The sequence below is a fragment of the Holdemania massiliensis AP2 genome, from assembly GCF_000327285.1.
Classification (GTDB): Bacteria; Bacillota_I; Bacilli_A; order Erysipelotrichales; family Erysipelotrichaceae; genus Holdemania; species Holdemania massiliensis.
The window spans coordinates 148,949-192,665 of sequence record NZ_HE998569.1 but is presented as its reverse complement, the minus strand read 5'-3'; the positions used below and the strand labels follow the sequence as shown (position 1 = coordinate 192,665).

The window sequence follows — 43,717 nt, the reverse complement described above, 5'->3', positions numbered from 1 at the left end:
GTCTATCCTTCCACGCCTTTCCCATTTCTCTTTTTAATGCGGCCTTTTAGGTCATTTTTCTTTTCTATAAGATTCGTTTGAGTTATTCAACTCATTTGAATTCACTGCCCGTTTTGATGCAATTTCCTAATAGAAAAAAAAATGACGCTCCATGAAGAACGTCATTTCCTTGATTCTTGGATTTATTCGATGGTAATCAGAACATAGCTTTCCGCCAACAGATCGCTGTCGCTTAACAGGCCAACCAAAACTTTACCTGCAGCCTTGGCGGTTACCGTACCGTTTTCATCCACCGAAGCAAGGCTTTCATCCAGCGATACCCAGTTCATCTGGATATCATTGGCGGTCTTCGGCAGAATATCAGCGCTCAGAGCTGCCGTTTCGCCTACTTTCAAGGTTGTTTTGTCGGCCTTGACGTAAACGCATTCTGTCGGAACAACTTCTTTGACGGAAACTTGATCCAGCCACAGACTGCCTTCGCCTTCACCAACGACATGCAGTGCAACCTTCACACTTGCGGCATTGGCAGCCGTGATGAAGTTGTAATCAAACTTTCTGAATTCTGCGCTCATGTTCAGATTGTCAGTCAGTTTTGCCAAATGCGTCGAAATTGTATTGCCTTCGGCATCCATCTGATTGACTTCATAGCAGAAGTTGCCGGAATGCAGTGTATCGGTTTTATGCATGAAGCTCAGCTGATAGCGTTCGTTCGGTTTGACTTCAATGGTCTGTTCAATCGAAGCATCGCCGGCCTCTTCACCGGTCTTCGTTATTTTTGCGGCTTTGTTGCCGGCTTCCGCTTCTTCATAAGCCAACGCAAATTTAGCATTGCCTTCCGTGGTCGCATCGGTTAATGTCCAGCCTTCTTCGCTTTCCATATCGCCGTTAACCAGCAGATTAGCATCACTGTCCGCCGTCGGTGTGATCCATTCGCCAAACAGACTTAATGTCGCGATCTGGCTTCCGCCTTCGACCGCATCCAGAGTCAATTTAACATATTTGACTTCTCCGTTTAATGCGATTTCTGTTGTTTCCTTTGTACCGTCAGCCGCTGCCGTATAGTCAGTGCCATTCAATGAGGTTTCAACGTGGAAAGCTTCCGGTGCTTTTTCACCCCACTGAATGTTCAGTTTCTTAGCCATGTATGGACGATCCAGAGTCAGAATGACTTCCTGCTCGCCTTCGCCAGACTGCCAGACTGTCTTGTCATCGCAGTCAACCATGTTGTATGGATGAGAATCCTCCGCTGTGCTGGTCGCTGTGACATCCTGGCCCAGCGCCCGGTCATGCTCGATCATCGGCGCCGCTTCATCCAGCAGTTCAATATCCGCCCACATCAAGTCATGATCCGCCATATCGGAATGATACGTTTCAACATGGGTAATGTTGATATTCTTTGTTGTGATGATGTTGTCAACAGTCATGACCTTCATTGAATCGTCGGTGCCGTTAAATGAATCAAACCAGACGCCGTCTTTTCCGTTGGAGATGTTGTAGTTGTCTTTGAAGATATCGTACTCATACAGACTCTGGTCGGCATTGAAGTCCGCAACCAGAATTTTGTACGGAACTGGATCCGCAGCCAAACGTTCAATAATTTCAGTGAACTGCCGGCGGCGCAGGTCGTTGTTTTCCCAGCTTGTGTGAGTAACATAGAAAGCGATTTGTTTGCCTTCTTTTTCAACCACAACGCGTTCTAAAGTTTTGGTGGCTTTACTGCCCGTGCTCTCAATAGGAACAGAGCTGATTTCCTGGAATTTTAAAGAAGAGGTTGTTCCGACTCCGAAGTAGCCGTCAGCGAAATCCCGTCCCTTGGCGAAGTGAACGTAAGGATAATTGTCGTTGACAAAGTCCTGAGCCATATCGTAGTCGTTGCGGGTATTCAAGATATCAATTTCCTGGAAGCCCATGATTTCAATTCCCCGCTCATGGATAATGTTGGACATTTCTTTGATGTCTGGGTGCGCTTTGGAATCAATGTTCCAAGTTGCAACGCGCATGGTCGTCACGTCAGAAGACGGCGTTGGCGTCGCTTCATTTTCCGGAGCGGCCGGTGTCTGAGAGCAACCGGTAACTGCCGTCAAACAGAGTAAACCAGCTGCCAGAAGTGCAGAGAGTTTTTTCAGTTTCATGTTTCTTTCTCCTTGTTTTGCGCTTGATAGCGCTTCCACATAAGAAATGGTACTGCTTTTTTCTCATCTTGTCCAATAATCATTTGTAATAAATAAGTTATAATTAGTTATCTATAAATCCTGCTTATAGTTATGAAATGATAGTCCTTGATCCGTTCTGAATAAACCGCAAGATCCCTAATAGGAAGAACAGGCATTCTTGATTCGTTCTTCCAGCTTCTTTTTATTTAAGAGCAGCAAAATCAAAGAAAAAGTGCTGTCCTATTCTGCAAAGAACCACAGCACTTCTCTCTCCTCCGCTTTCCTTTTATAAGGAAATAGCGTCTGACGGGCAGCTTCACAGCAACCCTACACCTTGAATCTATTCATTCTGTTTCAAATTTCAATCCCAAAATAGCTTTTTTGAGCAATACGAGAATACGCTACACCAAGAAGTAAGAAACTCCTTCTTTATACCATTTTATCTATTCCGCAAACATGGAAGCTAAAGGTTCCAGATTAAATTCCGCTGGCTGCTCATCGGTAATCACCTGAATGATCTGAGCTGCCAGATCCAAAGCCCGCTCATCGGTTCTGCGGATGCGGCCGTTGAGCTCATCAAACATCGCATAGGTGGCTTCGATCAAGGCCTCATCCTCAATATTCATATCCACTGTTGAATATTGCTGAGTCTGTGGATTATATGTGGTATTCAGCCAAACAGAGAGTTCTGGAAAATAAGCATTGCATTCATAGGAAGTGTGTTCGCCCAATGTCGGACTGCGGTCAAGGTTTACCGTAATCACAAAGTTTCCCTCAACTCCAGGAATTACATTCCGATAAATTTCATCAATACGATAATCGCGGTCAATGTAAAGTTTATTTGTTCCTAACTCCTGCGTAATATTTAACGTTGGGAAATCGGTAGGCTGCGCCGTAATGGAAACGCCTGACTGCTGAGCATAGGAACGATCGACAAGCGGCATACGGCTGTTGTATTCAGCATACGCATTGGACTCAGCCACAAGCCTATCAATCTGGGCCAGTTTCTCTTCATTGATCTCAAATGTATAATCCTGGATTTCAAAAACGTTCATCCGAATTTCTGACGCCATCGCATATTGCAGATAAGGCGTCAGTTCGTTGACCGTTTGACCCTCGGACAGCACCGCAAAATGCAGGGCCGGACGCTGATCTTCCGGTAAGTCTTCCGTTGACAGATAACCTAATAATTGACCATAATACCCGATTTCTTCTTCAGCAATGCGGTAAACTTTGTCATTCAGGCCGCCGTAGAAGGTGCTGATCCCCAGCTCCGGATGATCCATTCGAATATATCGGCGGCCCTGTTCATCTTCTCCCACTTCGCTTATTCTTCCCGGCGCAATCGCAAGCACCGGAATTCGTGTGCGGTCTGCAGTTTCATTGTCTGTCAGATCCCATCCGATCACATCATAATCTTCACTGATGTCATAGTCCTGCTTCCAAGCCAATAACGGAGCGACGCTGGATGCCTCTTGCGGAAGTGAAGTAAAGTAACCTGGACAACTGAATCGGCCGTCTTCCAATACCGCGCAGGTTGAATTCTGAACAACTTTCTGTTCGTCATAAAGCCGTACCATCGCTGCAAATTCTTTCCGGAAGTCTTCCGGTAAATTCAGCTGATTCGCTGATGTGTTTACAAATAACCGATCTAAATTCTTATCATAAACAAACTGACCGCCTTCTGTCTGACCAACCTTTGTAAATTCAATCACCAACTGATCTGAATTAGAACCGTAGCTTAACCGTATCGGTCCCAGTGATTCAAATACCGTACAGTAATCAATTAAAGTCAGATGATCTCCCAACGCCAGATTGACGTTATTGAAAGCCTCGGAAATCACATAGTTATCCACATAGAGCTGATAAAGCAGATCAGCCAGATCAGCACATTGTTCGGCTTTCCAGCCGGACACTTTCAAGTCGGCGGCGATAACCTCCGCCTTGCTTAAATCATAAGCGATGGCCACTCTGCGCTGCAGATTCTGCTCCCCGCTCACAATGACTAAATTCTGATCAATCATCGGGATGATCGACCATTGATATTGATTGTACGGTTCATTCAGATTGACGACCATATCCACACTGGCAATCTGCGCTTCTGCCGCTTGATTCAGCAGTTCATTGATCTGCCGCTGATCCTTGCCAAAAGCCGGATTGCTGAGCAGCGGCACCGCTAAAAGCAGGCATGCTGCGATTCCGGCAGCCAGCACCCAAAACGTCGGTTTTTTATAATTCAGGATGTTTTTGATCCGCAGCTTCGTGTTGCTTTCGCTGAAGGACAGCGCCGTGATCGTTGGCCGTGAAGCGAACTGCAGCAGCGTCATGCCGTAATTAATTCGTCCGTTTTGACCTAAACGGCGCACGACGGCTTCATCGCAGGCCATTTCCATATCCTTGCTCATCAGGATGTAGGAATACCACAGGATCGGATTAAACCAATGGAACATCAAGACCAGCGAACCAATCATCTTAAATACATAATCATACCGCCGCAGATGAATCCGCTCATGCGTTAATACATATTTTCGCTGCCGGACGTCCAAATCCATCGGCAGATAAATTTTTGGATGGAATAAGCCATAGATAAACGGCGAAGTGATCGCCTCGCACTCATAAATATTCTGTTTCACACGCATGGCATAACGCAGTCGGTGACGCAGAGTTAAACTGTTGATGATCAGCAGTCCGGCATAGCCGATCATGCCCACGCCCCAGATCACGCTGGCCAGCTGCAGAAGCGGAGAAATTGGCGTTAACGGAGAAATCAGCGCTTCACCGCCGCTTAACTCATCCAGTGGTTCAGAGGCATTGCCTGATGCTGAATTATGGGCCCCCACCGTCATTCCAGACTGCGCATTGCTATTCTGACTGGCAGCGCTGCCGTTTGTCTGAAATCCGGATGGATTCACGGCCGTTTCCCCAGTATGTATAATCGGTCCCGGAATCGAATTCTGTGCCTGATTCCCAGAAGGAACAACAAACTGCACGCGGCCTTCTGAAACCTCAGGACTGGCTACAGACAAAACGCTGACCCGGCTGGTAAAGGAAAACGGCATGACCAGACGGATTAAAACGAATCCCCACAGGGCATAAGAAAAAATTTTCGGGGCCTTCTTTAGCGGCAGCCGCACGACCATGATGGCTGCAGCGACGATACTGGCAGCCACACTCATATTTAAAATTGTCTGAAAAAGCGTTGTCAGTGTCCTCATTTTTTCTTTTTCTGACGATCCAACAAGTCTTTCAATTCGTCGATTTCTTTTTCAGACAACTTGCGATCCTGCAAAAAAGCGGTGACAAACTGCGGCAAAGAACCTTTGAACACCTGGTCTACGACTTCGCTGCTTTCCTCCCTTTCACATTCGTCCCGTTTGTACAGGGCACGGACGATGGATTTTTCATTGGCGATGACGCCTTTATCCTGAAGCCTTTTGATGAAAGTGTACGTTGTCGACTTCTTCCAGCCAAACTTCTGATCACACACCGTGACCAGCTCTCCGGAAGAGACCGGCTCCCTTTCCCACAACAGATCCATAAAACGAAATTCCGCGGATGTTAATCTCATGCCTGTTCCTCTCTTTCCAGCTCTATCTGCCTAAAGTCTACAATTGTAGCCTCGAATTGTCAAGCCTTCTTTATTCAGAATTTAAAATTCAGTTTATTCCCTCAAATCAGCTTAAATCTTGCTTATCCGAGCTTAGTTTGAAGCAAGGAAGTCCTGGATGAGCAATAAACAGCTTTGAAAAAACACAAAGCTTCATCGTTCCCTTTCGCTTCTTTTGATTCACTGCACGATTTAGGTAAAATCAAAACAGCGATGAACAAAAAAACAGACCGTCCTCCCAAGCGGCTCAGGCTGTCTGTAAGACAAGAAACTGATCTTTTTAGGATTACTGTCTGTTTTCTGTTTTCTTTGAAACTCTGAATTACTGTGCCGCTAACTGCTTGCCCAGCACCATTCCGCCGATCGCTGAATGGGATAAGGAGCTTCCGCCGATATACTTAACCAGATAACCACCCGCAATTTCACCGATGGCATACAGATTATCCGATACCGGAGTTCCGTCCTCCTTGACGACCTGCAGCAAATCATTAACCCGCAGTCCGCCGGTTGTGCAGGCGACGCCGTTGGCAACCTTCATGACATAATAAGGAGCTTCCAGTTCCTGGAAGAAACGTTCTCTGCCGAATTCATCTTCCGTTTCACCGCGGACTGTGGCATTGACTTTATCAATGGTTTCTTTCAGAACCGCTTCATCCACTTCCAAGGCCTTCGCCATCGCTTCAATCGAGTCATATTCTTCCATCAGCCCCATATTCTCATAAGAGTTGATCTTATAAGCAACCGATTCATTATAATCGACCGCATGACTGTCGAAAATTTCATAATAATACGGATCACCCAGTTCATGCATCACCTTCGATGCCACCTCGCTGTGACTGGCCTGTTCATCGCAAAAGCGCTGTCCGGTTGACTGACGGATCAGAATGCCGCCGCAGTTTCTGACAATGTTGGTCGTCACTGTGATGTGTTTGTTGACTTCCAGCGTAGCATCGACATGCTTATCATCCATATCAATTAAACCAGCGCCCAGTTCAAGCGCGGCATTGAGCATCGCACCATCCATGCCCTTGGAACCGCCATAAACCAGACCGTCATAATCTTCGCCCCAGTATTTGACGATCATTTCATTGTTGTCACCCCAGCCGCCGCTGGCCAATACAATGTTCTCACCGGTATACTCTACCCGATTTCCCTCAGCATCTGTACCTGAAACACCCTTGACACGACCGTTATCATCGACCAGCAGTGTATCAATCCGGGTTTGATAGCGGATATCAACGCCGGCTTTTTCCATCGCGCCGATCAAAGTGGAAACCGCCGTTGCGATATTCGGCGAAACGGCATGACCGCGGGCGACCTCGGAACCATCGGTCTTGTCAATCTTTGCGGTATTGTAATGAACGCCCATGCTTTCGAACCAGTCGATCAGCGTCTGACCGTTGTCAGCGATCATCCGGCATTGATTCGGATCTTTTTTACCCTCGCTGTCGTCGATCTGCCATTGATAGAAATCGTCGGCATTGTCTTCAATTCCCTGCGCCGCCTGCAGCGATGTTCCGCCCAGCAGGAAGTCTCCTGTTGATAAAACGGAGTTGCCGCCAAGGTATTCTTTTTGTTCCAGCAGAATCACCTGTGCGCCGTTCTGCGCCGCGGACAATGCCGCGGTAATTCCGGACAAGCCGCCGCCGACAATCAGAATTTCGGCCTCATGGGTCTGGTCTGCATACGTTTCTTCCTCTACCTTAACGGCCTGGAGTGCTTCAATATCCGCACTGGCCTGTTGGGCACAGTCCTTCACCCCATTGATCAAAGCCAGGCTGGAATAGGTAGCTCCGCTGACGGTATCCACCCCCAACGATTGATTGGCCACGATCTTTTCCGATAGGATTCGGATTGCTTCGGTTCCCACCATCAACGTTTCGTTGTTATCGCCGACCTCAATGGATTCGATCGCTGCATCGCTGAATGTCGTTTTAACTTCAATCGGACCGCCCATCCCCGTCTGTGTTGAAGTATACGTTCCAGCTTTGTAAGCCGTGTTGGATTCTGGCGCTGCCGATGGAGCCGGGGCTGACGAACAGCCGGTAACGCAAGCCGCCGCCAACAGTGAAACCAGAATAAATGAAACAAGTTTTTTCATCGTTTTCTTTCCTCCTCTGACCAACAGTGTAACGGAAAATCGCCTTGTCCATTAATTCACACATTGAATAATCGTAATTTCTGATTCAAATTTTGAATAACCGCTATTTCACTGCCAGTTTTACAAATTTGGAAATCGCTGGATTGTCATCATTCTGACGCCAAGCTAGGACAACCCCATACTGCGGCAGACTGTCCGTTAATGGCAACCCCACCAGTTCTTTCATAAAATATTTTAAAAGCATTCCGCCTCCGGCAATGCCCAAAACTTTGCCCATCTCAATCTGCGCAAAATAGTTTTCTGCCGTCATTTCTTCCTGAACGACAGCCTCCGCAATCTGATGATTATGGCATTCCTCAATCATCTGGTCGTATTCCTGAGGATAACGCTCACGTTTGCGGATGATCAGCGGATACCCTCGCAAGTCAGAAAATTTCAGTTCTTTCTGCAGGGTCAGCGGATGCCTTTTGGGTGCAACCACAACCAAACCTGCGGATTGGATTAATTGGTTCTCAATTCCTGGCTGATCCGTAATGCTCAGCTGTCCGGTAATAATCAGATCTGCCTGCCTGCTTCGCAGCGCTTCAATGGCAGAGGCATAATCATAGAAGGCGAACTGAACCTGAGCGTCCGGATAGGCTTTTTCAAATTTTCTGACTTCTTCCATCAAAATTTCCCGTGTCCGCATATTGACATAACCCAGCCGCAGTTTTTTTCCGGCAAGCTGATTCTCATCTCTGGCTACTTCTTTCATCTTGTCGCAAAGCGCCAGGATTTCTTTCGCCAGAACTAAGCAGCGTTCCCCTGCGGGCGTAAGGACAATCGGCGTTGTTCGTTCGATCAGCTTGACGCCCAGTTCCTTTTCCAAATTAGTAATGTGATGAGAGATATTGGGCTGACTGACATAGATTTTTTTCGCCGCCGCAGAAAAACTCCCGACTTCCGCAACGGCGATCAGTGACTGATAATCTTGTAAATTCATAATCTTTCCCTCTTAGTATCTTTACTATACTCAATTTTGAAAGATTTTTGAATTCAAAGTTTTCCTTCTTTAAATATCCATTTGTGAAACCCTGCCTTTCAGTCCAAAGTCTCACTGCTTTGCACGATTTGAATCGTCCAGTCTGGGAACTGCTCACGCAGCTGTGCCGCCAGGATTTCCTGCTGATTTCCTTCCATCCGCAGATCAATACAGGGAAATTTCTGGTCTGCCGGGAATTCTTTGCCATCCAACGTATGGATCACAACGGTAAATGGGATTTCACCCAGCTCCTCAATCGTTGGATCTCGGTCTAATGATTCCAACATGGACAATATAGATAGATCCCATTGCAGATTAACAGAAGACCGATCAATCGCAAGCCACCCCTGTTTCTTAAGCTCAGCGTCGAACACACGTCCCACGCGTACTGAATAGACATTGCCTAAAGTTCCCTTATAGGCAAAGAAGTAATCCCGATAAAAGAAGTCCGGATAACTGAAATAAATTAGATAATCCGGATAAGCTTCCTCCGCGGCATAGCCATCGCAGGAATCAGCATCGCAGTGAATTTGCTGAATCACAAACTCCCGATGATACTGGCGGGATAAACAGCGCAGGATATGTCGTTCAATTCGCTGCGGCTGGGAGAAATCCAACCGCAGGAAATGATCAATTAAAATCAGATTTTCAAACACTGCAATCAACACCATCACAACGACGGTGATTTTCGTTTTCTTTTCCAAAGCTTTAGTCCTTCTTATCCTTGCTTATCGTCCAAGCACTTCATACAGTGAATTCGTGACGACAGATATCGGTTGGCCGCCAGTAATAATCTGCAGGATCTGATCGCTAAGCGCTAATGCCTTTTCATCAATCTGCTGGGCTTTTTCCATTATTTCCTCAATCCGCTCGACAACGGCGCCGCGGATTTCCGCATCCGCATCCATATAGCTCATAAGCACATCATTTTGAATCAGAATTCGTTTTTCCGGATCATAAATTCCCTCAGCCGAATACTGATGATCCTTGAGATCAACGTTAACCGCAATCTCTGCTGAAGATTTGCCTGCTTTCAGTTTGACGGCCACATTGACGACAAGATTCATTGAGCATCCCGGAAGCACTTCAGTATTCAAAACTTTAAACAAGTAGCTTCGGCTGATGTCAAATTGATTATCTTCTGAATTTTGAACGAGGGTCAGTGTCGAAAAGTCATTCGGCTGAGCTGTCACCATAATCTCAGAAATCGGAGTGCCGTAATTATGTTCAACCTTCGGCGTAAAGTTCGGGGTATATTCTTCAAAGGCCGTGCTGCCTTTGACCAGCTGCACAATTTCTTTCCATTGCGTCTTATCAATAGTATATCGGGTCTGGATACGTTCCGGAACTTGAATCTGCCGGCCGCGAATCAGCGAATATTCAAGATATTTCCGGCTGTCAGCAGCTGCCTGATTGTTTTCCAGCACTGCGAAATGAACATGGACAGGGGCATTCTCCTCCCTCATGGTTGCGATAACTTGTCCCTGTTCCACTTGACTCCAGGTTTCCATCCAGATTTGATCACTCAATCCGCCATAAAAAGTCTTGCGGTGACCATGGTCCAATATCATATAGGCTCCCCATTCTTGGTCATAACCGATCTTTTCCACCCGACCCTCCGCTGCCGCCAGCACTTCCAGATTGCCGGACTGGTTCGCGATATCCAGACCCTGTACGCCGTACTCAAAAGAATCTGAGAGAATTTGAGGCATCGCTGCCGGATAAACAAACGGAATCGCTTTAGGAATTTTATAATAATTATTCGGACATAGGATTGTTTGATCTTCTCCGATATAGCAAAGCTTGGTCTGATCCACCGATTGTTCATAAAACCCTGCCGTCTGCGCCGCAATTTCCTCCAGCCGCTGTTCGCTGATCGAGGTCTGATAGAATCCGCCGGATATCCGATCCAGCTTATGATTTTGTCGATTCCAAAGCAGTTTATAATGGGCGCCCATTTCAATATAAAACTGCGTATTGTCAACAGGGCCGAACCGAAGCTGAAACAGATCAAATTCCGGAAATGCGGCGCATTCGTTAATGATGATCAGTTCCCCGCCGGAATACTCGATGGCCTTCTCCCGTGCCTGTTTTAATTCTTCTTCATTCCTGTAGTAACGGCCTGCGGTCTGCGCGGCTTCCAGACATCGCTCTTCTGACAAAGTCGCTTGTTCTGCAGGAAGATAAGCTTTAACGAGCTTATCCTGCTTGATATTCCATACGAGCTGAACTTCGGAAATACCATCCCGATCGATAAAAACAAGAATCTCCTGCGTGTTGTTCAGCGGTATCAGCGAGCATTCATACTCTTCTAATCCTTGAGGCATCGGGGCAAGCACGGCCATTTCATTGTCTTTGTTTCGCGGATTCTCCGCCAGCAGTTTCTCCAGAGCTGCCTGATCCTGACCAAACCGGTTTGACGCAGACATCCAAAAGAACAGAATGCCGATCAAAAACACCGCAGCCGCAAACCCCATACCTGAGGCTAAAACGAGCTTCTTCTTTCCGGTCTGCGGCTGAGATTTTGCTTGATTCTTCTGTTTTTCATCAGAGTTCTGATCAGGACCTTTTTTTTGATCGCTGAAGCCAAGTACAAAGAGGTTTGTTGATGCATTGAGCTGACGCTGTAGGTTTTGATACTCGATCCTTTCTGCAGGCGTCAATTCCTTTTCTACAGCCGCATTACAGCGCTGTTCTAAAATTTCAGTTCCAATGCTGTAAAGCAGATAAGCTCCTGGATTAAACCAGAAAAGCATTCTGAACAGACCGAAAGCTAATTTTAGGTAATGGTGATTGTGTCTGATATGGTAAAGTTCATGGACAAGAATCCAGCGCTTCTGAACTACCTCAAGATCAGCTGGAAGAACAATTTTAGGCTGTTTTTCGCAGGTCACAAACGCCGTCGGCAAATTTGTCGCGTACACAGATGTCTGATCAATTCTTTCAGCTTTAATCACAAGCCGTCTATCATGGAAGAAAAAACCAGCGGATACCGCGATTCCCATGACCCACAGAGTAAAGATCGGCAGCCAGAAAAGACAAGGGATAAAACAGAGGAAAATGAAGATGCTTTCCCCAATTAAAAGCCGACTGGAACTTTTTCTACGCAAAAATTCTGATTGAGCCAGCTTTGGATCCATCAGAATATAACTCAGAATTCCCAAAACTGCCGAAGTGATAATAAATTGATTCATGTTCATGAGCTCCCTTCGCTTATTTCCCCTCCAACGACAACGCTTGGTTAACTGCGTTAATCATGGCATTAGAACTGATCGTCGCACCGCCTAAGGTATCCACTTCTGTGGACTGCGATTCAATCATTCGTTTCCCAATTTCATCGCAGGCAACATCCCCAATCCCCTTGGTTTCATACTGGTCCACAGCGATGTTGGTAATTAATCCGTTCTCTATTTTCACTGCTACTGAAATTTCTCCCCAGCGTCCGTCAGCAGAGCCATAGTAAAGACCATCATCCGGAAATTTAGAGACCATGCGGTTGATTTCATCTTCCGACATGATGACACGATCTTCCTTCGGATTCTTCACCTGATCAAATTCAGGATCCGCCGGGATTGGCGTTTGTATTGTTTTATCTTCCTCTGTTTCTTTATCCGTTTTTACATTAACTTTCGATTCTGACAAAGGTGTATCGGCATCCTTCGTGACACAGCCCGAAGCCATATATAGAACAAGCAGCGAAACTCCCATCCTCTGCATTTTCATTAAAACATTCCGCTTTTTATCCATCCTCAGTTCCTCTTTCTTTATGATTAAAATGACATTGATACACTTTAAATCTACATCTATAGACCCAAGATGTCAAACTAAAATAAATAATAAAAAGTCTTAATATAAAACTAGATTTTTTAGCTAATGACGCTCTATCTTCTGTTTCATATTTTTCATTCTTCTCCTCTTTGATTTTAGAGATTAGACCTTCCATCACTTATTCTTTCGTGATATAGTATAAGTGAAGTCTAATATTGTAGACCTCAAACTATATAGATAGTGTGGAAAAATTAAAGAATCCAATTGTTCTATAGACCGTTATTTATACTTATCGAGGTGATCTCATGTTTCTTCGCAATCGCTCTTTTCGCTTTTTTAGCATTCTTCTCATTGTATTCTCGTCGCTTTTTAACCTGTTTCTTTCTGTTCCTCGCATTTATATGACTTCTTTATACTGGAAATCTGAAAACATCCTTTATTATTTCAAGGAACCTTCTGATTGTTATTTTAATCCCGCTCTTCCTGTTGCCCTTTGCTCATATGAAAAAGACACAAATACAGACATAAGTAAAATTCCTGATTATAACTACACGCATCATCCTAGCTGGACTTTATTTGATTTTCTGTCAAACACTCCCATTGAATGCACGCAGGAAAATATGATCTCCATTCAGACTGAAATCCTTTCCCATGTTTACTGTTCGGAAATAACGAGAGGCTACTCGGATATTGGCTGTATTATAAAACGAGTTGGTGATTCTTCTGAGCCCAAAAATGTCTCTCCAACGCGCATCAAGAAAAATAAAACTGGGGTCTATCTCATTAACCTCGTCGTACATGAAGATACATTTGATGAGAAAGATGAGATTATCATGATGGAAAGAATCATCAGGATTTTCCCTAGCCGTTATCATACAAAAGACTGTTTCTTTGATTATGTTGACAACAATACAATCATTGAGCCTATTTTGAAAGAATTCGGAGCTTATAAGGAAAAGACAATAAGAAGTTCAGACTCAGGTTCCCGTGATTCCTATTTCAGTAATCGACAGCACTAAATCACCCGAATTCATTTCCTTTTTGTTATAATTTTTTTAGAGGTGATCTCATGTTTCTTCGCAGTCGCTCTTTTCGATTTTTTTAGCATTCTTCTCATTGTATTCTCGTCGCTTTTTAACCTGTTTCTTTCTGTTCCTCGCATTTATATGACTTATTTGTACTGGAAGTCTGAAAACATCCTTTATTATTTCAAGGAACCTTCTGATTGTTACTTCAATCCTGCTCTTCCTGTTGCCCTTTGCTCGTATAGAAAACATACAAATACACATATATCTAAAATTCCTGATTATAACTACACGCATCATCCTAGCTGGACTTTATTTGATTTTCTGTCAAACACTCCCATTGAATGTACGCAGGAAAATATGATCCCTATTCAGACTGAAATTCTTTCCCATGTTTACTGTTCGGAAATAACGAGAGGTTACCCAGATATTGGCTGTTATCTGGAACGGTTTGGTGATTCTTCTGAGCCCAAAAATGTCTCTCCAAGGCGCATCAAGAAAAATAAAACTGGGGTTTATCAAATCAACCTTGTTGTTCATGAAGATACGTTTGATGAGAAAGATGAAATTATCATGATGGAAAGAATTATCAGGATTTTCCCTAGTCGTTTTCATACAAAAGCCTGTTTCTTTGATTATGTTGACAACAATACCATCATTGAGCCTATTTTGAAAGAATTCGGAGCTTATAGAGGAAAGAGTATAAGGCACTTAAGCTTAAGTTCCCGTGATTCCTATTTTAGTAATCGACACCAGTAAATAAAGGCTCACTATGATGAACGATTTACTTATTTGTTTTTCCGCTTTAAACTGTTGAAGAATAAAAGTAGTACTTTCTTTTCCGTTATTGTTTCATACTGTGGAAGTAAATGTGAAAAAAACACTTCATGTGTAAAGCTTAATTTACCTATCAATTATTAAGTAAAGAAATTTTTCAGTGAATATTACATTTCTGATCACATTTTCCTAAATAAACTTTTCGCTTAGCAGGCCATATATTTTAATTATTGTTTTCTAATATTTTTACACGATCTTATACATCTAAATAATATACCAATCAAAGCCGCCTCCAGCGTTAACTATATTCCAGAAAGTCCACCAAAATATAATTTTATAAATATGGATAGAAACCAGTTGTTTTCTGTTTTCAAAAAGATGATTGAAGAAGGAATTTCTGAAAATAAAATAAGAAAGTGCACATCTGTCAGTACTAAATTACTGAATATATTAATCTCCAGATGAGGCGAATATCCAACGGACGGAATACAATGCATTAATATAGGAATGATAGTTGGAAAGTACAAATATAGAAATACATTGATAAATTTATTACAAAAACTAGATTCTAATAAGTATTTTATGTAATATAGTGGGAAAATCAGAAAAAACACAGTAGTAAAAAAAGATAATAAAATACTATATAACAAAAACTCAAAAAAATGCCGACTAATATTTTCAAGAATATTTATGATTAAATATTTCAGAGACATAGAATCATAGAAAACCAATGTACATAATGAACCCAGAATAAATGAACTTATTAATATTAGGTTTTTAATTTAAATAAAATTGCTACTGCACTTCCAACTATAAAGAGATTAACTAGTAAAATATTACCCTTTAGCGCAGCCATTATACTAAAATGAAAAATGATTATAAAAGATAAGAGTTTACATCCTAGTATTAAATTCATATAATTTAGAACACCTTACATTTATTAGAGTTAAACTGTTCAGAATAGAAAACAGGTCATCATCCGTTCCATGACACTTATATAATGAGTTTATAAAAGTATTATAACATAATTACATTCTTTAATTTTATGAATCTAATGGATTTAAAGCGTTTGACAACCTATTTTTAATTGCATATAATTATTTCAAATTTACTATTATACTTTTGCAAATTAAGCAGTTTTTTGGCGAACTTACTTTCAAACTATTTCACTGATACAACGCTTCACAATTTTAACAGGAGTAAACAATGAAAAAGGTAGCACAATTCCTAGGTTTAATTTTATTTCTTTCTTTATACAGCAATTTTTTTTCTTATTCGGTTAATGAAGGAACACATTTTTTTAATGTCTTTATGTTCTGTTTATCTATTTTCTTCTTGATTAAGCTCCGTGCTATTAAAATCAAAAAGGGGCATTATCTATTTGCGATTTTCTTTTCTTTCGTTTTCCTAATTTTAGTTTACCTTAAAGACGCAGTTTATTTTCCCGAAGGTCGATTAGCCTATTTAAATCTTGCATTTATTTTCATTCCAATTTATATCGTATGTATTAAGTTAAGAATTAAATTTCAAATAAAGGATTCTTATACATATCGCGATTTTAAAATCACTTGTTTTGTTTATATTTTAGCTATTGTCTGCGGTTTTCTTATCTATTATCGACCAGATAGTAATATTTACCAATATATCCAATATCGTCTCTTATTTGTTCATTATACCTATGTGTTTTTAATTTATAGTTTTTTTATTTCTACTTTCCTCTTTTTCACATTTTTATTATTCCCAACCTTAATAATCAACGAAATAATGCCTGATTTTTATAATCATCGCTGGGTCAAATTCATCTTCTATTTCTATTTCGCATGGATATCAACAATAATGATGCATACCCGTCCATTAGAGTGTTTTTGGGAGGATAACGACATACTTCAAGTTATGTTTTTCTCAGAGTTGCCGACTTCCTTCATTTATTCATTTTCTAAAAATAAGCTGTTTAATCCAATCTTTTTTAAAACGATCATTTGGTGGGTTATCTTCGGATTACGGGTTATGGGAACATGGTTCCACTGGATCATTATGTAATTATTTCGGGTGTTTTGATGCCAAAACCCCTAATTGTATCCTACTCAGTGTCGCTCAATTCTTTCGATTCATATTGATTCACATTAATCTACATGATCAGATCGTTTCAAATTATTACTACATCTATGATCTGATTCTGTATCCATGAGTTGAAACGTGGTCAATAACATCTTCCAAAATTTTAGATACTCCGTGGTTAATCTACTCTTTCGCAATAACCAACTATCCTTGTTTAAATTCCGACTTACTCTTTGCCGTCATTTCTGAAGTTTACTATCTAGTTTTATCTGAGTTCACTGCGATTTGTTAAAATACACCTCCTAATCATATCATTTTCATTATTTAATGCACTTTTCTAGGATACAACTAGCTCTAGGTGTTTTTGAATAGACATGGAACTACTTTAAATCCAGTTCTAATCCATTTTATTGAACAGAAAAAGCCATAACCTTCCTTTTAATCCAATCGGATCAAAATTCCAGTTATGGCTTTTATTTACATTACATCAAATTGAGTTGGAACTTATTTCGCAATCGCCTCAGAAGCTGCGTTGCCTGCGTTGTAACCGCTGGTTACAGCCCAGCCGAACAGCGTCGCGCCCATATAGACGTCGCCTTCCAGACCGCCGACAACTTCACCCGCTGCATATAAACCTTCAACCGGCTGCTTTTCAGTATTCAGAACCTGCATGCTTTCATTGATCCGCAAACCGCCCAGTGTCGCATAGTAACGGATGTACTGCTGCAGAGCATAATAAGGGCCTTCCGCACTCAACGGTGCAGTCAGTTCACGGCCGAATTCATCAGTTCCGCCCGCAGCTGCTGTTTCATTATACTTCGCTGCCGTTTCGGTTAAAACACCTTCCGGCAGATTCATCTTCTTTGCGAGATCTTCTAACGTATCTGCTTTAACCATAAACGGATTGCCTTCGCCGTCATTGGCCAGCCACTTCTCGACATCTTCTTCAGAATAAATCTTCGAGCCTGTCATGCCTTTATTGAAAGCATCGAAGGAAGCCTGATCCATGATCAGATACTGCGCTGTATTCTTTTTCATATCCTGCATCAGATCCCAGGCATTGCCCTTTTCATTCGAGAACCGCACGCCATCCTGATTGACTAAGAATGCTCCGGAAGCCGCATAAGCTCCGCCGACACCCGGGTTGCAATACTGGCCTAAACCACTTGGCAGAATCATGGAGTTTGGCTGCGTGTTGACAAATTCCATATTGAACGTATCCGCGTTCACCGCTTCCGCCATCTTCAGACCATCGCCCGTAGCTCCGGCATGTCCGGCATAAACAAACTGTTTGTATTCTTCTGGAACCATCGCATCATTTGCACCAAATCCGCCGGTTGCCAGAATGACAGCTTTTGCATTGATCGTATAATTCTTTGTTTCATCACTGGCTTTTACGCCCTTAACAACGCCGTCTTCAACAATCAGCTCAGTCGCCGGGGTATTGGTCATCAATGTCCCGCCGCCCGTCGTAAAGCTTTCCGATAAGCTGGAAACCACGCCTGCTCCGCGGCCTTGGCCGGAATAACTGCGGGTTGGCTTGCCATCTCTCTGATAAGGAACGTTGGCACCGTCTTCCGATACCAGCCAGTCAAATGCGGCGCCTGTTGTATTGACATAAATGTCCAGTGTCGCTTCGTCATTGTTGTTATGTCCGTTTTTCAGCATATCCGCCTTCAGCTGTTCCGGAGAATCTTCATAACCGTCTTCCTTCTGCCACTGGCTTCCGGTAGCCATCGTGCCGGCTCCGGCCATTGCACTGGCACCGCCGACAACGCCTGTCTTTTCCAACAGGATAACCTGATTGCCATTCTGCTGCGAAGACAGAGCTGCGGTCAGACCGGCTGCCCCGCCGCCGACAACGACGATATCCGCATCCAATGTAACTTCCTCTTTGGTCGCAGAAGAAGATTCTACAGGTTTTGTCATTTTATCCATATCTGCACCTGCCTGGGTTAAAGCATCTTCCATCGCTGTTTTGAAACCATTGGAAGTGACTGTCGCACCGGAAATTCCATCAATTCCAAGGGTCTGATTATCCAAAACCTTGGTAACCAACTCTGGTAAAGCGGCTGCGCCGATTCCTTCTGTTTCGGTCTGTTCAAGAATTTGAATGTCGGTAATCTTTTCTGCATCAACCGTGACTTCCAGCGTAATATCGCCATGAAATCCCGCTGCCGTTGCTTTATAGGTTCCTGCTTTCATTCCGCCGGTGGCTTCCGGTGCTTTGGTCGAGCACCCTGTCATCAGCAGCATCGCCGCAAGAACGATGGCAACTAATTTTTTCATTTCTTCTTTCCTCCTTGATAGACGATCGTCTACCCTCTACTATTTTATTGATTCCGAAAGTTATGTCAATCCTTTTTTGTGAATGTTTTCTATTTTCAGCAGAATGCAAAAAAGCATTGGAGTTTTACAATCCTTTTCCAATGCTTTACCATTTCTAAGTAAGATGGATTCTGCCGCTCCCAGTTCATCCCCAGTTTTCATCCCGCTGTGTCTTCCAAAACAGCAATCATAAAACAAAGTGCTGCATACGGAGTGCCTAGACAGCACTCCATCTTCCACTTATGGCTTTCTGGCTAATTCCAGATCAATCGTATCTATCAGTTCAATCCTTCCGCCCTTGTCTTCGATTACCTGTTTGATCGCTGAATAAAATTGATTTTTAAGGGATTCTTTTAAGACGATATGATCTGATTGTGTCGCAATCAGAGATACATACTCCTGCGCCGTATAAGATCGCTTTCGTGTATACAACTTAACTTTTTGGTCTATGAAACCATATCGCAGGCTGATCTTTGATCTTTTCATAGCATCTGCTTCAGAAAACGGCGGAGTCGCTACAGAATAAGGCATATACTGAGCATAAATTTCCTGAATCTTCTCATACATATCTTGATTTCCCAGTCGATAGTTTCCATGCTTGGCAAACCTTGCAAATGTTCCTTTGGATTTAAGCATTTGGTAAACCTTTGGATATCCAATTTCCTCAGGAATCCAGTGAAAAGCTGAAGCAGAATAGATGAGATCATAATGATCTTCTCGGTCATCAAAATCCTGAAAAGAACTTGTGACGACAGCTAGATTAACATAATCTTTGAATTTTCTGCGTGTTAATTCAGCTAATTGATCTCCCAGTTCAACTGCGGTTAATTTACATCCCGTTCTCAATATAGGCAATGTTGCCTGACCTGTGCCAATCCCGACTTCCAACGCTTCGCTGTTTAATGTCAGAGGCTGATAATCAAACAGATCTTCATATAATTCTGATACATACTCAGGACTCCATTTGTCATACTCTTCAGCTACGGTGTTGAAAGTCCATTCTAAACCCTTAATAATTGCCATCCTTTTCTCCTCTGCCAACCCTTGGCCAAGTTCGTAAACATAACGGCTTTTCAAAAACAACGAAAGATCAAGATAAAAAGATACTTTTTTCCTCAAGTCTATTTCCGCTTATTTTTCCTTATGACATTTTTTACTCCTTCGCTATCTTCCTGATCCTCGTTTACTCAATGGTTTCTCAAAGATATAAAGTTCTATTATACTCGTTATCGCAACTTTGATTCTTTAACCATGCCTGAGGGAAATGGAATGATTCTGCTTCCATTAATTCTGTCTTAATAACTAATCAATTTAAGCTTTAACATTTGCGGCTTCATGCCCTTTTAATTTTATTATATTCTCAAAAATAAAACTTTCAATGTTAAATTTTTTTAAATCAAAAGACTACAGCTAATTCAAAATCAATTTCGTTTTCCAGCAAGCTCATCGCATTCAGCTTATTTAAAAAGACAGCGCCGAAGCACTGCCTTAAGCTTGAATCGTATTGTTTATTTCTGAATCAAAGACGCAGCCTGTGCCGCAGCCAGCCGGCCGGAATTGGCCGCAAAGGAAATGCCGATGCCTACGCCCGGATAGCGGGAATCAAAAGCATTCGCTGCGATCAGTTCGCCTGAAGCAAACAATCCGGATACCGGCTGCCCTTCGCCATTGAGCACCTGAGCTTTGTCATTCACCTCAATGCCCGGAATTGTCCCGAACGTTCTGACTACTGCAGTTTCCAGATAAAATGGCGCCGTTTCAATCTTGTTTGCCTGATCCGCTTTCAGACCAAAGCCAGGGCTAACCTGATCATCGATCGCTTTGTTGTACGCCGCAACCTCAGCTTTTAATGCCTCGGCATCCATCCCAGCGGCCGCTGCCAGATCATCCAATGTATCATACGCCACAGCCATGTTGGAATCCAATGCCTTCTGCAGTCCTTCCGCATCCGCGTAGGTACTATCTGCAATCACAAAAGCCTGATGTTCCGGCAGATCCGCAACCGCTCGCTGAATAACATATTTCGGAGCTTTTTCATTGGTAAACCGCACGCCTTCTTTGCTGACCATGAACGTTGAAGCCAACAGATCGGAACGATCCGGATTTACGACTGAACCCATTGTTCCATCTCCGAAGACTTGGGTTCCAAACTGTTCGGTCAGCAGGATACCATCGCCTGTCGCTCCGGCATTGGTTGCGATGACCCCATCCGCATAGTTCGGAGCCAGTTTCTGCATCAGTTCCGGATTGCTGCCGAATCCCCCGGTAGCCAAAATCACTTGGCTGGCTTCGATCGTATATCGTTTATTTTGATCCTCAACCTTGACGCCTCGGACTTCACCATTTTCTACAATCAGTTCTGTCACCGTCGTTTCCAGACGCAAGTCAAACGGCATTTTATCTTCGACTTCCGCCTTGATGAAATCATAGAAGCCCTTGCCCTTGTTTTCCATCCGCAGCGAGAACAGTTCATCGTTAGATGGATCTACCTTTTCGGTCTTGCCCGTGTAAGGTGCATTCAGGTTTTCCAGCACGTTCAGTGTATCCGCAGAGCTTTCATACACATTGCGGACCAGCTGTTCATTTGCCGGCTTGGAACCAGACGTCTGTTCAAAGAAATTCACAATCTGATCAATTGTACTCTTAACGCCATCGGCCTGATGAATGGAAGAATCCGTACCGAAGATTGCACCGCCGGTTGCCGCCAGTGAGCCGCCGACCGTCGGCAGCTTCTCAACCAGGATAAATTTGATTTCCGGATAATTCAGCGTCAGCTCATAAGAAGCCATAATACCGGAGATACCGGCGCCGACAATGACAACATCTGTTGTTTCTGTTTCGCCTTCTGCCATTTCCTTTTCGGTGGAGGCTTTCAGCGCTTCCAAATCCCCGCCGGCTTCGGTCAATGCTTTTTCCGCAGCCTCCAGAATGGCCTTGCTGGTAAAGGTAGCTCCGCTCACCACATCCAGTGCCAAAGACTGCTGATCAACGATCATCTGCGGCAGCTTTTCAATCGCGCCGTCACTGATGCCCGGCGTTTCATTATGTTCATCGACCGTAACGCTGACGATTTTGTCCTGATCCACCGTTACCGTTACTTTAACTGCACCGTTCATGCCCTGAGCTTCAGCGGTATATGAGCCAGCTTTATAGCTGCCCGTTCCTGACTGCGTTGTCGGTGCCTTGGCACAGCCGCTTAGCAGCAGGACGGAAGCCAGAAGAACTGCCCCCAACTTTTTCCATGTGTTCATTCTTTCCCTCTTTTCTTTCTGCATAATATGCCTGTTTATTCTGCCGGATTCGGCAACGATTGTCAAGACTTTTACAAACGCAAATGCTCCGGATGCGAACTAAATTGGCAGTATTTTATATCATTTATCTTTCAGCAAATTTTCTCTTTCGAGAGCTGGATGGATGCGCAGCAGCGCGGGTACCTGATTGCTTCTCTGATTCAAGTTGGGAATGCTTTCCTTCTGCTGCCGATTGATTTTCTTTCCAGGAATTAACAAGTTAATCCTGTGCTTTCTTGGGAATCGAAATAAAAAATTCCGCGGATCTCTCTGCGGAATGTTAATTTCTCATGGTGCCGACTATAGGACTTGAACCTACCACCTACGCGTTACGAGTGCGTTGCTCTACCGGATGAGCTAAGTCGGCGTAAATATAGTTTATAAAAACTGTGTGCTCCTGTCAAGTTTTTTTGTGCTTTTGCCGTAGTTTTTGCATCAAAAAAGGGAAATTCGTATTCCCTATTTTTTGCCTTATTTCTCCAGTTCATACAACAGCGGCAAATCAGCCACCGTAATGATTCCGATCGGCTTCTGATGAGCCTTGCCGGATTCGGTAATCAAGATCGCGGAAATACTGACGCCGCGGTGCAGACTTTCCTCAAATAAATCCTGAGCCTCCGTGACATCAGCGGTCCGGGGCAGAAACAGCACGCGTTCCTTCTTATCCTTAAAATACAGACAGTCGCTGACGCACCCGGTCAGCGGTTTTTCGGCCCGGCTTTGATGCAGCGTCCAGCGGGCAATCATTTCCATCGTTAATAAAGCATGAAACCCGCCCTGAGCGTAAACCGGAAGCTTGGATGAACCCATCGTTTCCATAATCGTTACCGCTTCACGAATTTCCGTCTGAGGATCGCAGATCTTTACCGGTTTGAGAAAATGCGCGCTGATTTTCGGCGGTTCGCAGATCTTGCGGGCCAACTCCTCAATTTCCTCGACGACCTCGTCAATTGGGATCGCGATAATATGACCTTCATCGGACCGCTGATGCACAATCGCATTGCGCAGGTCGGCATATTCCTGCAGCTCCATTTCATATTTACGAACCAATTTACTGGTTCGAGACGCTTGGTTTAACAGCTGATAAAACCGTGAATACCGCGCAACACCGCTGATTTGTTTCAGCTGCTTTTCGATCATTGCGAACGCGTTGAGAAACCGCTGGGCATTGTCCATGAAAAAAACCTCCTGATGGATTCTATTATATCAGGTTTTCCGTTTTCACCGAGAACTATCCCTCAGCTTTTCCACAATTTTTGTTTTTTTCATCGTCTGTTCATCTTTCTGCTTGATTAACCGTGCCGGAACGCCGGCGGCCAGCCATCCGGCGGGAACATCCTGCGTCACGACAGATCCAGCGGCTACCACCGCTCCCCGGCCGATCCGTATTCCTTCCAGAACAACCGCGTTTGCGCCGATCAATACTCCTTCTTCAATGATCACCGGCTGAGCACTGGCCGGCTCCAGCACCCCGGCAATGACCGCGCCGGCGCCGACATGACAACAAGCTCCGATTTCAGCGCGCGCGCCGACGACGGCATTCATGTCAATCATGGTTTCAGCGCCGATCCTTGCCCCGACATTGATCACCGCTCCGCTTAGGATCACAGCATTTTTTCCGATCTCAACTTCATCCCGTATCCAGGCTCCCGGTTCAATCCGGCAGGGCAGATCCTGGATCGCCAGCTGCGGCCAGGCGCTTTGACGCTGCGGACAAACGATCCGCAGATCCCGTAGCTGCCGGCGCTGATCCTCAAGCTGGGATCGCAGGATTTCCCATTCCCCAATCACCAGCTTAAATTGATCGCCATACACCGCCGCTTTCTGCCACTGGGTCGGCCAGATCTCGTTAAACATCAGCAACACTTCGGTACTGCGTGAATGATCATGCAGCTTCTGAATTAATTCCTCAGTCTTCATCCGCAATCTCTCCCTTCCACTCTTCCTATAAACTGCGACGGTCCGCTCAGAAGACAAAATTGATCCCCGGTTTGTTCCACGCTCAGCAAGCCGCCCGGACAGCGCACCTGCGCAGGCAGCGGACAAAGGCCAAAGATGGCAGCCGCTACTGCGCTGGCACAGGCGCCGGTGCCGCAGGCCAATGTCCAGCCGACACCGCGCTCCCACGTTCTGACCTGCAGTTCCCCATTTTCCCGCCAGCGCACAAAATTCACGTTGGTGCCTTCCGAAAAGAAGGGATGCGTTCCGATGGAACGGGCCTGATCATCACTGATCCGATCAGGATCCGCTGTAAAAATAACTGTGTGCGGTACGCCCAGCCAGAAGCTGCAGGACTGCTGCTGGGATAAAAACGGCGCATGAAGCAGCCCCGGAAGCAGCGGCTGCTGCGTGATCCGATGAGCATCAAAATCCGGTTTTCCCGCCTCCACCTTACAGATAAACGGTTCGGTTGAACAAATCCAGGCTTGTCTGAGCCCGTCGCCAGTCCCGATCACCCAGGTGTGATCCGCATCGATCCAGCCTTTGCGGTAAGCATAATGCACAAAACAGCGCAGCCCATTGCCGCACATGTTGGCGCGCGATCCATCCTGATTCCACAGCTCCATGCTTAACGGATCACGGTGAGCGATGATCAGTCCGTCTGCCCCAAACCCCCGATGACGATCACACAAGGCTGCCACTTGGGCGCAGTCCATGACTGGCGTTCGGGTGCCGTCAGCGATCAGAAAATCATTGCCGCAGCCCTGATACTTTTCGAGAATCAAACGCTACACCCCTTTCTTCAATAACCCGTTCTGCCATGCCCATTCGCCGATCTGCACGGCATTGGTCGCCGCGCCTTTGCGCAGCTGATCGCAGCAGCACCACAGATGCAGTCCTTTTTCACAAGCTCCATCCCTGCGCAGCCGGCCGATCATGACGATATCACTGTCGGTGCATTCTTTCGGGGTCGGGTAAGGAGCTTCGTTCAGGATAATCCCGGAACAGTCTTCAGCGGCCTGACGAATAGTCTGCAAGCTCACTGCATCATGGGTTTCGACGTAAATCGATTCCGAGTGACAGCGGTATACCGGCACCCGCACACATGTGCAGCAAACTTGCAGCGAAGCTTCATGCAGAATCCGCCGGCCTTCGTTCTGCATTTTCCACTCCTCACTGCTGATGCCTGCCTCATCAAACTCACCAATCTGCGGAATCACGTTAAAAGCGATTGGAAACGGAAAGACCTCCGGGGCGGCGGATGGATCGCGGATCTGCCGTTCCAGCTCATCCATTCCCTTCATTCCTGCCCCGCTGACAGCCTGATAAGTGCTGACGATCATCCGCGTGATCGGCGTCAGCTTCAAGATCGGCGAAAGGGCCATCATCGCCAGAATTGTCGCGCAGTTGGGATTGGCCACGATTCCATGGTGCCAGCGGATATCCCGAGCGTTGATTTCAGGGATGACCAGCGGGACATCCGGATCCAGCCGAAACGCACTGCTGTTATCGACAAACAACGCGCCGCTGCGGCGAATCAGCGGGGCATATTCCTTGGCCAAATCATGGTCTACCGCGCCGAACACCAAATCCACATCTTTTAAAGCGGCGGCAGAAAATTCTTCAACCACACCGTTTTTTGATCCCAAATCAATCACTTTTCCGGCGCTGTGGGGACTGGCCAGCAGCTTTAACGACCGCATTGGAAAATGCCGTTCCTGCAAGACCCGAATCATCGTTCGGCCGACCGCTCCGGTCGCTCCCAGCACGGCAACATTTACTTTTTCCACATTCTCACTCCTGTCTGTTCACTCTAAGATAGTAAAAAGCCCGGGTTTGACCTGGGCTTTTGTCCTTCCTTGTTGAATTTCGGGTCTTTCGCTTCCGGTTAAAGACACTGTTTCATGATCAGTCTTTGTTTTCGAGTGAGTCCGGCAAAGCGTTGTACTGGGCGTCGTCCACTGGTTCGCACCATTGGGTTGAAGTCTTTGTTCCCGGTGCTTCGAAGGCCAAATGGGCAAACCAGCTGTCCTTGGCGGCGCCATGCCAATGCTTGACGCCGGCGCCAATCTCAACGATATCGCCGGGTTTTAAAGCTCTGGCCGGTTCACCCCACTGCTGATACCAACCGCGTCCGTCAGTACAGATCAAAATCTGACCGCCGCCCTGTTCAGCCTGATGGATATGCCAGTGGTTGCGGCAGCCCGGCTCAAAAGTAACATTGGCAATCGCAATTCCCTGCGATACCACTGGGTTCAGGTAACTCTGACCGATGAAATACTGCGCATAGGCATCGTTGGTTTTGCCTAGTCCGAACATCGGGACAAATGCCGCGGAAACCGTTTCTTCCTTCCAGATTTCCTTCGCCATCCGAAATGCCGCCCAGGCCTTTGGCCAGCCGCTGTAAAAGCCCAGCTGGGTCAGCACCTCGACAATTTCGGTTTGAGTAACTCCGTTTTCCTTGGCTTTGCGCAGATGAAATTCCAGCGAAGAATCCAGAATTCCGCTGGACATAAGAGCGGTCACTGTGATCAGCGAGCGGTCGCGCGGGGATAACTGAGCTTCGCGGGCCCAGACTTCGCCGAACAAAACATCATCATTGTAATGCGCAAACTGTGGGGCGAATTCGCCTAAAGCTTCAAAACCGGCAGATACTTTTTCCATTGTTTTATTCCTCCTGATATAAGATTGGAACCAGAAATCATGGCGGCCAGCCACAATTGGATCCTCTCCTTCTTTCTTTTGCTTGTCATTCCGTTGGGTTGGGAAGACCTGAGCGAAGGGGACTGAATTTCTATGCACCGCTAAGAGCCTTCCATTGAAGAATTTAACTCGGAATTCCTTGGCGTGTGATTCAAGGAAAGCCGTTCATCGAGATAAATAGCGCTTTTGCTCAAAATGATAACCGCCGTTCATTCTGGCAAAATTCACTTCCTTGCAAGTTTAATTTCTGCATGGCTTCAGGGCCTGCTTGATTCCATCAAAGGCCTGGATTCCGCGAATCAGCCGCTGTAAACCCTCGTCCAGACGAGCCGGGGAAACCGCGATGTTCATGCGCAGAAACGCTTCTCCGGCTTTTCCATATTCCAAGCCTTCATTGAGGATCAGCCCTGTTTCCTGACGAAGGAATTTCGCCAGCGCAGCGCTGTCGTCACTGACCGCATGACAGTCGATCCAAATCAGATATGTGGCCTTAGAGGGAATAACCTTAAGCTGCGGCAAGGCCTCATGCAGGACTTCGATTAAATGCTGCTTGTTTGCATAAATCTGCTGTCGCAGCGTGTCCAACCAGACTTCGCCATGATTAAACGCCGCAATCGCAGCTTCCACCGCAAAGACATTCGGTTCAGCGATTTCATCCGTATTGATCGCCCGCCACACCTTGTGGCGCAGATTGGGATTGGCAACCACAATCGCCGCCGTCTGCAGCCCAGCCAAATTGAATGTCTTGGTCGGCGCTAGACAGGTGACAGACAGATTTTCACAGACTGAAGAAACCGAAGCAAACGGAATATATTCCACCTGCGGATCGGTCAGATCACAATGGATCTCATCAGCAATCACAACAACCTGATATTTTGCGCACAGCTCGCCGATTCGTAAAAGTTCTTCCCGACTCCACAGCCTGCCGATTGGATTGTGCGGATTGCACAGGATCATCAGCGTTGTCTGCGGATCTGCCAGCTTCGATTCCAGATCGTTAAAATCAATCCCATACTGTTCTCCATCATAGACCAACGGACTTTCCAGCACCTGCCGGCCGTTGTTCACAATGGAGTTAAAGAAAATATTGTAGACCGGCGTCATCACGAGAACCTTTTCCGCCGGTGTGCTCAACTTGCGGATCACGCTGGAGATTGCCGGCACCACCCCAGTACAGAATAACAGCCAGTCTTTTTGTATCTGCCAGTGATGGCGCCGCTGCCACCATCCCTGATATGCCTGCGCCCAGGCGTCGGGAACAATCGTATAGCCATAGGCTCCATGCTGCGCGCGCTGCAGGATCGCCGCTTTGATTTCCGGCGCTGTTTCAAAATCCATATCCGCCAATCCCATCGGCAGCTCCCCCTCAGCTACGTCCCACTTCATAGAACAGGTATTCCGGCGATCCAATGTTTGATCAAAATTCATCATCACTCCTCCTTATTCTCCACTTGCTTTTTAGCTTGTGACTTGTGAAAAAGCAGAATCACTCCGCCCGTTCAATCGTCACCTCAGCCTGACCTGTACCGACCGCTTCCGCTAATCCGGAAACCTCGCTGATCGAGCCCAGCGAGGTATAGGAATAATCCGTCGCAAAGCTCTTGTAAAACAGCACCAGACAGTTGTTGCCGAACAACATCAGATCGCCAGCCGACACCGAACCGAAAGCGATGGAATTCGCCGCCAGCTTCTCGTCGAGGTAAATGTATTTTTCATTGCCGTTTAAGTCTTCCATCACCAACGTCACCGGCAGCTGATGCAGCAGGGCCTGAGCTGCCGCGCTGTTGTTGAGCGTAGCCGGGAAAGACTGACCGTTGATCGTCATTTGAATTTTTGTCATGCTTTCCTCCTGTTCCTCTGCATTGTTTATTGGGTTTGTTGTCTTTACGGGGTCCAGTGTGGGAATGGGCGTTGCGGAAGGGAATGCAGCCGAAGGGGAAGCACAGCCGCTCAGAATGCACAGTAGGGTCAAAGCGCTGAATCCCCGATAAAAATTCACATTCATCTTTCCCCTCAGCAATGAAGTCCCATCTGATAGGCTTCCTGATAGGCTTTTGTATCAGGACTGACAGCCGAAGGTTCACTCAGTCCGCCTCCTGCAACAACCCCCGCCAGCTGAGCTTGTTCAAAGCAGGAAATCCAGCCTTCCAACTCATGGATGACCGGCTGTAAAAGCTGTGGGTCTTCCTCAGCGGCACTCATCAACAAGTACACATCGCGAAATGCACAGCTTTGTGTAAACAGCGGATTGGTACGATCCAGCAGTGTTTTAAGCTGCCCGCTCATGGCGTAAAAATACACCGGGGTGGCAAAGACAACGACTTCCGCTTCCTTCAATTTGGCATTGATCGCGGCGCTGTCATCTTGCATCCAGCAGCGGGCAGTGCTTTGACAAGCCAGACATCCTGTGCAGAAGCGCAGATCCTTTTCTTTCAAAGAAATCTCTTCTACGATATTTCCAGCCGCCTGCGCGCCTTGGACAAAGGCTTGTGCCAAGACTTCGGAATTACTTCCTGAGCGCAGACTGGAGCTGATGACGACAACTTTTTTATTCATTGTTTTTTCCTTCTTTCCTGATCAGGTCCGCTGACCTGATCGTTATTTCATTTTGTTTTTTTGCTTTTTCCAGCTGATCGACGAGATAATCCAGACAGTCGATGCGATGTTCATCATCGTGAATCTGTTCCAGCAAACACCGCCGATGCTGCTTCAGCAGCTTCATTGACTGGCGGTCGCTGCCGCTTTGGCAGCAGGCAAGAAATTGGGAAATCGTTTCTTCATCACATCCGGCATCCTGTAAATTTCGGATCACTTCAGGATTCATGTTTTCCTTTTCCACTTCCATTCACCTCGCTTTTATGAATCAATGCTCCCGCAGCGTCTTCAAAAACTGTTGGGTCTGGACTTGTTGGGGAGCATCGAAGAACAAGTCCGGCGGATTCTGCTCGACGATCACCCCTTCATCCATGAACAGAACCTGACTGGATACCTGCCGGGCAAAGTTCATTTCATGCGTCACGATCAGCATCGTCATGCCTTCCTGAGCCAACTGCTTCATGACCTGCAGGACCTCGCCGATCAGCTCCGGATCCAGGGCCGAGGTCGGTTCGTCAAACAAAATCAGCTCAGGTTGAGTGGCGATCGCTCGGGCAATCCCGATGCGCTGCTGCTGACCGCCAGAAAGCTGATGCGGATAGGCCTCCGCCCGATCCCGCAGCCCGACCTTTTCCAACGCCTGAAAAGCGATTTCAACGGCTTGATCCTTAGGCATTTTACGGGCGATAATCAGTCCTTCCGTCACATTCTCCAATGCCGTCTTATTGCGGAATAAATTGTAATTTTGAAATACAAACGCGGTTTTCCGGCGAATCCGGATTTTATCCTGGCGGCTCACATGGGCCAGCTCAAACGTTTCCTGATCCAAGGTCATCGTTCCCTGATCGGCATCCTCCAAAAAATTAATACAGCGTAAGAACGTCGTTTTCCCCGAACCGCTGCGGCCGAGGATCGTTACAACGTCGCCCTTGTTCACTCTCAGATCCACTCCTTTTAAGACCTCCCGGTCTGCAAAGGATTTATGGATATTGCGGACTTCCAGCATCATAGCCTCCCTTCTAATCCAGCTTCAGCCGGGCTTCCCAATAACGCTGCAGCCGGGTCAGCACCGTACAGAAAATCAGATATACCAGTCCGACCTCGCAATATAAGGCAAACGGCTCATACGTCCGGGCGGCGATTCGCTGTGCGGCCATGAACATTTCCATGATCGTGATGTTGGCCGCCAGTGAAGTATCCTTAATCAGCCCGATCAGCGAATTGCTTAACGGCGGGAAAGCTGTGCGCAAAGCCTGCGGCAGAATAATCCGGCGCATGCATTGGGCATAGGTCATGCCGACACAGTAACCGGCTTCCATCTGACCTGGCGGTACCGCTTCAATCGCGGCCCGGATTGTTTCCGACGCATAGGCACCGGTATTGATTGAAAAGACGATAATCGCCGAAAGAAACGCGTCCAGCACAATCCCCAGGCTGGGCAGACCGTAGAATACGACGAACAGCTGAACTAGTAACGGTGTACCGCGAATGATCCAGACATACAGCCGAGCTAAGGGTTTAAGCATCGGTACCTCGGCAATCTGAACAATCGCCGTAAACAGTGCAATCACTAATGCAATCGCAAAGGAAATCACGGTCAGCGGAATCGTCATCGTTAATCCTGGCAGAAGAATCTGCCAGAAGGATTGAATAAAGATCGTAATCAGTCGTTCGCTCATGGTTGCCCACCCCTTTTTCGTTTACTGCGGATTGGTTATATCTGAACCAAAGTATTTTTCTGACAAAGCGGCCAGTTCACCGCTGCTTTTCATTTCGTCCAGCGCTTCATTGATCGCCTGCAGCAATTTCGCATTGTCTTTGCGAACCGGAATCAACGAAGAAGTCGTGGAATCGCTCAACGCTACAATTTTCACCGGTGCCTCCGGATGTTGATTCAAATAGTCGTAAAACGCGGTTTCGGCATTGAGTGTAGCGTCAGCCCGACCGGTATTTAAAAGATCGATGCATTGCGCCAGCGTATCCACGCTGACTAATTCGGCACCATAGCTTTCCGCCTGCAAACCCCAGCTGCTCGTCAGATTCTGGGCGCTGCGTCGGCCCTTCAGATCGTCAAAGCTCTGAATTTCAGCATTGTCCGCAGCGACGAGCAGTGCGCCGTGAACATAGGTGTAGGGCTGAGAGAAATTATATTTCTGCGCCCGCTGCTCAGAGTATTCAACTTCATTGACCACCACGTCGATCCGTCCGGCATCCATCCCAGCAAACAGCGAATCCCATTCGGCTTCCACAAACTGGGCTTCCACCCCCAGCTTGGCAGCTACCGCCTGCGCGACTTCGACGTCAAAGCCGACCAGCGCACCACTTTCATCATGGTAGCTGTTGGGGGAATAGGTTCCCTCAGTCCCAATGATCAGTGTGCCGCGCTGCTGAATCTCATCCAGTAAATCCAGATCCATGTCCGGCTGCGGCGATGTTGACGCACATCCCGTAAACAGCCCCAGTGTCAAAATCAGAGCGATTATTCGGGTAATCATTTTATTCATATTCTTTCCTCCCTATCCTGATTTCAGTTTAGACCTTGCTTCCACAAATATCAAATACCTATATCAAATATCCATCCATGCCTGTTTTCTATATGTAACAAGGACTTTCGTTATTTTCTTAGATAAACCAGATTGTTCAGTACAGCGCACTGATACCGATCACAACCCCCAGTATAAGCAGCAGAGCTGCCAGAACTTGATTGACAAGCCAATATTTTTCTTCATTCATCTGCTTTCTAAGCCCACTGGCCAGCGCGGCCAACACACACCACCAGGTCAGGGTTCCGCAGCCGATGCCGATCACAACCAAACCTGCCTCCGCTCCACTTGTTACCGCACCCAGGCCAAAATAGCTAAAGGCAAACAGAAACGTCAGGATGGCAGCGGGATTGGTGATTCCGATCAAAAAGGCCGAAAGAAAACCAGACCTGCGGGAGGGGGAAGCGGAAGTCGCCGTCATTTCCAACGCTTCACTTTTCCGTCCCATCCTCCAGCCCAGCACAAGGATCACCAAACAGCCGCCGAATCGGATTTCACGCTGCCAGGCTGTCAGAAAATCAGTGATCAGCGATAAACCAAACATGCCAACAAAAGCATAGACACAGTCAGCCAAAGAAGATCCCAATCCGGTTATCACCCCCGCCGCAAAACCCTCCTTCAAACTACGTTGAATTGTCAACGCTCCGACTGCACCAACGGGAATCCCAAACATGAAGCCGATTAAGAGTCCCTTGCCTAATGCCTCAAGCATGGGCCTTCAGTAATTTTGGCCGATTTCCAAGCAGTCTGCCAAAGCTTTCTGCCTTCTGCAGCGCTGCTGGTTTAGCTTCCCAATGCCTGCCATGTCCAGGACAGCCGCCAATCAGACAAGAGCCAAGATCCTGCCATCCCAGAGCCTGGGTTAAAAAATGATAATAGGCCAGCGGCTGTTCAAAAGTCCAGAATTGCTCATCCCCGGCGCTCATCAGCAGAGCGCAGTCCTTGATGGGATATTGATCTTTTTCGGACAGGACATACAATCGTTCAATGAAAGCCTTCATGGATGCTGAAATCGTCCAAAAGTACAGCGGCGAAGCCAAGATCAAGGTATCGCAGGCTTGAATTGCCGGCAGAATCTGATCCATAGCATCCCGCTGAACACAGTGATGCGTCAGCTGACATGCTCCGCAGCCCCGGCAGCCATGAAGCGGTTCATTTCCTAACAAAAACAGCTGTGTCTGATGTCCGGCTTCATTTGCCCCCTGAGCACAGGCCTGTGCCAAAGCCAGCGTGTTGCTTTCTGGCGCAGCACTGCCTACAACAATCACAATATTTCGCATATTTCGCTCCTTTCTCCCCCTTGAATTAAGGCCGGGAGATGGAAACAATTTTGTTGCTCCAACCTTCGACAACCGGATTGGATTCAACGGCATCAACAAACTCCGATGTCGCATCAAAAGTTCCGATGCGGGTCAATTCGCCCACAACCTCAGCATCATGATAGAATAACAAAATCCGATTCGGCTCGCTGTAGTAAACCTCACCGGCCAGCTGTTCTGTCACCTCCTGCGGATCAGACGGAATTGTGTAACGGCTAGGGATATCGTAATACTGCATCACCTCATAATTTTCATAATCATCATAATGATAGATCGGTAAATTCCAATCCGCTTCGCCGACGTAGCGGGCAATTGCCGCGGCCGTTTCATTCTCATCCAAAGTCAGGATAAATGGTTCCCCATCATAGCCAAAACGCACCTGCAGATCTGGCAGTTCTCCTGTTTCCGTATCCGCGGAAGCTGTGGGGACTGACGCCGTGAGTTCATTGCCAGGCGTCGTCATCGGCGTCGGAGTTGGTATTGGGTCAGCGGGACGGTTGTTGGAAGTGCTGCAGCCGCTAATCAGCATCGCTGCCAGTAAAATACGACTTGTCCATTTCATTTTTTGCATTCTTCAATTCTCCTTTGTCTTTTAGTTTTATAAGAAAGTTCAATTCAAACTCATCGTGGGATGCGTTTTTCTACTCCAGCAGGGCTTTGATCGAAACAGCTCGCAGCCGCCCTGAGAAAATCCACGCTGCAAGCATAAAGGCGATGGTCATCGCCAGGACAGCAAGCCCTGTCTGAATTAATGAAAACGTTGTTGTAAATTGTGCTATACCGAAGGCTTTCAGCAGCTGAGTCAATATCGAATCGGCAAAAAGCTGAGCCAAAAGTGCGCCGATCAAACCCCCGGCTGCCCCGGTCAGCGCAAACCGCAGCGTCAACATCCAGCGCAGTCGGATACTGGAAAAACCAATACTTTTCAGCACGGTCATGTCGCGCTGATCCTGCCGCATCATAGCCCTGCCGGCTAACGCCGTCACAAGGGTCACAAACACGAGGGCAACGCCAGCCATCGCTGCGCTTAACCCCTTCATCGTCATCACGATGCCATCCAAGCCCGACCAGCTGTTGGTATGGACGTCCAGCTCAAAGCGATATGTTTCCTGAAGGGTGCGCATGATCGCCGCACTGTCAGTACCGGGAGACAACCGATAATGCCGGCACCAGATGAACCCGTCACCGCCGCCGATCCGTGCAAATCCTTCCCGGCTCATGCCGATATTCGCCCCCATTTCATTTGCGCATTGCGAGAGTCCAGCAATCGTGTACAGTGCGGTTTCACTGCCATAGCGGACAGTGACCGTATCGCCGATCGCCACGTTTAAATCGTCCGCCACCGTTGGTGTTACGACGATCTCCTGTGCGCTGGATGCGGTTCGGCCAGATAAAATGTGAAACCAATGGGGATCACTGATGACGTTCGCCGTGATTTCTCTGTCATTCATCGTCACGCTGGGCATCGCCAATTCATAGGTGTCAAGGATTTCCCCCTGACTTGTAATCTGGGCTTCGATTGCCGGCCAGTCCACAGCCTGTAACGGTTGGATGCCCAAATCATGATCCGCCGCACTGAAGGCATCCATCAGCCCTTCCCCCTGTGGTCCCAGCCAGTTCTGCAGCCTGGCCGTGAGGCTGATAAAGAACACCAGCAGCAAGCTGACCAACATCAAGCCCAGGGCCTGGGTACCATGCGTGATCAGATTTCGCAGCACCAGCCGCAGCGGCAGACCGTGCTCCTTCAGCACAGGAATTGCAGCAAACGCGGAAGTTGTGTGCTGCTGAGCATCCACGATCGCCTGAATTGGCCGCACGGAGTGAAGCTGACGGGTTTTGAATCGCGCAAATCCGATGACCAGTAGGCTCACCGCCAGGCTCAGCGCCACCCCCCACCCCAGCGGAAAAGCAGAAGGAATCCGAATCGCTGTCGAGGTCATCGTCATCCGATGAACGATTCGGCTGATTCCCGGCGTCACCAGGCCTGCAAGAAGTGCGCTGACGGCAGTGACGATGGCAATCTCAGCCGTCCACAGCCGCTGCAGCTGCCGCCCGGTCAGACCCATCGTTTTTAAAACTGCAATGTCTTTCTGATCCTGCCGAATCGCACTGATCAGAAAATGCGCGATGACGATCAGGGAAACCCCGGTCAGCACTAGGGCAAAAGCACTGAGAAAACCGATGAAAATATTCTGCAGAAGCAGCATAAACCCGGCAATCGCCGCTTGCGAATAGAGAAATTCCGTACTTTGAGAAAGCGTGGTCTGGGCGTTCACCGTTTGCGTGAACGCCGCTGTGCTCAATGAACTGTCCGGCTGTTTGAATACATGCAGCATCGCGCCGGGCCGGGCTAATTGATCAAACTCAGAAAGTTCTGCAAGCTGTGCCAAAACCTGATCATAGACCCGAGGGCTGACAAGAAAGCTCTTCATATCAATCATTGAGCTGCCCATAAACGGATCTTCAAAATAACCGCCGACCTGCAGCGTCAGCACCTCCTCAGAACGGCCTAACAGAAATTCAATTTCATCGCCGATCTCCAGCTGCATCGATGCGCGCAGTGCCGGAGAAATCCAGACCTGATGATCCTCCATTATCGCTGAGCTTTCATGCCAGTCGGCATCCAGCAGAAGATAGGGTTTATCCTTAGGCTGATAGGCCAGCAGCTGACCCTCGTTATCAGAGCGGTATCCATGCGCACTGTAGGCAGCATAGACAAGCGGCTGAACGTCAACCTGTGAGACTTCCGGCAGCCCTGAAATCTGCGCCGCTAAAGCCGCAATGTCCTGGGTATCATTGACCCAAGCTGTCACATCGCCATAACCCAGACGATTTAACTCCTGAGTGATCGTCTGCTGGGAATGAACTGCGACCGTGACGCTCAGCAGCAAGGTCAGAAAAACCAGACTCAGCAGTCCGCCGATACCGAAGAAGCTGCCTTTGTGCTGATGGAGTCCGGCGCGGATCATTGTTTTCCACATCGTCTACCAATTCCTTTCGATCAGCCAGCCGCTGATTTCTTTCTGCCGCTGATGATCGTATTCCGCATCATAGCGAGGCAACGTTTTTTCCATCACGATCTGTCCTTCTTCCACATACAAAATCCGATTACCGCGCACGGCCGCCGCAACATCGTGCGTGACCATCACCAGACTTTGTCCCTGACGGCTTAATTCAGTTAAAAGATCGAGTACCTCAAGACTGCTGCTGCGATTGAGCGCTCCCGTTGGCTCGTCCGCAAAGATTATCCCCGGTTTGGCGATGACGGCCCGAGCAATAGCTGCCCGCTGACCTTCCCCGCCGGAAATTTCCGAAGGTCTGTGATGACGGATCGCATCGACGCCCATGCGCTTTAATAACGCCCGCGCCTGCGGTTCAACTGCTTCCGGCTGATATTTACCGCAAAGATATCCGGCGATCATCACGTTTTCCAGCAAAGTAAGATTGCTGACAAGGTGCGTCTGCTGAAAGATGAAGCCAAATTCCCGACCCCGTAGTTTGGCGCTCTGCGCTTCACTCAGCGTGTCAATCCGCTGGCCTCGATAGCAGACTTCACCTTCATCCAGCCTGTCTAAGCCGCTCAGCACCGTTAACAGCGTGGTCTTTCCAGCTCCCGAGGTTCCCATCAGAACCGTGAAATCGCCCTCGTTGATTGTAATATTCACATCATTCAGGATCGTCTCTGTTTTCGCTCTGCGCACGAGTCCACGTCCCTTAAGCAAGCTGTTCTTCGTTTCAAGCTGCATCGAATTCCTCCTTTAAAATTAATCGTTTCTTACCAGTTTTTGGATCAGTCGGAATCCTTGGGATAAAGCGAATCCGAAAATGGACAAACTCCAAATGCTTCGCAGCCAAAATGGCGCTAAGCTGTTTGTGCAGCTCGTAGAGAATCCTTTGTTGATGATCGGATTGGGAAGTCTCACAGATCATTTCAAAAGCATCAGGTGCGGTTTGACAAAACTGGTAGTCCCGCAATCCAACAACGCAAAAACCTTCAACTGCCAGCGGATGCAGAAATTCCCGGCGACCATTTTGATCCGTGAACCACATCAGATCTTCACTGCGTCCCAAAACAATTTCTGATTGCGTAAAGGGACAACGGTCTGACTTTTCATTCCGCAACGTCAGCTGATCAGATAACTCATAACGGATCAGCGGCTGAACGGTGTTGTACAAACAAGTTAAAAACATTTTTCCATTTTCCACTTCAATGATGTTCATATCGTCAAACAACCGCATCCCCTGATCCTCGGCCGCTTCCACACCCAAGGCTAGGGATTCGCTGGCCCCATAGAAGTTGATCACCTCCGCTTTAAGTGTCTGGGTTAAATAGCGCCTCATTCCGGGATTCAGCGGTTCACCGCAGGAAATAATCCGAGTCAGGGAAACGCTGAGCTGTCGGGATTCAACCAGCTCGCCCAGAATTTTAATCGCCGAAGGATAACCGATGACCATTTCCGGCTGAAACGCTCCGATCTGTTCAATCCACTGCGTCAGAGGTGTCTGGATGTCAAGAAATAACTGGCGTGCATGAACACCCTCAATTCCTGCACCAACCGCCATGGCCCCACCGTAACGTCCGTCGGTTGCGGCGATATATAAGATCCGTGGGCGACGCTGAAGCAGCTGAATAATCTGACCGCTTGTCATGCCCCACAGCGCTGCCCGCAGAATTCCTGCCAGCATCGTCTCCCAGGCTTGTTTGTCATAGACAAAATAACCTGGGATCTGCGTGCTGCCGGAGGAATGGACAACATGATATTGATTGAGAAACAAGGCCTGAGTGGGATTGGTCTGTTCGTCAAACTGCCGCAGTGCTGTCTGATTCAGGCGGGGATCCGTGACCAGCTCGTCAAAATGGCGAAGAAATTCTGTTTTGTTGATCGAAGGCAAGGCGGAAAGCGGAATTAAATCCAGCTGTTCTTTAGAGATACCCGCCGTTTTAAAAGCCTGGGCATAATACGGAGAATGTTCTGCCGCGTGTTTAAGCAGCCTGCGCAGCTGACGTTCCTGAAGCTGTTTCAATTTCTCAGGGGACACCGATGCGTTGCCGCGCATTTGCATCAATTTCCATCCCAGTTTTACAAGGTTCATGGTTGCTTCCTTTCGTGTAGGGTTTTCAGCGAGTAGACATAGCCGCTCTGATAATTTTCACGATGATAAACCTGAGCTTCCAAAGTCGCTAAATTAAAGACCCAGCTCCATTCGGTTGACTCGAATTCATTAAAATTATGCTTACTCACACTTTCCAAAGCGTCGCGGACATCCGCCATATTCAGCGTTTCTTTCTGATCCAGCCGCTGATTCAAAATTTCATAGCGAGTATGTGACTGACTGGAGCCACTGCCCTGCTTGGGCCCGGAAGCCACGTAGAAATTCGTTAGTATCGGTGTGGAGGTCACTACCATTTCGTTATCGATATACTCGACGGCGACACTGTTGCCCTGCGCATCAGCAATTGCAAAATGGATCATCATCCCCATCGAAGCATGCAGATCCAGGGTTTCCAGCAGTTCTAAAGCCGTCGGCACATCCTGCGCTTGGTTAAGCAGGAAACGGATCGCCGTTGTTGTCGTGATATCCGTCTGTCCACGTGCTTGTTCAATTGTGGCCTGATCCTCAATCATATTGACGGAAACTGCCAACCCTGCTTCATTCATTCCATCCAACGGCGCGTAGTAAGCCGCCCTGGCCAGCAGGTCATCGCTAAGCAAAGCGCTTAAGGCCCCCATGCTCTGCGTAATAAAGTCAAGATTCACCATTGAAATTGATGCATATCCGGATTCCGGCATACTCAATACGATCAGCGCCCGGCAGGACTGCCAGTCAAAGTTGCGCCCAAACAGGGTTTGGCCTTGAGAATCATTCACCGTCAACGTGCTGCACCCAAAACCTGATGCAGGAAATTGATAGCCGATGGATCCGGAAGTCAGCTGCTGGGTTAAAAACTGCGCAACCGCTTGATCGGAAGCTGCGCCGCCTTCTTCCAGCAGCTGGGCAAAGCCTTGATCCCCCACCAGCTGAACAACGGACAAACCCGGCTCAAGCTCGGTAATCGCTGCAGTTGGGTTGATCGGTATCAAGGTTTCCTCGGACATTTCATCGGCAAGGCTGAAGTCTGGGGAAGACAACGGGGACAAGCGCTGTGTTTCTTTAGTACAGCCTGTGATCATCGCCAGCCCCAGCAGCAGGATTGCTTTCTTGACATGCTTTTTTTGAATGGCTTTTCTCATTTTTCCATCCACCTCCTTGAATGGTTATCATTTTATCAGCGCAATTTCTCAATAGCAAATACTCATATCAAATACTTGTCTATGCTTGAAAGCTATATTAAAAATGTGCTATACTGAGTCTGTCGGAGGATAACTTTATGGAAATTCGCGTTTTACAGTACTTTCTTGCGGTCGCCCGGGAACAAAGTATTTCCGCGGCTGCTGAAGCTCTTCATCTTTCCCAGCCAACGCTTTCCCGTCAGCTCAAAGATTTGGAAGACGAGTTGGGCAAACCGTTGATGATCCGCGGCAACCGCAGGATTACGTTAACGGAAGAAGGCATGCTTCTGCGCAAGCGGGCTCAGGAAATTGTCGATCTGATCCTCAAAACCGAAAATGAACTGACTGCTCCTGAGGAAATTGTTGCCGGCGACATTTATATCGGCGCGGGAGAAACCGACTCGATGCGGCTGTTAGTCCAAACCGCCAAAAACCTGCAGCAGGATTTCCCGCAGATTCATTATCATTTATCCAGCGGCGATGCCTGCGATATCCTTGAGGATCTTGACAAAGGTCTTTTGGATTTTGCCTTGGTCTTAGGGGAGGTGGACTTGTCAAAATACAATACTCTGCCGCTGCCCATGCGGGATACTTGGGGTATATTAATGCGCTGCGACAGTCCTCTGGCTGAAAAAAAGACCCTCACCCTAGAAGATCTGTTTGATTTGCCGCTGATCGTTTCCCGACAGCTGAGTTGCAGCGGAGAATTGATCAAATTGCTGGGAGATCAGGCTGAACATCTGAATATCTTTGCCACTTATAATTTAATCTATAATGGATCCCTGATGGTGGACGAGGGCTTAGGTTATGCGCTGACGCTGGACAAGCTGATTTCGATGACCGGCAGCAGCGCACTCTGCTTCCGACCCTTAACACCGAAAAAAGAAATCGGCATGCGCTTAGTCTGGAAACGATATCAAGTCTTCTCCAAAGCGGCCGAGCAGTTTCTTAAAGCGATAACCCAACAGCTGGAAACATCGGAGTAGCACAATTAACGATCTTCTTTACTTCATCATTGAGAACATCAAAAAAGCACTTACAGTAGTGCTTTTTATTAACTCGCTCTGGTATTTCCGATTATCTCAAATCCAGCTTCGCTTTGATTTTCCGTTTCAACTGAAACAAAAAACGTTTTGAAAATTGTTCATTTTCTGTCAGAAGCTCATAAGCCTCCATCATTGCAGCACTGCTAACAAAACCAAACAAGCCAACACCCCAGACCAGAAAAATGAAGATATGATAAATCGACCAAGGGATAACGTTTTGCCCAGTGAAAATTAATATCAAAAGCCCAAGAATAAACAGAATTGTGCTGGGAAGCGCAATGATTCTATATTTCTTTTTACGGATTGCATATTCTGCAGAGATTTCTTTCAGAAATGCATAATCGAATATCAAGGGCTCTTCGCGTAATTTCTTATATTGTTCTTGATCTGAAAACATACCAATGACCCACACGCAAATCCCTAGAATACCAAATATGGCTATTCCCAACCACCGCTTTGGTGGATCAGCCTCAAATAAAACATAGGGAATTCCTGCCCAAGCAGCACATAAAAACCCCAGTCCCAGATATCGGCTAACTTTTCGTTCATTATCAAGGAAGCCGTTAGCCATTTCCCGACTTACATACAAACCTTCATCTTCCGTTCTTTGTACAGTTTTTTCTTCTTTCAGCAGGACATCGGTCGACACTTCAAAAATATGAGAGAGTAAAAGAATTTTATCTGTTTCGGGATATCCCTGATTATTTTCCCACTTGCTGACAGCCTGTCTCGTTGTTTTCAGCAGGACTGCAAGATCTTCCTGCGACATGCCCTTTCCTTTGCGCAATTGAACCAATTTTTCGCCAAAATTCATAACTTATTCCTCCTCGGTTTTACCAATCCTATCTTAACAAAGACATAGATAGCGGTCTATCTCTCACCGAATGCACTTACGCAACTTTTCGTTGCAGTTCTGTTTAATTGGAAAAAATAAATACATCGCACCATTTTCCTGGGGACAATAATATTCCTGGATTGCTCCGCTTAACGCTAATCCCTGCCGCTTAATTTCCTCCAACCCCAGCTGAACCGCAGTCTGCGGATCACCATCAACCTGACCGTATAAATAATCAAAAGCTGGGACAATCCATTTCACCCAGCCTTTTGGTGCTTCAGTTTCAACCGGAATCTGCACTCCCGCCAGATACAAGCCTACGGACAAATGATTTTCCCAAGGCTGAAAAGTGCGATCCAAGCTGGTCATAGCGCCCCAAAAACCTGCCAAATTTCCCTGATCATCCCGCAGCGCCAGCTCCGTAATCTCATTAAAATGACTGTTGGCTTCTGTCCAAAGCTGTTTAATCCATTCTGAGTTGGAACTGTGTGTGCTGCCCTCTTTTCCTAATACGGCAAATTCAGGCATTGTGCAGTGTAGAAATTCCATCTTTATTCATCCTTTCTCATTTACCCTTCATTAAGAGTTCTGACCATCGACAATTTACATCGATCCGTTCGATAATAATTAAATGCCAGCTCATAAGGTCTGTCCGAAGCGTCATAAAAGACCATTAATGAACGCAGCAGCGGGAATTGTTCATGAACCTGCAGCGCTTCAGCAATTTGTCCGGCAGCGCCAATAGCATCCAACTCCTGCAGACTGTATACCGGGATAATCCCTTTTTCTTTTTTTAAATATTCAAACAAGGACGCAGAAGCTTTAACTTGATCAAAAGTTCCCACAATCGAAGCAATCCAATACGATTCTTCATAAATCAGCGGGAAACCATTGGTCAATCGCGTCCGTCGAATTTGAATCAGCTGCTCCTCGGCTCCGATTCTAAGATATTTCATTAGAAAAGGATCTGGCTTTACCTCATCGATGGAGTGAACGATCGTAGACGGGATATCGCCGCGCAGTAAGGCAGACTTAGTAAAGCTGACGATTTCGTTCATCTTCTTATAAGTAATCCGCTCGCTGATAAACGTACCCTTGCGGTAATCGCGGACCACATAACCTTCATCGATCAAAACATCGATGGCTTTGCGTACCGTCACCCGTGAAACACCAAATCGATCCTGCAGTTCCTTTTCCGAGGGCAAACGGTCACGCGCCTGAAGTATGCCTTGATCAATATCCTGAATGATGGCTTTCACAATTTCATTGTATTTACTTTGCTTTTCCACACAGAACACCTCTTGAATTATTTTACCATGTTTTCCACAACATTCCACACAAACAAAAAACATTTCAATATAATTACATAATGTATTGATTTTACAATACATATAGTCTATTATAAAGTTAGTTCATGGTCCCTAAGGACCGGAAAGGAGATGTTATGATTCAACCTTGGCAAATCGCCTTAATCACACTGTATGCTTTCATTCAGCCGAACGAAACCCGCTCCTTCAACATCGGCTTAAGTATGCCGATTCTTGCCGGCTGGTTTACCGGCTTGCTTCTGGGCAATCCGCAGACCGGATTAATGTTGGGAGGCACGCTTCAGCTGATGACGCTGGGAGTCAATACTTACGGCGGCACCTCGATTCCCAATACCACCGTCGGCGCGATCGTCGGCACTGCTCTCAGTCTGAATTCTACGCCGGAGTTAGCTTTGGGCATTGCGATTCCTGTTGCTCTGTTGATGATTCAGCTGGATATCTTAGCCCGTTACGCTAATATTTTCTTTCTTCATCGGGCAGATCATTTTATCTCTGAACGTAATTATGATAAAGCTGCATTCCAAAACGTATTGGGTATGATTGCACCCGGGCTTTCCCGAGCAGTTCCGGTCTTTCTAGTTCTCTGCTTCGGACAGCCTTTCATTGAAGTTGTTATGGGCTGGATCCCGCAATGGTTTATGACTGGGCTGCAAGTCGCCGGCGGCGTCATTCCAGTAGTGGGTATCTGTATCCTTCTTAATTACCTCCCGACAATATCAAAGCTCCCATTTTTAATTCTTGGTTTTCTGATGGCCGCCTACTTAAAGATTCCGCTGATAGGTATCGCTGGATTCGGATTGGTCATTACTTTATTGGATTTCATGTATTCTCGGCAGGCTGATCAGCGCTGGGCAGCTATAAAAACTGGAGGTGATCTGGATGAGTAAACGTTTAACCAAGAAAGAACTCCGCCGGATTAATCTGCGTCACATGTTTGGTCTGCAGTTGGGGCATAACTACGAAAGAATGCAGGGAATGGGCTACTTCTACGCGATCTTGCCAGCGCT

Annotated in this window: 39 protein-coding genes and 1 tRNA gene (1 of these 40 only partly in view); 5 read left to right on the top strand and 35 right to left on the bottom strand. The window is 46.8% G+C overall.

The genetic code is table 11. The features are described from left to right. Window positions 1-182: 182 nt before the first annotated feature. From BN162_RS18070 to BN162_RS18065, 8 genes are all read right to left on the bottom strand, one after another. Window positions 183-2,132 (bottom strand): Ig-like domain-containing protein, encoded by a 1,950-nt coding sequence (locus BN162_RS18070; protein WP_020225612.1) that lies wholly within the window; start codon window positions 2,130-2,132, stop codon window positions 183-185. Between the two features lie 464 nt (window positions 2,133-2,596). Next, complete coding sequence (locus BN162_RS13250; RefSeq protein ID WP_020225611.1) at window positions 2,597-5,368, bottom strand: M56 family metallopeptidase; 2,772 nt, start codon at window positions 5,366-5,368, stop codon at window positions 2,597-2,599. Continuing rightward, window positions 5,365-5,721: a BlaI/MecI/CopY family transcriptional regulator gene (locus BN162_RS13245; RefSeq protein ID WP_020225610.1), complete on the bottom strand. Its 357-nt coding sequence runs from the start codon at window positions 5,719-5,721 to the stop codon at window positions 5,365-5,367. Before BN162_RS13245 ends, BN162_RS13250 begins: the two co-directional genes overlap by 4 nt. Window positions 5,722-6,082: 361 nt before the next feature. Next, window positions 6,083-7,861 carry an FAD-dependent oxidoreductase gene (locus tag BN162_RS13240; RefSeq protein ID WP_020225609.1) on the bottom strand — a complete coding sequence of 593 codons (1,779 nt, stop codon included), beginning with the start codon at window positions 7,859-7,861 and terminating at the stop codon, window positions 6,083-6,085. A 103-nt stretch (window positions 7,862-7,964) separates the two neighbouring features. Further along, window positions 7,965-8,843 (bottom strand): LysR family transcriptional regulator, encoded by an 879-nt coding sequence (locus tag BN162_RS13235; protein WP_020225608.1) that lies wholly within the window; start codon window positions 8,841-8,843, stop codon window positions 7,965-7,967. Between the two features lie 98 nt (window positions 8,844-8,941). Continuing rightward, window positions 8,942-9,586 carry a hypothetical protein gene (locus tag BN162_RS13230; RefSeq protein ID WP_020225607.1) on the bottom strand — a complete coding sequence of 215 codons (645 nt, stop codon included), beginning with the start codon at window positions 9,584-9,586 and terminating at the stop codon, window positions 8,942-8,944. A gap of 24 nt (window positions 9,587-9,610) precedes the next feature. Beyond that, window positions 9,611-12,076: a M56 family metallopeptidase gene (locus BN162_RS13225; protein WP_020225606.1), complete on the bottom strand. Its 2,466-nt coding sequence runs from the start codon at window positions 12,074-12,076 to the stop codon at window positions 9,611-9,613. A gap of 19 nt (window positions 12,077-12,095) precedes the next feature. Next, window positions 12,096-12,629: an FMN-binding protein gene (locus tag BN162_RS18065; protein ID WP_020225605.1), complete on the bottom strand. Its 534-nt coding sequence runs from the start codon at window positions 12,627-12,629 to the stop codon at window positions 12,096-12,098. A 326-nt stretch (window positions 12,630-12,955) separates the two neighbouring features. Between BN162_RS18065 and BN162_RS13215 the strand changes: the two genes are divergently transcribed. Further along, window positions 12,956-13,669, top strand: a complete 714-nt coding sequence (locus tag BN162_RS13215; RefSeq protein WP_020225604.1) for a hypothetical protein — start codon at window positions 12,956-12,958, stop codon at window positions 13,667-13,669. A gap of 366 nt (window positions 13,670-14,035) precedes the next feature. Continuing rightward, the gene (locus BN162_RS13205; protein ID WP_040452097.1) at window positions 14,036-14,434 is read left to right on the top strand and encodes a hypothetical protein; all 399 of its coding nucleotides are present in this window, start codon (window positions 14,036-14,038) and stop codon (window positions 14,432-14,434) included. A gap of 2,580 nt (window positions 14,435-17,014) precedes the next feature. Here the strand turns inward: BN162_RS13205 and BN162_RS13195 are convergent. The 24 genes from BN162_RS13195 to BN162_RS13080 form a co-directional block, all read right to left on the bottom strand. After that, window positions 17,015-18,799 carry an FAD-dependent oxidoreductase gene (locus BN162_RS13195; RefSeq protein ID WP_020225600.1) on the bottom strand — a complete coding sequence of 595 codons (1,785 nt, stop codon included), beginning with the start codon at window positions 18,797-18,799 and terminating at the stop codon, window positions 17,015-17,017. Window positions 18,800-18,859: 60 nt separating this feature from the next. Continuing rightward, entirely contained in the window at window positions 18,860-19,000 is a 141-nt protein-coding gene (locus BN162_RS18655) for a hypothetical protein (RefSeq protein WP_020225599.1), read from the bottom strand. A gap of 78 nt (window positions 19,001-19,078) precedes the next feature. Next, on the bottom strand, window positions 19,079-19,861 hold the full coding sequence (locus tag BN162_RS13190; RefSeq protein WP_020225598.1) for a class I SAM-dependent methyltransferase: 783 nt from the start codon (window positions 19,859-19,861) through the stop codon (window positions 19,079-19,081). 485 nt (window positions 19,862-20,346) lie between these two features. Next, window positions 20,347-22,089: an FAD-dependent oxidoreductase gene (locus tag BN162_RS13185; RefSeq protein ID WP_020225597.1), complete on the bottom strand. Its 1,743-nt coding sequence runs from the start codon at window positions 22,087-22,089 to the stop codon at window positions 20,347-20,349. Window positions 22,090-22,419: 330 nt separating this feature from the next. Next, window positions 22,420-22,495 (bottom strand) — tRNA-Thr (locus BN162_RS13175). 104 nt (window positions 22,496-22,599) lie between these two features. After that, entirely contained in the window at window positions 22,600-23,304 is a 705-nt protein-coding gene (locus BN162_RS13170; RefSeq protein ID WP_020225595.1) for a CBS domain-containing protein, read from the bottom strand. Window positions 23,305-23,349: 45 nt separating this feature from the next. Further along, window positions 23,350-24,048 (bottom strand): 2,3,4,5-tetrahydropyridine-2,6-dicarboxylate N-acetyltransferase, encoded by a 699-nt coding sequence (dapD, locus tag BN162_RS13165; RefSeq protein WP_020225594.1) that lies wholly within the window; start codon window positions 24,046-24,048, stop codon window positions 23,350-23,352. Next, window positions 24,045-24,854 carry a diaminopimelate epimerase gene (gene dapF / locus BN162_RS13160; RefSeq protein ID WP_020225593.1) on the bottom strand — a complete coding sequence of 270 codons (810 nt, stop codon included), beginning with the start codon at window positions 24,852-24,854 and terminating at the stop codon, window positions 24,045-24,047. Before dapF ends, dapD begins: the two co-directional genes overlap by 4 nt. Before the next feature lie 3 nt (window positions 24,855-24,857). Beyond that, entirely contained in the window at window positions 24,858-25,859 is a 1,002-nt protein-coding gene (locus BN162_RS13155; protein WP_020225592.1) for an aspartate-semialdehyde dehydrogenase, read from the bottom strand. 118 nt (window positions 25,860-25,977) lie between these two features. Continuing rightward, window positions 25,978-26,733: a carboxymuconolactone decarboxylase family protein gene (locus BN162_RS13150; RefSeq protein ID WP_020225591.1), complete on the bottom strand. Its 756-nt coding sequence runs from the start codon at window positions 26,731-26,733 to the stop codon at window positions 25,978-25,980. A 279-nt stretch (window positions 26,734-27,012) separates the two neighbouring features. Beyond that, a complete protein-coding gene (locus BN162_RS13145; RefSeq protein WP_020225590.1) occupies window positions 27,013-28,200 on the bottom strand; it encodes a MalY/PatB family protein in 1,188 nt (395 codons plus the stop codon). Between the two features lie 58 nt (window positions 28,201-28,258). Beyond that, on the bottom strand, window positions 28,259-28,612 hold the full coding sequence (locus BN162_RS13140; RefSeq protein WP_020225589.1) for a cyclophilin-like fold protein: 354 nt from the start codon (window positions 28,610-28,612) through the stop codon (window positions 28,259-28,261). Window positions 28,613-28,785: 173 nt separating this feature from the next. Further along, complete coding sequence (locus BN162_RS13135; protein ID WP_020225588.1) at window positions 28,786-29,328, bottom strand: flavodoxin family protein; 543 nt, start codon at window positions 29,326-29,328, stop codon at window positions 28,786-28,788. Then, a complete protein-coding gene (locus tag BN162_RS13130) occupies window positions 29,321-29,611 on the bottom strand; it encodes a hypothetical protein (protein ID WP_187120167.1) in 291 nt (96 codons plus the stop codon). Before BN162_RS13130 ends, BN162_RS13135 begins: the two co-directional genes overlap by 8 nt. Before the next feature lie 24 nt (window positions 29,612-29,635). Beyond that, window positions 29,636-30,376 (bottom strand): amino acid ABC transporter ATP-binding protein, encoded by a 741-nt coding sequence (locus BN162_RS13125; RefSeq protein ID WP_020225586.1) that lies wholly within the window; start codon window positions 30,374-30,376, stop codon window positions 29,636-29,638. A 10-nt stretch (window positions 30,377-30,386) separates the two neighbouring features. Beyond that, entirely contained in the window at window positions 30,387-31,046 is a 660-nt protein-coding gene (locus tag BN162_RS13120) for an amino acid ABC transporter permease (RefSeq protein ID WP_020225585.1), read from the bottom strand. A 21-nt stretch (window positions 31,047-31,067) separates the two neighbouring features. Then, window positions 31,068-31,871: an amino acid ABC transporter substrate-binding protein gene (locus tag BN162_RS13115; RefSeq protein ID WP_020225584.1), complete on the bottom strand. Its 804-nt coding sequence runs from the start codon at window positions 31,869-31,871 to the stop codon at window positions 31,068-31,070. 136 nt (window positions 31,872-32,007) lie between these two features. Continuing rightward, window positions 32,008-32,622: a LysE family translocator gene (locus BN162_RS13110; protein WP_020225583.1), complete on the bottom strand. Its 615-nt coding sequence runs from the start codon at window positions 32,620-32,622 to the stop codon at window positions 32,008-32,010. Beyond that, window positions 32,615-33,190, bottom strand: a complete 576-nt coding sequence (locus tag BN162_RS13105; protein WP_020225582.1) for a flavodoxin family protein — start codon at window positions 33,188-33,190, stop codon at window positions 32,615-32,617. Before BN162_RS13105 ends, BN162_RS13110 begins: the two co-directional genes overlap by 8 nt. A 25-nt stretch (window positions 33,191-33,215) precedes the next feature. Beyond that, window positions 33,216-33,800 (bottom strand): cyclophilin-like fold protein, encoded by a 585-nt coding sequence (locus tag BN162_RS13100; protein WP_020225581.1) that lies wholly within the window; start codon window positions 33,798-33,800, stop codon window positions 33,216-33,218. 70 nt (window positions 33,801-33,870) lie between these two features. Further along, complete coding sequence (locus BN162_RS13095) at window positions 33,871-36,210, bottom strand: FtsX-like permease family protein (protein WP_020225580.1); 2,340 nt, start codon at window positions 36,208-36,210, stop codon at window positions 33,871-33,873. Window positions 36,211-36,213: 3 nt separating this feature from the next. Beyond that, complete coding sequence (locus tag BN162_RS13090) at window positions 36,214-36,975, bottom strand: ABC transporter ATP-binding protein (RefSeq protein ID WP_020225579.1); 762 nt, start codon at window positions 36,973-36,975, stop codon at window positions 36,214-36,216. Next, entirely contained in the window at window positions 36,965-38,323 is a 1,359-nt protein-coding gene (locus BN162_RS13085; RefSeq protein WP_020225578.1) for a phenylacetate--CoA ligase family protein, read from the bottom strand. The genes BN162_RS13090 and BN162_RS13085 overlap by 11 nt, the downstream gene beginning before the upstream one ends. Beyond that, entirely contained in the window at window positions 38,320-39,462 is a 1,143-nt protein-coding gene (locus tag BN162_RS13080) for a carcinine hydrolase/isopenicillin-N N-acyltransferase family protein (protein WP_020225577.1), read from the bottom strand. Before BN162_RS13080 ends, BN162_RS13085 begins: the two co-directional genes overlap by 4 nt. Window positions 39,463-39,599: 137 nt before the next feature. Between BN162_RS13080 and BN162_RS13075 the strand changes: the two genes are divergently transcribed. After that, entirely contained in the window at window positions 39,600-40,487 is an 888-nt protein-coding gene (locus BN162_RS13075; protein WP_020225576.1) for a LysR family transcriptional regulator, read from the top strand. A gap of 91 nt (window positions 40,488-40,578) precedes the next feature. On the opposite strand, the gene BN162_RS13070 is transcribed toward BN162_RS13075, so the two are convergent. The 3 genes from BN162_RS13070 to BN162_RS13060 all read right to left on the bottom strand — a co-directional run bounded on the left by BN162_RS13070 (window position 40,579) and on the right by BN162_RS13060 (window position 42,671). After that, complete coding sequence (locus tag BN162_RS13070) at window positions 40,579-41,361, bottom strand: helix-turn-helix domain-containing protein (protein WP_020225575.1); 783 nt, start codon at window positions 41,359-41,361, stop codon at window positions 40,579-40,581. A gap of 63 nt (window positions 41,362-41,424) precedes the next feature. Further along, window positions 41,425-41,931 carry a GyrI-like domain-containing protein gene (locus BN162_RS13065; RefSeq protein WP_020225574.1) on the bottom strand — a complete coding sequence of 169 codons (507 nt, stop codon included), beginning with the start codon at window positions 41,929-41,931 and terminating at the stop codon, window positions 41,425-41,427. Between the two features lie 20 nt (window positions 41,932-41,951). Next, window positions 41,952-42,671 (bottom strand): GntR family transcriptional regulator, encoded by a 720-nt coding sequence (locus tag BN162_RS13060; RefSeq protein ID WP_020225573.1) that lies wholly within the window; start codon window positions 42,669-42,671, stop codon window positions 41,952-41,954. Window positions 42,672-42,826: 155 nt separating this feature from the next. On the opposite strand from BN162_RS13060, the gene BN162_RS13055 reads away from it, so the two are divergent. Together BN162_RS13055 and BN162_RS13050 are read left to right on the top strand one after the other, a co-directional pair. Next, on the top strand, window positions 42,827-43,597 hold the full coding sequence (locus tag BN162_RS13055; RefSeq protein ID WP_020225572.1) for a PTS mannose/fructose/sorbose/N-acetylgalactosamine transporter subunit IIC: 771 nt from the start codon (window positions 42,827-42,829) through the stop codon (window positions 43,595-43,597). Beyond that, window positions 43,590-43,717, top strand: partial view of a PTS system mannose/fructose/sorbose family transporter subunit IID gene (locus tag BN162_RS13050; protein WP_020225571.1) — the 5' end (the start) only. It continues 670 nt past the right edge of the window; the window shows 128 of its 798 coding nt (coding positions 1-128); its start codon is at window positions 43,590-43,592; its stop codon lies beyond the right edge, outside the window. Before BN162_RS13055 ends, BN162_RS13050 begins: the two co-directional genes overlap by 8 nt.

Excerpts from the sequence above, each read along its gene's own strand:
- BN162_RS18070 (WP_020225612.1), bottom strand. The coding sequence starts at position 2,132 with ATGAAACTGAAAAAACTCTCTGCACTTCTGGCAGCTGGTTTACTCTGT.
- BN162_RS13250 (WP_020225611.1), bottom strand. The coding sequence starts at position 5,368 with ATGAGGACACTGACAACGCTTTTTCAGACAATTTTAAATATGAGTGTG.
- BN162_RS13245 (WP_020225610.1), bottom strand. The coding sequence starts at position 5,721 with ATGAGATTAACATCCGCGGAATTTCGTTTTATGGATCTGTTGTGGGAA.
- BN162_RS13240 (WP_020225609.1), bottom strand. The coding sequence starts at position 7,861 with ATGAAAAAACTTGTTTCATTTATTCTGGTTTCACTGTTGGCGGCGGCT.
- BN162_RS13235 (WP_020225608.1), bottom strand. The coding sequence starts at position 8,843 with ATGAATTTACAAGATTATCAGTCACTGATCGCCGTTGCGGAAGTCGGG.
- BN162_RS13225 (WP_020225606.1), bottom strand. The coding sequence starts at position 12,076 with ATGAATCAATTTATTATCACTTCGGCAGTTTTGGGAATTCTGAGTTAT.
- BN162_RS18065 (WP_020225605.1), bottom strand. The coding sequence starts at position 12,629 with ATGGATAAAAAGCGGAATGTTTTAATGAAAATGCAGAGGATGGGAGTT.
- BN162_RS13215 (WP_020225604.1), top strand. The coding sequence starts at position 12,956 with ATGTTTCTTCGCAATCGCTCTTTTCGCTTTTTTAGCATTCTTCTCATT.
- BN162_RS13205 (WP_040452097.1), top strand. The coding sequence starts at position 14,036 with ATGATCCCTATTCAGACTGAAATTCTTTCCCATGTTTACTGTTCGGAA.
- BN162_RS13195 (WP_020225600.1), bottom strand. The coding sequence starts at position 18,799 with ATGAAAAAATTAGTTGCCATCGTTCTTGCGGCGATGCTGCTGATGACA.
- BN162_RS18655 (WP_020225599.1), bottom strand. The coding sequence starts at position 19,000 with ATGAAAACTGGGGATGAACTGGGAGCGGCAGAATCCATCTTACTTAGA.
- BN162_RS13190 (WP_020225598.1), bottom strand. The coding sequence starts at position 19,861 with ATGGCAATTATTAAGGGTTTAGAATGGACTTTCAACACCGTAGCTGAA.
- BN162_RS13185 (WP_020225597.1), bottom strand. The coding sequence starts at position 22,089 with ATGAACACATGGAAAAAGTTGGGGGCAGTTCTTCTGGCTTCCGTCCTG.
- BN162_RS13170 (WP_020225595.1), bottom strand. The coding sequence starts at position 23,304 with ATGGACAATGCCCAGCGGTTTCTCAACGCGTTCGCAATGATCGAAAAG.
- dapD (WP_020225594.1), bottom strand. The coding sequence starts at position 24,048 with ATGAAGACTGAGGAATTAATTCAGAAGCTGCATGATCATTCACGCAGT.
- BN162_RS13150 (WP_020225591.1), bottom strand. The coding sequence starts at position 26,733 with ATGGAAAAAGTATCTGCCGGTTTTGAAGCTTTAGGCGAATTCGCCCCA.
- BN162_RS13145 (WP_020225590.1), bottom strand. The coding sequence starts at position 28,200 with ATGAATTTTGATCAAACATTGGATCGCCGGAATACCTGTTCTATGAAG.
- BN162_RS13140 (WP_020225589.1), bottom strand. The coding sequence starts at position 28,612 with ATGACAAAAATTCAAATGACGATCAACGGTCAGTCTTTCCCGGCTACG.
- BN162_RS13135 (WP_020225588.1), bottom strand. The coding sequence starts at position 29,328 with ATGAATAAAAAAGTTGTCGTCATCAGCTCCAGTCTGCGCTCAGGAAGT.
- BN162_RS13125 (WP_020225586.1), bottom strand. The coding sequence starts at position 30,376 with ATGATGCTGGAAGTCCGCAATATCCATAAATCCTTTGCAGACCGGGAG.
- BN162_RS13120 (WP_020225585.1), bottom strand. The coding sequence starts at position 31,046 with ATGAGCGAACGACTGATTACGATCTTTATTCAATCCTTCTGGCAGATT.
- BN162_RS13115 (WP_020225584.1), bottom strand. The coding sequence starts at position 31,871 with ATGAATAAAATGATTACCCGAATAATCGCTCTGATTTTGACACTGGGG.
- BN162_RS13110 (WP_020225583.1), bottom strand. The coding sequence starts at position 32,622 with ATGCTTGAGGCATTAGGCAAGGGACTCTTAATCGGCTTCATGTTTGGG.
- BN162_RS13105 (WP_020225582.1), bottom strand. The coding sequence starts at position 33,190 with ATGCGAAATATTGTGATTGTTGTAGGCAGTGCTGCGCCAGAAAGCAAC.
- BN162_RS13100 (WP_020225581.1), bottom strand. The coding sequence starts at position 33,800 with ATGCAAAAAATGAAATGGACAAGTCGTATTTTACTGGCAGCGATGCTG.
- BN162_RS13095 (WP_020225580.1), bottom strand. The coding sequence starts at position 36,210 with ATGTGGAAAACAATGATCCGCGCCGGACTCCATCAGCACAAAGGCAGC.
- BN162_RS13090 (WP_020225579.1), bottom strand. The coding sequence starts at position 36,975 with ATGCAGCTTGAAACGAAGAACAGCTTGCTTAAGGGACGTGGACTCGTG.
- BN162_RS13085 (WP_020225578.1), bottom strand. The coding sequence starts at position 38,323 with ATGAACCTTGTAAAACTGGGATGGAAATTGATGCAAATGCGCGGCAAC.
- BN162_RS13080 (WP_020225577.1), bottom strand. The coding sequence starts at position 39,462 with ATGAGAAAAGCCATTCAAAAAAAGCATGTCAAGAAAGCAATCCTGCTG.
- BN162_RS13075 (WP_020225576.1), top strand. The coding sequence starts at position 39,600 with ATGGAAATTCGCGTTTTACAGTACTTTCTTGCGGTCGCCCGGGAACAA.
- BN162_RS13070 (WP_020225575.1), bottom strand. The coding sequence starts at position 41,361 with ATGAATTTTGGCGAAAAATTGGTTCAATTGCGCAAAGGAAAGGGCATG.
- BN162_RS13065 (WP_020225574.1), bottom strand. The coding sequence starts at position 41,931 with ATGGAATTTCTACACTGCACAATGCCTGAATTTGCCGTATTAGGAAAA.
- BN162_RS13055 (WP_020225572.1), top strand. The coding sequence starts at position 42,827 with ATGATTCAACCTTGGCAAATCGCCTTAATCACACTGTATGCTTTCATT.